This is a genomic window from Burkholderia sp. FW306-1C-G01B, from assembly GCF_058781685.1.
Genome location: NZ_JBYSWZ010000002.1, coordinates 479,270 through 535,494, shown reverse-complemented (window position 1 = coordinate 535,494; position 56,225 = coordinate 479,270). Strand labels below are relative to the sequence as shown.

Genomic DNA, 56,225 nt, shown 5'->3' with positions numbered 1-56,225 from the left:
ATTGCTTCTTTTTCGAGATAAATATGGTAGTTTGGATAACATTGATCCATTGATGGAGCAGTGGGCGTGGAACTGCTGAACGACATGGCGCTGTTCGTGGAGGTCGTGAAGGCGAAGGGTTTTCGCAGCGCGGCCGACGCGCTGGGGATGCCGAATTCGACGCTGTCGCGGCGGATCGGCGCGCTGGAAAAGGCGATCGGCTTGCGGCTGCTGCATCGCACGACGCGCCGGATCGAGCTGACAGAGGCCGGGCAGCTGTATTTCGAGCGCTGCAAGCGCATCGTCGACGAGGCGCGGCTCGCGCACGAGCAGCTCGGCGAACTGCTGGCCGAACCATCGGGCGTGCTGCGCGCGTCGTTTCCGGTCGATTTCGCTGTGATCTACCTGACGCCGCTGATCGTCGAATTCGCGAACCGTCATCCGAAGCTGACGTTCGATTTCGAGCTGACGTCACGGCGCGTCGATCTGGTGAGCGAGCCGTTCGACGTCGCGATCCGTATCGGCGAATCGGCGGATTCGCAGCTCGTCGCGCGGCGGCTCGCCACGTTCCGCAATCACCTGTATGCGTCGCCGCGCTATCTGGAGCGCTCGGGCGAGCCGCGCGAGCCGGACGACCTGACGCGGCATCAGTGCCTGAGCGTGCAGCGCGTCGATGCGTGGACGTTGCATGACGGCGCGCGGGAGATCGAGGTGCCGGTGGGCGGGCGGTTCGTCGTGAACAGCGTCGGCATGAACCGGCAGCTGGCCGTGCATGATGCGGGGATCATCCAGATGCCGGAGGAGGTCGTGGCCGACGACGTGGCCGCCGGAAGGTTGCGTCGCGTGCTGCCCGGATGGGAGGGCGCGCCGGTGCCGGTCTATGCGATGACGGAAACGCGCTTGCTGCCCGCGAAGACGCAGATTTTCATCGAGTTTCTGCGCGCGCATTTTGCGCAGGCGTGACAGCGGGGGCAGCGGCGGGCCGACGATCCGGCAGGCGGCGCGCAATCACCGGTGCGGCGAGCGTGCACGCGAGCCCGATGGCGCTGCCCAGCGCGACGTTGACGAGGCGTTCGCCGGCATAGGTCCACGCGTGCCCGGCGACGACCAGTGCCGTCGCCGCGCATGCGCAGCGCGTCGCGAACGCGAGCCGGTAGGGGCGGATGCCGACGAGCGTGAGCAGGGTTGCAAACACGACCCAGGCGCGCGTGGCGGGATCGTCCGGTACCTGCAGCCCGATGAAGATGCCGACCGGCACGCCGGCCAGTACACCCAGCACGCGGTCGGCAAACTTGGCGCGCGCGCTTGCCGTGCTACCCGTTACGACGCTTGCCGCGGACCAGATCATCCATTGCCCGTGCTCGATGTGCCGCCATTCGACCAGCGCGGCCGCGCCGCCCACCGCGATCGCGACGGTCAGCATCAGTTCGACCGACCACGCGCGATCGCCGTAATCGGTGCGCCGGGCCCAGGCCAGGCAGCGCGCGCGGCGGCTGTCGCCGGAGCCGCGTGCGAGATCGGCGAGCGCTAGCGCGATGACCGGCAGTGTGCCCGCCAGCAGGAACGGCAGGACCGCGAGCGCGCGCGGTACGAGCGCGCCGTGCGCGACGCCTTCCGCGCTTTCGCAGGCGAGATACAGCACGGGAATGAACGTATAGCTGCCGAGCGAGCGCAGCGTGCGGCCCCATGCGGTGATGGCAATCGACGCGGCGCCGAGCGCGGCGGTTGCCGCGACGAAGGCGGGTGGCCACGCCAGTGCCGCCATCAGCACGACGAATCCCGCGCAGACAAGCAGGCCATGCGCGGCGGCGCCCAACGGCGCGAGCGCGACGCGCTCGACGCCGACAAGCAGCGCGATCGTGACGATCGACGCAATCAGCCATTCCGCGCGGCCGGTCGCCAACGCGAGCGAGACGAGCGGAAGCAGCACGAGCGACGCGCGGGTTAGCGCCCGGAGATCGAGCGCGCTGGCGACGGACGCGGCGGCCGATCTCGCCGCGCGCCGTGCTGCGTGCAGGCCGGCCATGCCGCGGCGTGCCATCGTCCGCCTTCAGCCCGCGAGAGCGGCGAGCACGTCGGCGGAGGAGCGCACGAGGCCGAGTCTCGGGAAGATGAAACGCAGCGACGCGTCGTGCTGGTCGGCGGCCGCGCAACTCATCGCATCCTCGACGAACACGATCGAATAGCCGTGCTCGTAGGCCGCGCGGGCAGTCGATTCGACGCCGATGTTCGTCGAGATGCCGCCGAGCACGATCGTCCGGATACCGCGCCGGCGCAACTGGAGATCCAGTTCGGTGCCGTGGAATGCGCCCCATTGCCGCTTGGTGATCAGGAGGTCGGATGGCGCGGCGTCGAGCACGTCCGGAAAGGTCCACCAGTCCGGCGGCAGGCCTGCCGCGGGCGGCGTTGCTGGCTGGTCGACGGGCTGCTTCAGCGCGTCGCCGAAATCCGCGCTCCAGCCGACGCGCACCAGCACGACCGGCGCGCCGGCTTCACGAAAGCGCTTCGCAAGCGGTGCGGCGGCGGCCAGCACGGCGTCGCCGGTGCGCGGCGCTTTCGCGAAGCCGAGGATGCCTTGCTGCAGGTCGACGAGAACAAGGGCGGTGGTATGGGGATCCAGTGTGTCCAGCATGATGGCTCTCGATTGATTGGGACAGGACGAACCTGTATTGTGAGGGTCGTCTCACATTCAAATATATGAGGATGGACTCACAAAAGTCAAGCCGTTCGGCGGGCGACGCCGTGCCGTCCGCGAAGGCACCCAGCCGGGCGCGCGGCCGAGCGCGCGTCGCCGCGCTGCTGGACGCCGCGGGCGTGGAATTCGCGGAAAAGGGGTACGAAGCGACGACGATGACGGCGATTGCGGCGCGCGCCGATTCGTCGATCGGTTCGCTGTACCAGTTCTTTCCGACCAAGGAACAGGTGGCCGCGGGGCTGCTCGAGCACTATCTGGCGTCGCTTGGCGACGAGCTCGATCAGTTACGCACACTGGCGTCGTCCGGCGATCTAGTGCCGCTCGCGGCGCGTCTGACGACGGCGTTCGTGACGTTCCGGGTCGCACATCCGGCGTTCGTCGTGCTGGTCGATGCGTACGATTTCGCGTTGCCGGGCGCGCTTGATGTGCGCACGCGCTTGCGCGGCGCGATCGGGACGGTGCTGGAGGCGCTCGCGCCCGGCATGCCGGCCGGCGAGCTTGCGGTGCGAGCGGCGATCGTGCAACACCTGATGAAGGCGGCCGTGGCGCTGAGTCGCGACGTGACGATCGCGGACCCGGCTGCCGCGCTTCGGGCGCTCGAGGGCGTAATGCTGCGCTATCTGGAGGAGACGGTTGAAACGGGCGCGTGATGTTGCGCCGAACGGGCCGGCGCGGCAGCGCGTGCGCGGCCCGTCACCCGGGCCCGGGCGACGCTCAGCGCGGCGCGAGCGATGATGAGGTGCGGACGGCCGAAGCGGGAGCAGCTGGCGCGTTGACGGGCATCATCCCGGCTTTCGCATCGTCGTCGGGTTCGAGCACGAAGCGGAACGAATCGACCCGCTGCATCACCTTCGCCGCATACGCGTTCGAACCGCCATAGTTCTTCAGCCCGGCCTGCACGTTGCCGCCGGCCGCTCTCACGTAGCCCGACAGGATCGCGGACCCGACCTCGACGTTCGCGTTCGGCTCGGTCAGATCCTTCACGTTGCGCAGCAGGCCGCGGTGCGCGGCCGGCACGACCTGCATCAGCCCCGTCGCGCCGTGCTGGCCGCGCGCCTTTTCCTGGAAGCGCGATTCGATCGAAATGATGGCGTAAACGAGTGCCGGCGGCAGCGAATATTTCGTCGCAGTAACGCTCACGATATCGGCGAGCTTCGCGGCCCGTTCCTTCGCGACGCCGAATTTTTTCGTCAGGTAGGACGTGATGCGGCGGTTTGCTTCGTTCGGCTGATCGTTGGCGTTGGCGAGCGGCGCGGATGCGACGGACGGTGCCGATGCGGCCGCTTCGGGCGAGGACGCAGGCAGCGCGGGCGCTTGCTGCGCCGACGCCTGTTGCGCGATGCCGAGCGAAAGCACGATCAGCCAGAAAAACCGTCGCATGGTGGAGTGCGGGGAATTGGGAGGCGCATAGTATATCGGCCAATCGCCGCCGGTGGTCGAGCGCCGGCTCGAATGAAAGCGCCGTGTAGGCTTGTATCGGTTCGCGACGATCGATGGGCCGATCGTTGCACGGACACGCATCGGAGTCCGGATGAACGTCGCCGCCGGTTCCGGGAACGTATCCTCATTTCCCCGTGCACGGGAAAGCGACGCGAACCGCCTATGCGCGCCGCGCGGCCGCCACCCGCGCAATCGCGCCGATCGCATCGCTGACGAGCACCGCGAGCAGCCCGACGATCACGCCGCCCTGCAGCACGAACGCGGTGTTCGACGTCTGCAGGCCCGCGATGATCACGTCGCCGAGCCCGCGCGCGGCGACCGTCGAGCCGATCGTCGCGGTGCCGAGATTGATCACGACCGCGAGCCGGACGCCGTTGACGATCACCGGAAACGCGAGCGGCAGCTCGACCGACACCAGTTGCTGCCAGCCGCTCATCCCCATCCCGCGCGCGGCGTCGACGACGTCGCGCGGCACGTCTTCGAGCCCCGCGATCGTGCTTTCGAAAATAGGCAGGAGCCCGTACAGCACGAGCGCGATCAGCACGGGTTTCAATCCGAAACCGACGGCCGGCACCGCGAGTGCGAGCACCGCGACCGGCGGGAAAGTCTGGCCGATATCGACGACGCTGCGCGCGACCGGCAGGAAATCCGCGCCGGACGGCCGCGTGACCGCGATGCCGGCCGCGACCGCGACAATCGTGCCGATCGCGCTCGACAGCGCGACCGTGCCGAGGTGCGCGAGCGTGAGATCGAGCAGGCTCGCGCGATCGTAGATGACCGGCGCGCCGTTGTCCGCGAACGGTGCGAAGAGGCCCTGCAGCCATGCAGGGCGCAACAGCAGCACGAGCAGCAGCGCGAGTGCGGCCGCTCGGGCCGCATACGCGGGCAGCCGCCGGCGCAGCGCCGAACGCGTTGGCCGCACGCCGTGCGTCGTCATGCGGGCTTCCTCGCGTGCTCGCGGATCGCGTCGAGCGTGATGCGGCGCGCGTCGCGGCCGTTGCCGTCGTCTACCGGCAGCGCGTCCGCACCGCGCCACAGCAGCTCGGACACCGCATCGCGCAGCGTGCGTGTCGCGGCGATCGGTTCGCCGTCGGCATGACCGGGTTCGGCCACCGCGTCGATCGGCGTCAGCGCGAGCAGGCGCAGCGGCCGGTCGACGCCCGCGACGAGCCGCTCGACGACGCCGGCTGCCGGCTTGCCGAGAATCTCGGCCGGCGGCGCGACCTGCAGCAGCCGTCCGCCGTCCATCACCGCGATCGTATCGCCGAGCTTCAGCGCTTCCTCGATATCGTGCGTGACGATCACGACCGTCACGCCGAGGCGGCGCTGCAGCGCGAACAGGTCGTCCTGCGCCTTGCCGCGAATGATCGGATCGAGCGCGCCGAACGGTTCGTCCATCAGCAGCATCGCGGGCTCGGCCGCGAGCGCGCGCGCGACGCCGACGCGCTGCTGCTGGCCGCCCGACAATTCGTGCGGCAGCTTGTCCGCGAATTCGGCCGGCGCGAGATGGAACAGGTCGAGCAGTTCGTTCACGCGCGCTTCGATGCGCGCCGGTGGCCAGCCGAGCAGGCGCGGCACGGTCGCGATATTGCGTGCGACGCTCCAGTGCGGAAACAGCCCGTGCCCCTGGATCGCATAGCCGATGCCGCGCCGAAGCTGCTCGGGCGCGACGGTCGCCGTATCGATGCCGTCGATGCGGATCGTGCCGCTGGTGGGCGCGATCAGCCGGTTGATCATGCGCAACAGCGTCGACTTGCCGCTGCCCGATGCGCCGACGAGCGCGGTGATCGTGCCGCGTTTCATCGTCAGCGATACATCGTCGACGGCGACGACGTCGCCGAAGCGCTTGCCGACACGTTCGATCTCGATCATCCTGCACGCCCCTTCGCGAGCGACGTCGCGGCTTCGAACACGACGGCGGCCGCCAGTGCGAGCGCGATCGTCGGAATCGCGCCGAGCAGCACGAGATCGGCGGCCGATTGCCCGATCCCCTGGAAGATGAAAGTGCCGAACCCGCCGCCGCCGATCAGCGCGGCGACCGCGGTCAGGCCGATGTTCTGCACGAGCACGATGCGCACGCCGCTCAGGATCACCGGCAGCGCGAGCACGAGATCGACGCGCAGCAGCCGCTGCGCGCGCGTCATGCCCATCGCGCGCGCCGCTTCGGTCACGTGCGGCGGCACTTGCTCGAGCCCGACCACGACGCTCGACGCGATCGGCAGCAGCGAATACAGGAACAGCGCGAGCACGGCCGGCGCGACGCCGATCCCGCGGATGCCGAGCGCGGCCGCGAGCGGCACGTGCGCGGCGAGCAGGCCGAGCGGCGCCATCATCAGCCCGTACATCGCGATGCTCGGGATCGTCTGCACGATATTGAGCACGGGCATCGCGACGGTGCGCACCGCCGCGATGCGCGCGCACGCGATGCCGAGCGGCACACCGGCGACGAGCGCGGCCGCGACCGAGCCGCCCGCGAGCGACACGTGCCGGGTCGCTTCGCGCCAGAAATCGTCGCTGCGCACCGCGTATTCGCGCATCACGGAGAGGCCGTCCCACCAGCCGCTCGCGAGCGGCACCGAGATCGCCGCAATCGCGACGACGAGCGCGACGAGGCGCCGCCACGGGCCGAACGCGAGCCGCGCGAGCGCGTCGGCGACGAGCACGGCCCACGCGAACAGCAGCAGCCAGACACCGGCGGCGGGCGACACGCGCGCGAGCATGTCGTCGGGCGCGACGATGTGCGTCGCGGCCGCACCGACCGCATACGCGAGCGTTGCGAGCCACGTGCAGCCGGCCGCGAGCCGCCACGCGGGGCGGCTCGCCGTCATCGCCCACAGCGCACCGACGATCCACAGCGCGGCGAGCGCAGCGCCCTGCACGGCGGGCAGCGCGGCAAACACCGACAGCCCCGTGCCGGCCGCGATCCGGTTCGGCCGCAGCACCGCGAACGGCATGCCGAGCACGGCGACGATCGTCAGGACACCGATCAGGATGCCGACCTTGTCGGGTATCACGCGCCGCGCGGACGCCGCCGCGCGACCCGTCATTTAACGAAGCCCTTCGATTTCAGGTAGCTTTTCGCGACACCTGCCGCCGGCTCGCCGTTGATCTGGATGCGCGCGTTCAGCGCCTGCAGCGTCTTCAGGTCGAGGCTCGCGAACACGGGCTTCAGGTAGTCGGCGATCTGCGGATGCGCTTTCAGCGCGGCTTCGCGGATCACGGGCGTCGGCGCATAGACCGGCTGCACGTGCTTGTCGTCGTCGAGCACCGCGAGGCCGCTCGATGCGATGCCGCCGTCGGTGCCGTAGACCATCGCGGCGTTCACGCCGTCGGTCTGGTTCGCGGCGGCCTTGATCGTCGCGGCCGTGTCGCCGCCGGACAGCACGACGAGCTGCTCGGGCTTCAGCTTGAAGCCGTACGCCTTCTCGAACGACGGCAGCGCGGACGCGCTGTTCACGAACTCGGCCGACGCCGCGAGCTTCAGCTTGCCGCCGCCCGCGATCCACTTGCCGAAATCGGAGAAGGTCTTCAGATGCTGCGATTGCGCGACGGGCGCGAGCACGGCGACGCCCCACGTGTTGTTCGCGGGCGCCGGTGCAAGCCACACGAGATGGTTCGCCGCGTAGTCGAGCTTCTTCGCGGTGTCGTAGCCCTGGCTCGCGTTCTTCCACACCGGATCGTCGGCCTTGTTGAAGAAGAACGCGGCATTGCCGGTGTATTCGGGGTAGATGTCGATCTCGCCGCTCGTGAGCGCCTTGCGCACGATCGGCGTCGTGCCGAGCGCGATCTTTTCGGTGACGGGAATGCCGTGGGCCTTCAGCACCTGCGCGATGAGGTTACCGAGCAGGTTGCCTTCGGTGTCGATCTTCGACGACACCACGACGGGCGTGTCGGCGTGCGCGCCGGGCGCGACGAGGGCGGCGGCGAACGCGAGGCCCAGGATCCGGGCGGGCAGGGCGAGTTTCATCGGGGCCAATCTCCAGGACGGGGGCGTACGCCGAAAGTTACTTGACTGAGCCGGCTTTGGCAAACCGCGTGCGGCGGCGTGTCCACAGCCCGTGTGGGGATAACCCGCATCCGTCATGCGGGCTTGCTACACTGAAATCCGTTCCCGCCTGTGGACACTTGCTGACATGAAGCCCGAGCTGCTGGTCCTCATCGCATTGCGCGGCGACGCGCATCGCGAGATCGCCGCGTCGTTCGACGTGCGCTACGCCCCGACCGCCGAAGAACGCGAACGCGCGATCGCCGAACACGGCGGCACGATTCGCGCGGTGCTGACCAACGGCAGCACGGGCCTTGCCGCTGCCGACATCGATCGTCTTCCGCAACTCACATTCGTCAGCGCCCTTGGCGCCGGCTACGAGCATATCGACGTCGCGCATGCGAAGGCGCGCGGCATCACGGTCGTGACGGGCGCCGGTACCAACGACGATTGCGTCGCCGATCACGCGTTCGCGCTGCTGCTCGCGGCGGTGCGCGGCGTCGTGCGGCTCGATGCGAAAACCCGCGCGGGCGTATGGCGCGAGGGGCTGCCGATGCCGCCGAACGTGTCGGGCAAGAAGCTCGGCATCGTCGGGCTCGGCAAGATCGGCGAGAAGTGCGCGCGCCGCGCGGCCGGCTTCGACATCGAGATCGGTTATCACAACCGGTCGGCGAAGCCTGTTCCTTACCGCTATTTCGACCGGCTCGACGCGCTCGCGCAGTGGGCCGATTTCCTGATCGTCGCGACGCCGGGCGGCGCGGGCACGCGGCACATGATCGACCGCGCGGTGCTCGACGCGCTCGGCCCCGGCGGCTTTCTCGTCAACGTATCGCGTGGCAGCGTTGTCGATACCGCTGCTTTGGCGGACGCGCTGCGCGAAGGGCGCATCGCGGGTGCGGGGCTCGACGTGTATGAAGGGGAACCGGAGCCGCCGCGCGCGCTGACGGATCTCGACAGCGTCGTGCTGACGCCGCATATGGGCGGTTGGTCGCCCGAGGCGCTCGATCGTTCGGTGCAGCAGTTTCTCGACAACGCCGCGCGGCATTTCGCGGGGCAGCCGGTGCTGACGCCCGTTTGAGTCACGGTTGAATCAGGTTTTTCGGAGATAAAACAGTGCGGACGGCGACCCACGTCGAGGAGACGTCGGTCGCCGTCCGCTTTGCGTCACGCGCGCCCGCTCACGACGAAGCCGAAACCAGCGGCACCGTCACCGACGTGCCGGCCGGATCGAGCGTCAGGCCGGTGCCGGGCGTCGGCCGCAGCGTCGCCTCGTTGTCGCTGGACAGCACGACGAGTCCCAGCCGGTGGCCGGCTTCGAGCTTGTAGTCGCGCGGCATGAACGTCAGCTTCAGGTCGTACGGCATCCCCGGCAGCACGGGTTCCGACAGCCAGTCGGACAGCCGGTTGCGCGGGTCGGTCCATGCGCGCGTGACGATCGTGGCCGTGCCGTCCGGTGCGCGGTCGACCAGCAGCGCCGTCACGTTGGCCACCCCCGTGAAGGTCAGCTTGACACGGGCCGTCGCGGTGCCGGACAGGCGCGTGGCGGCCGTGAACGGCGCGGTCTCGAAGCGGCTGCGGTTTTCGCCGGTCGGCGCATTCGCCAGCGTGAGCGCGGTAATGCGCGCATCGTCGGTGAAGCGTGCGAGCGGGCCGCCGGTCGGCATCCGCAGCAGCGTGCCGGTACTCGCGCCGTCGCCGCCCGCGAAATACGAAACCGGCGTCGCATGGCGCGCGGCCCAGTCGGCTTCCTTCAGCAGCGTGCCGTCCGCCTGCGCGATCACCGCGCGCGGATCGTGTTCGACACCGTTGTCGAAGCCGATCAGGTAGCGCGTGAACCACCGGTTCACCTCCGCGGTCCACGCATCGGCCATCGCCGGCACGCGCGTCGGATCGGTGTGCTTCAGGCGGTGCAGCCACAGCTGCGTCGGCACGCCCTGGCGCCGCATCGCGAGATACCACGACGTCGACTGGTCGACACGCACGTTGTCGTCGGTCAGCCCCTGCGCGACGAGCGCCGGCGCGGCCGCGAACGCGGTCGGGATGTCGCGCGCGGCCCAGAACGGCGAATAGTCGCCGGTCGTGCGGTTTTCCTTCTGCAACGCTTCGTCGATCAGGTGCGTGCAGCGCTCCGGATGCGCGTTCGTCAGCAGCGCCTTGATGTACACGTCGACGTCCTCGCCCTGATAGCCTTCCGGCGCGCGCACGAGCCCGCCCGAGCGGTAATAGCCGTACATGTTCGACAACCCGGCGACCGGCACGATCGCATCGAGCCCGCGCGTGCGCAGGCTCGCGACCATCTTCGGCAGCGTGCCGTCGTACGACACGCCGTACATGCCGACGTGGCCCGTCGACCAGTTCGCGACGACCGTCTTGCCGCTCGCGTCCTTCGCGGTTGCGTCGCGGCCGAGCCAGCGGATCACCGACGCCATCGCGACCGATTCGTCGCGCGTCAGGATCGTCGGGCAGCCGTCCGAGCCGGCGGTGCCGAGCGAATCCGCATAGACGATCGTAAAGCCGCGCGGCACGAAGTAGCCTTCGATCCACGAGCGCCCGGCAGCGGCCGCTTCGAGCTGCTGCAGCATTCGCGTCTGCGGCGCGGCGGCCATGATGCGCGCGGATGTCGATGCCGACGCGGATGCGCTTGCTGCCGGATGCGGCGTGCCGTCGAGCTCGACGTCGACGTCGTGGTTCGGGCTGTCGGCGAGCCCCGCGTAGTACGGGCTCGCGAGCACGATGACGGGCGTGCGTGCGCCGTTCGCGGTTTCGGCCGGGCGCACGATGCGCACGTGGATGCGGTCGCGCGTGCCGTCGCCGTCGGAATCGACCGGCGTGTCGACCCACGCGTTCTCCTCGATCGTGCCGCCCGACAGCGACGGCTGCACCTGGCCGTTCGCGATCACGGGGCGGTAGCGTCCGCCGCTGGCCGGATTGGCGTACGGGACGCCGGACGGCGAAATGCGTGACGCCAGCGACTGCGTATCGGCCGCCGATGCGGCGGCCCCCTCCTGTTGGCCTTGCGCGAGCGCAGATGCCCCCACCACGCTGCCGCCGTCGTCGCCGCCGCACGCGGCGAGCGTCGTGGCCGCAACGAGCGCGGGAAGCCATGCGCGCCGCAATCCGGTTCGATGAAAGTTCATGAGTGACCTCATTCTTGTTTGTGATTGTCCGGAACCGGCCGGCCCGCGATATGCCCCCTGCGGCCTGGCCGGGTGCTGCATCGGATGAAGCTGAACTGCGACTTCGAAAGCGCCGGGCGAGACGCCCGGGTGCCACGGCCGGTGTTGGCGCACGTTGCGTGGCGCGCCACCCGGCGAGCGTCGGGGCGACTGCATCGCCCCGACCGGAAAGCGTCAGCGCGGCGGCCGGTTCGGGCCGCGCGGCCGAAGCGATATCGGCAGCGTGATACGAATACAGGAGTGCGAATCAAATGCGGGCATGCCCGACCTTCCTTCAGGTTTCAGATGAAACGGAACGGCACGATGCGATGAGGCGGGGGTGTTGCGAACGACAGTGCTGCAACGGCAGGAAAGCGCGACGCGTGTCGGCATGGCTGGCCGGATTTCTTTCCGGAAGCTTGCGCAAACTTATCTCAGTGAAATCTCGGTGTCAAACTTTTTTAGTTGGTGTCAAACAAAGTTTCGATGCGTGCGCGGCATGCGGCCGCCGATCCGTGCGGCATCGGTGTCAACTTCGCTGGAGTCGATCCGCAAACAGTCAAAAACAGTCTGAAAAGAGAGAGGGGCATGGAGATTTCGGTCACGCCGGACGACGGCAACAGCGTCGGTTTCCACGTCATCGCGTAACGCCCGCGCCGGACGCCGCGCCTATTCGTCGCGCAATGCTTCGGCCGGCCGCACTCGCGCGGCACGCCAGCTCGGGTACAGCGTCGCGACGCACGACATCAGGAACGCGGCTGCGGCGATCTCGATCACGTCGATCGCCGCGAGCTTCGACGGCAGCGAACTGAGGAAATACACGGACGGCGTCAGGAAGCGGATGCCGAGCAACTGCTCGATCGCCGGCAGCACCCACGGGATGCTGACCGCGATCGCGCAGCCGAGCGCGACGCCCGCCAGCGTGCCGGCGAGGCCGATCGTCATCCCCTGGATCGCGAAGATCTTCGTGATCGACCCGGGTGGCGCGCCGAGCGTGCGCAGGATCGCGATGTCGCCCTGCTTCTGCGTGACGGTCATCACCAGCGACGATACGAGATTGAACGCGGCGACCGCGACGATCAGCATCAGGATCAGCGACAGCATGCGTTTCTGCAGCCGCTCGGCTTCGAACCACGTACGGTTCTGCCGCGTCCAGTCGCGGATATAAAGATCGCCCGACAACGTGCGCGACAGCTCCAGTGCGATGTCCGGCGCGCGTTGCAGATCGTCGAGACGCAACCGGATGCCGGTCGGCGCGGGCACGTTGAACAGCTTCCGCGCATCGCTGATGTGGATGTATGCGAGCGCGCTGTCGTACTGGTAGTGGCCCGACTCGAACGTGCCGACCACGTTGAACTGGCGGAACCGCGGCAGCGCGTCGTCGATGCGCGCGGTGTTGCCGGGCGCGAAGAACGTGATGCGGTCGCCGATCTTCACGTGCAGCGCGTCGGCCAGCGCGGCGCCGAGCACGATGCCCATCTCGCCGGGCACGAGCGCGTCGAGGCGTCCGGTCTTCAGCTTGCGCGCGATTTCGGACACGCGCGGCTCGAGCACCGGATCGATGCCGCGCAGCGCGACGCCCGTCACGCTGCCCGCGTTCGTCAGCAGCGCCTGCGCGTCGACATAGGGCGCGACGGCGCGCACGGCCGGGTTCCGCAGCGATTCGTGCGCGGTGAGCCGCCAGTCGGGCAGCGCGCCGGACGGCGAGAAGATTTCCACATGCGCGAGCACCGACAGCATCCGGTCGCGCACCTCGGTGCGAAAGCCGTTCATCACCGACAGCACGACGATCAGCGCGGCGACGCCGAGCGCGATGCCGGCCATCGCGGCGCCGGCAATGAACGACACGAAGCCGTCGCCGGCCGAGCGCCGGCCGCCGCGCGCATAGCGCAGTCCGATCTGCCATTCGAACGGGAGTTTCAAGCGATTTCCTTTCAATTCGATACGAACCACGTCGAGCCGCGCATTCTAGCGAACGCGGCGCGAGTGCGTGCAGAGATCGGGGGGCGGGCGGAACGGCTACCCGACCGGCCGGTCATTCGCCTGCGTTGCGCGCCGACACGCCGATATTTCCATCGTTTCGGCTCTGACCCATAATGTCGGCCAGCATCCGGTCGAACAAAACATTCCAAGCATTCACGGCGCAACCAGGGCCGCGCCGTCACAGACCAATAAATCTCGGGGTACGTTGCCGCAGCCGGCAGCACGTCCTTGACAAGGAAATAACAAAATGGATTTGCTGCGTTTCCTGCTGCTCCTGCCGATTCGCGCGGCGGGCTTCGTCTGGCGCCTGCTCGGCCGCGTGCTGCGGCCGCTGGTCGGCGACGTGTCATGGACGGCGCCCGCGTGGGCGGGCATCACCGCCGCGGCCGTGCGCCGCCGCCCGTGGCATGCCGGCGGCATCGTGCTGCTCGCGGCCGCGCTCGGTTACGGCGGGTACTGGTTCAAGCATCGCCCGAAGCCGCCCGAGCCCGAGACCGTCGGCTTTACCGTGAAGGCGCCGGCGATCACGACCTACGAGGTCGACGACAGCGACAAGCCGAAGATCACCGTGCATCCGCTCGAAGTGGCGTTCTCCCGATCGGCCGCGCCGATCGAACTGGTCGGCAAGCCGGCCGGGCAGGGCATCGCGATGACGCCCGCGTTGAAGGGCGCTTGGGAGTGGGCCGACGACAAGACGCTGCGCTTCACGCCGGCGGCCGACTGGCCGATCGGCGCGCACGTCGAGGTGCGCTTCGCGGTGCACCAGGTGTTCGCGCCGCAGGTGACGATGCACGACGACCATTTCGCGTTCGACCTGCCGGCCTTCACTGCGCAGTCGGGCGACAACCAGTTCTACCAGAACCCCGACAATCCGGCGGAGAAGCAGGCGCTGCTGCAGTTGCGCTTCAACTATCCGGTCGATCCGGCCGAGTTCGAGAAGCGCATCGGCCTCGTGCTGGTCGGCCGCGACGGCAAGAACGTGTCGCCGCTGCGCTACACGGTCAACTACGACAAGATGAAGACGAGCGCGTGGATCCATTCGCAGCCGCTCGAGATTCCGAAAGATCCGCTGTCGGTGCGGCTCGACGTCGACAAGGGCGTGAAGAGCGCGCGCGGCGGCGACGGCACGCCGGCCGTGCTGCACGCGTCGGTCGGCGTGCCGGGACTCTATAGCCTGACAATCGGCAACGTTGCGCCGACGCTCGTCGACAACGAGCGTTACGAGCCCGAGCAGGTGCTCGTCGCGGAAACGTCCGACGGCGTGCGCAGCGCCGATCTCGCCGCGCGCGCGAAGGCGTGGGTGCTGCCGAAGCGCAAGCCGGGCGTCGATCAGTCGGACGACGATCCGCCGTACGAATGGAATGTGGCCGACATCAGTGACGCGGTGCTGAAGCAGTCGAAGCCGCTGCCGCTTGCAGCGGTGCCGACCGAGAACGATTTCGCGACGCTGCAAAGCTTCAAGTATCACGCGACGCCGGGCGAGCGCATCGTCGTGCGTTTCGAAGGCGACCTGAAATCGGCGGGCGGCTATCTGCTAGGCGCGCCGGCGACGACCGCGTTCACGGTGCCCGACTATCCGAAGCTGCTGCGCTTCATGGCCGACGGTTCGCTGCTGTCGATGAGCGGCAGCAAGCGGCTGTCGGTCGTATCGCGCAACCTGCCGGGGATGAAGGTCGAGATCGGCCGCGTGGTGCCCGACCAGCTCCAGCATCTCGTGAGTTTCAACAACGGCACGTATGCGCGGCCCGAGCTGTCGTATTCGTTCAGCGAGGATCACATCGTCGAGCGCTTCGTGCAGAAGCGCGCATTCCCGGCCGGCGACCCCGGCAAGGCGCATTACGAAGGCATCGATCTCGGGCAGTACCTGAAGGGCGGCAAGCGCGGCGTGTTCCTGCTGCACCTGTCGAAGTACGACCCGGCGGCCGAAAAGAAGAAAGCCGACGATGCGAAGGATGGCGATGCTTCGTCGGGCGACGGCAGCCAGGATCAATCCGATAACGCCGATTCGGGCGACAGCAACGGCGACGACAGCGACAACGCACTCGGCGACACGCGCCTGATCGTCGTGACCGATCTCGGGATGCTGGTCAAGCGCGCGCTGGACGGCAGCCAGGACGTGTTCGTCCAGTCGATTCGCAACGGCCGTCCGGTTGCGGGCGCAACCGTGTCGGTGCTCGCGGTGAACGGCCAGGCGCTGTTTACGCAGACCACCAGCGCCGACGGCGTCGTACATTTCCCCGCATTCAAGGGGCTCGACCGCGAGAAGCGTCCGCAACTGTATGTCGTGAAGAAGGACGGCGACCTGTCGTTCCTGCCGGTGGCTGGCCGCGATCGCCAGCTCGATTTCTCGCGCTTCGACGTCGACGGCGAACGCAACGCGACGGGCCAGGGGCAGCTGTCCGCGTACCTGTTCTCGGATCGCGGGCTGTACCGCCCCGGCGATCCGTTCCACATCGGCCTGATCGTGCGCGCGGCGAGCTGGGCGCGCAGCCCGGCCGGCGTGCCGCTGCAGGCGGAGATTGTCGATCCGCGCGGGATCACCGTCGAACGCAAGCCGGTGACCGTCGACGCGACGGGCTTCACGGAGCTCGGTTATACGACGGCCGAAACGTCGCCGACCGGCACGTGGACGGTCAACCTGTACATCGTCAAGGACGGCCAGCCGGGTGCCGAGCCGATCGGCAGCACGACGGTGCAGGTGAAGGAGTTCCTGCCCGACCGGATGAAGGTCGACGCGAAGCTGTCGCAGCAGGTCGTCGAAGGATGGGTGAAGCCGAAGGGGCTGAAGGGCATCGTCGATGCGCAGAACCTGTTCGGCACGCCGGCCGAGAAGCGCCGCGTCGCGGCGACGCTGACGCTGCGCCCGGTGTGGCCGTCGTTCCGCAGCTGGCAGGGCTACCGCTTCTTCGATGCACGCCGCGCGAAGGAGGGCTATACGACGACGCTGCAGGACGGCGCGACCGACGACAAGGGCCATGCCGAGTTCGACCTCGATCTCGACAAGTACGCGGACGCGACCTATCAACTCTACTTCCAGGCGAAGGCGTATGAAGCGGAAGGCGGGCGCAACGTCGCCGCGAACGCGCAGACGCTCGTGTCGAACAACGACTGGCTCGTCGGCTACAAGTCGGTCGACGATCTCGGCTACGTGAAGCGCGGCAGCCCGCGCACGGTGCGGCTCGTCGCGATCGACCCGGGCGCGAAGGCGATCGACGTGAAGGACCTGCGCGCACAGCTCGTCGAGGAACGCTACGTGTCGGTGCTGACCAAGCAGGATTCCGGCGCGTACAAATACGATTCGCGGCTGAAGGAAGTGCCGGTCGACGAGAAGCCGCTGACGATTCCGGCGGCCGGGCTCGACTTCGCGCTGCGCACCGACAAGCCGGGCAGCTATGCGCTCGTGATCCGCCGCGCGGACGGCACCGCGGTGAACCGGATCGAGTATTCGGTTGCAGGCGACGCGAACGTCACGCGTTCGCTCGACCGCAACGCCGAGCTGCAGGTAAGCCTCGCGAAGCACGACTACAAGCCGGGCGAGCAGGTCGAGATCGCAATCCGCGCGCCTTACGCGGGCAGCGGCCTGATCACGATCGAGCGCGACAAGGTGTATGCGCACGCATGGTTCCATGCGGACACGACGAGCTCGATCCAGCACATCACGGTGCCGGCGGGCTTCGAAGGCAACGGCTACATCAACGTGCAGTACATCCGCGATCCGTCGTCGGACGAGATCTTCATGAGCCCGCTGAGCTACGGCGTCGTGCCGTTCTCGGTGAACCTCGACGCGCGCCGCAACGCGCTCACCGTCGACGCGCCGGCGCTCGTGAAGCCGGGTGAAACCGTCACCTTCACCGTGCATTCGGCGAAGCCCGCGAAGGTCATCGTGTTCGCCGTCGACGAAGGCATCCTGCAGGTCGCGCGCTACAAGCTCGGCGATCCGCTGAAGTTCTTCTTCCGCAAGCGGATGCTCGAAGTCGGCACGTCGCAGATCCTCGACCTGATCCTGCCGGACTTCGAGAAGCTGATGGCGATGGCCGCGCCCGGCGGCGACGCCGACGACGCGATCGGCCGCCAGTTGAACCCGTTCAAGCGCAAGCGCGACAAGCCGGTCGTCTACTGGTCGGGGATCGTCGACGTGAACGGCGACACGCGCGTGAGCTACACGGTGCCCGACTACTTCAACGGGAAGCTGCGCGTGATGGCCGTGTCGGTGTCGCCGGACCTGGTCGGCACGTTCGAAGGCGCGACGACGGTGCGCGGCGATTTCGTGCTGTCGCCGAACGTGCCGACGACGCTCGCACCGGGCGACGAGGCCGACGTCAGCGTCGGCGTCGCGAACAACCTGACGGGCGTCGGCAGCCAGCCGGTGCCGGTCGCGGTCACGCTGAAGACGGGCCCGCAGTTGCAGGTGATCGGGCCGGCGACGCAGAACGTCGCGCTCGCGCCGCAGCACGAGGGCGTCGCGCTGTTCCGCGTGAAGGCAACCGACACGCTCGGCTCGGGCATGCTGTCGTTCGGCGCGCGCTACGGCGCGAAGGGCGCGCAGCAGCGCGTCGACGTGTCGGTGCGGCCGGCGGCCGCGTTCCGCACGCAGCTCGACATCGCGCGGCTCGATCCGGGCAAGAAGGCGAGCGTGCCGAACCTGCGGCCGATGTACGACGCGTATGCATCGCGCGACGCGAGCATCTCGACCGCGCCGCTCGTGCTGTCCGAAGGGCTGTCGTCGTATCTCGTCAACTTCGACCACTACTGCAGCGAGCAGATGGTGAGTTCGGTCGTGCCGCGCGTGTTCGCGTCGAAGTGGCTGTCGGTGCGTGCGCTGACGAGCGCGATGCACGCGCCCGAAGCCGGCGCCGACGCGGCGAATGCGGCCTCGATCGCGCAGTTCCTCGGCGTGCTGCGCAGCCGGCAGAACGCGCAGGGCGGCTTCGGCCTGTGGAGCGCGACGCCGGATGCCGATCCGTTCGTGTCCGCTTATGCGATGCACGTGCTGCTCGACGCGCGCGAGCGCGGCATGGCCGTGCCGAAGGACATGCTCGACGCGGGCAGCCAGTATCTGCAGAAGCTCGCGGCGAACGATTCGCTCGGCTCGCTCGACCTGCTGCGGCAGCGTGCATACGCGGTGTACCTGCTGACGCGCCAGGGCAACGTGACGACCAACAGCCTCGCGGCCGTGCAGAAGCGCTTGCAGGATGCGTATCCGAACGACTGGAAGAACGATCTCGCGGCCGCATGGCTCGCCGCATCGTATCAACTGCTGAAGCAGGACAAGGAGGCCGCCGCGCTGATCGCGGGCCCGCAGGCGCTGCTCGAACGCAAGCGTGCGTCCGACGGCGGTTACGTGGCGGGCTACTACATCGATCCGCTGACGCGCGACGCGAGCGTGCTGTACCTGCTCGCGAAGCACTTCCCCGAGCGCGTGCGCAAGCTGTCGCCGCGTGCGATGGACAACATCGCCGCGCCGCTGGTCGACAACCGCTACAACACGCTGTCGTCGGCGATGACGATCCTCGCGCTCGATGCGTATGCGGCGTCGAACGCGGGCCAGCTCGACCAGCTCGCGATCGACGAGGTACGTGCGGGCGCCGCGCCGAAGGACGTGTCGTCGATCCAGGCGAACCTCGTGCGCTCGGGCACGTGGGCGGCCGGTGCGTCGCGCGTCGACTTCGTGAACGGCAGCGCGCTGCCCGCGTGGTGGGTCGCGAGCCAGTCGGGCTACGACCGCGGCACGTCGACGAAGGCGATCAAGAACGGGCTCGAGATCGTGCGCGACTACACCGATACGAACGGCAAGCCGCTTGACAGGATCACGCTAGGCCAGGAAATCGACGTACACCTGAAGATTCGCGCGACGGGCTCGGCGAACGTCGGCAACATCGCGATCGTCGATTTGCTGCCCGGCGGCTTCGACCCGGTGATCGCGCCGCCGCCCGCGACCGACGCACAGGACGGCGACGGCAATGGCGACGGCGGCGCGTCGGCGCCGGTGGCCGATGCGCCGTGGCATTCGCCGATCGGCGTGACGGGTTCGACGTGGCAGCCGCAGTTCGCGGATGTGCGCGAGGATCGCGTGGTGATCTACGGCACCGCGACCACCGACGTGCGCGAGTTCGTCTACCGGATCAAGGCGAGCAACGCGGGCCGCTTCGTCGCGCCGCCTGCGTATGGCGAGTCGATGTACGACCGCCGCGTGCAGGCGCAGGCGCCCGGCGGCACGACGCTGACGGTGGAGCGCGTGCGATGACGGTGCGCTTGCATTGGCCGTGCCGGGTGGCAGGAGTGCCCGCGCGTGGCTGACGCATCCGTGCTCCGGTGCGCGCTGCATGGCGCCGGCCGCTGGCTGCATCGCTGGCAGAACTGGATCGCCGGCGCGCTGCTCGTGTTCGGCGCGCTGGCCGCGTGCCGGTTGTGGCCGCATCCGCCGCTGCGCGACTGGAAGCCGTCGTCGGTCGCGGTGGCCGACGCGCACGGCCGGCTGCTGCGCCTGACGCTCGCGAAGGACGACCGCTACCGGCTGTGGGTGCCGCTCGACCGGATGTCGCCGCAGCTCGTCGAAGCCGTGATGCTGCACGAGGACCGTTGGTTCCGGTGGCATCCGGGCTTCAACCCGTACGGGCTCGCACGCGGCGCGTGGATCACGTACGTGCGCGGCGGCAATCCGCAGGGCGGCTCGACGCTAACGATGCAGCTTGCGCGCTCGCTGTGGCGCCTGAACACGCGCACACCGGCCGGCAAGCTCGAGCAGGTCGCGCGCGCGGTGCAGCTCGAACTCTTCTATTCGAAGCGGCAGATCCTCGAAGCCTATCTGAACGATGCGCCGTATGGCCGCAACGTCGAAGGCGCGGGCACCGCGAGCGTCGTCTATTTCGACCGGATGCCCGACGCGCTGACGCTGCCCGAGGCGCTCGCGCTCGCGGTGATTCCGCAGGACCCGGCGCGGCGCGTGCGCGGCGGGCAGGACGAGATAAACCGCGCGCTGGCCGCGTCGCGCAACCGGCTGTACGCACGCTGGCTGACGAAGCACCCGCGCGATGCGTCGCTAAAGCCGCTGTTCGCGTTGCCGCTCGCGATGCGGCCGCTGTCGGCGCTACCGTTCGATGCACCGCACGCGGTCGACCAGGCGCTTGCCGCGCGCAGCGCATGGCGCACGACATCGGGCGATGCCGGCGCACAGCTCGTGACGACACTCGATCTCGATCTGCAGCGCACGCTCGAACGGCAGATCGCGCGCTACGTCGCTCGCAACGACACGCGCGGCGTGCGCAACGCGGCCGCGCTGCTCGTCGATACGCGCGACATGGGCGTGAAGGCGCTGGTCGGCTCCGCGAACTTCTTCGATAGCACGATCGACGGGCAGGTGAACGGCACGCTCGCGCGGCGCTCGCCGGGCTCGACGCTCAAGCCGTTCATTTATGCGCTCGGTTTCGACCAGGGCGTGCTGCATCCGCAGACAGTGCTGCGCGACGTGCCGACCGCGTTCGGCCCGTATGCGCCGGAGAATTTCGACGGCCATTTCCTCGGGCCGATCACCGCGACCGATGCGCTGAACCGCAGCCGCAACGTGCCGGCCGTATGGGTCGCATCGCAGCTCAAGTCGCCCGATTTGTACGGCTTCCTGCAGGAAGCCGGCGTGCGCCGGCTCGCGAGCGCGCAGCACTACGGGCTCGCGCTCGTGCTCGGCGGCGGCGAAGTGACGATGCAGGATCTCGCGGCGCTCTACGCGATGCTCGCGAATCGCGGCGAGTTCCGGCCGCTGCGGCTGCGCGCGGACGAACCGGCCGTGCCCGGCCGGCGCCTGCTGAGCGCGGAGGCGAGCTACATGACGATGGACATGCTGCGCCAGCACCTGCGCCCCGACGAGACGAGCGGCGCGCAGCCGTCGAGCGTGCCCGTCTACTGGAAGACCGGCACGTCATGGTCGTTCCGCGATGCGTGGACGGCCGGCGTGTTCGGCCCGTATGTGCTGGTCGTGTGGGTCGGCAACTTCGATAATTCGACCAACACGGCCTTCGTCGGCGTCGATGCGGCCGCACCGCTGTTCTTCCAGGTCGTCGATGCGCTGAATGCCGAGCGCACGCTCGTCGAGCCGCCGCGCGCGGTGCCGCCGCACCTGAAGCGCGTGCGGATCTGCCTTGCAAGCGGCGACTTGCCGAACGAATGGTGCCCGCAGCAGGGCTGGACGTGGTTCATTCCGGGCACGTCGCCGATTCGCGTGAGCACCGTGCACCGGCCCGTCGTGATCGACGATGCGACGGGGAGGGCCGCTTGCCCACCGTACGGCGGCAAGCGCACGCATACGGAGATCTTCGAGTTCTGGCCATCGGATCTGCAGCAGGTGTTCGCGCAGGCCGGCATTCCGCGCCGGCGGCCGCCGCAGAATGCGGACTGCCGCGACGCCGGGCAAGTGGACGGCGACCCGCCGCGCATCACGTCGCCGCTGCGCGGCAGTACCTATGCGATGCGCGTGAAGAGCGCGGACGATACGCGCATCGCGTTCAACGCGACGGCCGATGCGAGCGCGCATGCGCTTTATTGGTTCGTCAACGATGCGTATGTCGGCCGCAGCGCGCCTGGCGACGCGCTGTTCTGGCAGCCGCGCACGGCCGGCAGCTATGTGGTGCGGGTGGTCGACGATCACGGGCGCAGCGATCAGCGGCCGCTGACGGTCGGGCTCGAGCAGTAGGGGGGCGCGACGACATCGACCGCGGCGATCTCGCCCATGCGGCAGACGAACGCGGCGAAGCGGGCCAGGACCACTGTGCGATCGGTCCGGGTTGGCGTTCCGTGCGGCGTGGCGGGCGTCGCGCGGGTGGCCAGCTAGTATGATGTCCCGCAAATAGATTTAATAATTATCGGGCTGCAAATACGGCTGCAGCAACGTGACGACCACTCCGGCCATCTCGTCGAGCGTACCGGCATCCGACAGGGGGTCCCAACGTCCGCTATGACTGCGGAATGCGGCGCCATAACGATTGCGGCCGAGTTCGGTCAGCCGAGCCACCACGGTGGGTCCCTCGTCGTCGTGAGATCGATCTTCTTTCCGCTCTTTGCGTCATGCACCCTGGTGCGCACGGCGACGAAGCTCGCGCGATCCGGAAAGGTTATCTCGTAATCGAGCAGCGTATCCGGCGTGAGCGTGATGCCGGGCAACGGCTTGCCGCTCGCGCTCCTGCCGGCGCCACGGGCGGCCACAATGAGCTTGGCCGCCTTCACGGTGGTCGTCGCACCGTGCTGGCGGGCGAGACGCGTCACGAAATGCAGGTCGCTCTCGCCGAACTGGTCGGCACGCGGCACCAGTGCATCAACGCTGCAGGCGGCTGCCCACTTGTTGCGCCGGGTGATGTCACCGACGATGTCCGCGAGCTTCGCGTTCTCCCAACTACCGTAGCGGTGCGTCTTAGCGCTCGCGCATGTTGGCCGGCTTGCCACGGATCACTACGGAGGCGGGCGGTCCTTTGAGCGCAATCTCGTCGACCGCGTATTCACCCAGGAACGACAACCCCTTGCCGCTCCAGCCAAGCGAGATTTTCAGGGCGGCGCCCTTGGGCGGAAACTGGATCCTGCCGTCACGGTCGTCGAGCTCGATCTCGCACTCGTCCGCCTCCAGCCCCGGCTTGTCTACCGTGCGGATGCGCAGCACGCGATCCTCGATCACGCGCGTGATGTCGTCGCCGTTCGCGATGACCTGGAAAATGGGCTGCATCGATCCTCCTAAGTTATGTTCATATTCCCCAAATATTACAAACGCGCATGCAAGCGCTGCAAACACGAGATAGGTGTCGGCGAGCCTGCGATATCAGATGGAGATACTGCGAAAATGCTTGATATGGCTAAAGAAGTAGCCAACCGGATTGCGTGTGCGGTACGGCATGCAGCTGCATTGACGTTTCGTTCTACTATTCGAGTGTTGTGGGAAAGCCACTTTCGTGCCTGCCGTCCGAACCACCTGTCCAACGGAGTGGCATCGTGGCTCTTATCCACAAGAGCGGCCTTGGCGCACAGATGCTCAATCAGTTCTTCACATACAAGCTTTCAGTAGCGTTCAGGCCATCCTGCCTCGCTTCCGCAAAAGACAGGATGTAAACACATTTCAGAAAAGGTAAATAAGCCCTAGTTGAAAGGCCAATTTCGAGGTAGCGATTTACGCCACTTTTGCACAGTAACGGGCGTGCAGCCCCACGCAAACGCGAGGGCCAATATCAGCCCTGTCCCAAACCAAGCAACTCCCTCGAAGCGTCCACTCACTATGCTAGCCGACATCAGAGCAACCGCGATGCCTATCATTACCCCAGTGACTACTCCCGGAAATACACTTTGTGCATTCGGCCTCGCCTATAAGTTCATCGCGCCGACGCAGCCGCATTTTGCGCGTCACCGCACCGATAAACATTGCCAGACAGTGTGACGTTGGTCTGTTCCAGGTGGTCCCGTCCTCCAGTCTGTGCGGACCGCTGAGTCAGAAGATAGACAACATTCCCCCCCATGGCAGCAGCCTTGTTCTTCAGGTCATTGCGTGCGCCTGTCTCCAGATCAGCATTTGATGTGATCGCACCGCGCAGTAGATCGCCCTGGCTACCGGTGACGTCGCCGAGGAACGTGCAGGTCTGCGGCGGTTCGTTGTTTGTCACGCGCACTCTTGATGCTGCCGGACTGATAGGTGCGATCGCGCTGCACCCCCCGAGCAGAGCCAAGGTTGCCGCGCAAACACACAGAAGGCTCGGGAAGCCGAAGAACAGGGAGGTAGGCTTGTATCGGGACATAGAAGTTATTTCGAAGTCGTTGGGTAGTCTGTGGGTCCCCGTGCTGAGGAACTTGGCAGCGCACATATGGTTTGCTCTCCAAAAATCAAATTATCGTTTCGCGATAATTATTTTACGTTATACAATAAACTTCCAGGCTCCGCAATCTTCCAGGAACTCGAATGTCGACCTTTACCTTTCTGGCTAGCCCTAAGAGCGGCGCCATGCCCCGTCTTTTGACTATCTCGCGCTGGATGCGACGCTTCACACTGTCCGGCATCTTGCTTGCGCCCGTCGTCCTCACCCTCTTTTGGTTCTGGACGCCCGACGCAGAACTTGCTGCGGCGGTCCGGGAGCTTGTGCGAGCTGCACCGATAAATCACGTGAGCATCTCTGCAGCGAGCCGGGCGCTAGGTTTCGCGATCACTGGCGGATGCCTGGCTTTGAGCACGTATGCGTTATTTCAGGCGCACTTCATGTTCACGGATTTTTCAAAGGGCGCCGTCTTCGCCACAGAAACCACCGTTCGTCTGCGCCGGCTGGCACTGGCGTTAACAGCCTTTGGATTTGTGGCTCCGCTGACTAAGACGCTGCTTGGGCTCGCGCTCGTGACTACGCCTGATGGGCTGTACAGAGTCATTCTGATTTCCCTGAATGACTTTTTCCTCTGCCTCATAGGAGGCTTGTTGCTCGCGATCGCCTGCGCAATGTTGGAGGCAACACGCGTCGCCGACGAACACAAGCTCTTTGTCTGAGGCGTTATGACGATACTAGTGAGGCTCGATGTACTGCTCGTCGAACGCAAAATGAAATCGCGCGAGCTAGCCCAGTTGATCGGCATCACGGAGCCCAATCTCTCCCTGCTGAAGTCCGGCAAGGTCAAGGGCATCAGATTCGAAACGCTTGAGCAGATCTGCAAGGCACTGGATTGCCAGCCCGGGGATCTATTGGAATACCGCGCCGACGGGACGGCAGATGGTGACTCCATTACGCCGCAAAAACGGGAAGTTTCGAAGGGAGGTAAGTATTGAGGCCACTTTTAAATGATAGCCAAGCAGCTTATCGGAGCTGCGGCCCGGAACCTTTCACTTTCGGACGGCTCTGAATCGGGAGCAGCCCCTCGGGTACCAGACTCAATGCAAACAAGACGAAGAGAAATCACCATGAACGCACCCGACATCGATATCCGCAAGATTCTGGCGCTGCTGCCGCATCGATATCCGATTCTGCTGGTCGACCGTGTGCTCGAATTCGAGCCGCAGACGCGGATCAAAACGCTCAAGAACGTGACGATCGACGAGCCGTACTTCGTGGGGCACTTCCCTGAACAACCGGTGATGCCGGGCGTCCTGATTATTGAGGCGATGGCCCAGTCAGCCGGCCTGCTTACGTTCGGCGCGGACATGGAGCGGAAGGCAGGGGCGCTGTACTACTTAGTCGGGATCGACGGCGCGCGCTTCAAGCGCGTGGTGCGGCCCGGCGACCAACTCCATCTGAACGTTTCCGTGGTGCGTTGCATCCGGGGTATCTGGAAGTTCCAGGCTAACGCGACCGTGGACGGCGAAGTGGCCTGCGAAGCTGAGTTGATGTGCACCGTGAAGCAGGTCGAAGACTAGTACAACATCCCGCAAATAAGTTGAATAAATAAGCGCCTCGGGTGTCATGGTGAGATGAACCGAGGCCGCCATGCAACGCCAGTTAAGCTGGCGAATAAAGAACGACAGGAACTGCTATCGCTGATCGAGCGGAAGACAGCTGCGCAACGAGATGTGATGCGGGCGCGCATCGCGTTGTGGGCTCACGAGGGCCACTCCAATACGGTGATCGCGCGGGAACTTGGGTCTCCGTACAAACGGTCTGCCTGTGGCGCAAGCGCATAGCACGGCAAGGTGTCCAAGGAATTCGCGAGAGCGAGCGCGGTGGCCGTCCGCCACGCAACACGCACGAAGCGCGGCTGCAGCTAATTGCGCTGGCGTGTGAAGCGCAGGAACCTGAGGGACGGGTCACGCCGACGCTCGACGAGATTGCGGCGCGTGCTGTGGAGCGCGGCATCGTCGGGCAGATCAGCCGCAGCCACGGACAGCGCATTCTGCAGGTCGGCGATGTACGCCCGCACCGGGTCCAGCAATGGCTGCACAGTCCAGACCAGGCCTTTCGCGAGAAGGTCAACGATCAAACGCCTGGACGACGAGGAACCCACCGTGGTGGCTCGGCTGACCGAACTCGGCCGCAATCGTTATGGCGCCGCATTCCGCAGTCATAGCGGACGTTGGGAACCCCTGTCGGATGCCGGTACGCTCGACGAGATGGCCGGAGTGGTCGTCACGCTGCTGCAGCCGTATTTGCAGCCCGATAATTATTAAATCTATTTGCTGGGCATCATACTAGCGCCGATTCATGCGCTGTAGCCGATCCTCAGGACACCCCATTGCCGTCCGCCGACGACGATGGGTGCCGAAACGTCCTTCATCAGCGCAAAGTTGCCGTTGCCCATGTCGCGCCGATAGGTCTGCAGCAGGAACGGTTTGGTATGCGACACGGAGGTGCGCGCCGTCCGGTCCGTATAGATCCGGCGGTTCCGGCAGTTCGCCGCGTTCCATGCGGCGTCCGCGCGCTGGGGCAGCGAGAACTTCCGGTTGTGGGTCGGCAGGTAGCACTGCTTGTCGAAGCTGGCGCAATAGACGATGCGTTCGTCGATCTCGAGCACCGGCTCCTGGACGGCCGGCAGCACGCGATCGGTGAAGGCCGTGAAGCGCGTCATGAACTGCTGCGGATCGGTGCCGGGAATCGGCACGTAGTTCGCGTCGAACAGCGCGTCGAGCGCGATATCGCCGCGCGCGACCGCATCGTCGAAGAGCTTGCCGATCGCGGCGGCCGTGTTCCGCGCGGTTTCGATAAAGCGCGTGTCGGGCGACTCGATGCCGGTCGCGGCCGTGAGTTCGATGAGCGTCTCCGAGACGGAGAGCAGGTTGCCGAGCCGGTCCTTGGCCTGCGAGAAGTTGTCGCTGGAATCCTCGACGCCGGACGCCATTTCGCCAACCTGCTCCTCTAGACGGAGGCATTGCGTCTCGATCTCGTCCGTCAGCGATGCGATCTGTTCGGCCTCGCCGGCGAGTTCGGTGATCGCGTGCCCCGTCGTGTGCACGACCTCGCCGATCGTGCGCGTGCCTTCGCGGACGCGATGGGCGCGCGCGGCGTTGTCGGTTCCCTCCGCGATCAGGTGTTCGGTCTGCTCGGCCAGGCGCGCGAGGGTCGTCTCGATCTGGGCCGTCGCCTGTCCGGTCTTCGCGGACAGGTTCTTGACCTCGGCCGCGACGACGGCGAAGCTGCGGCCCGACTCGCCGGCGCGCGCGGCCTCGATTGCGGCGTTCAGCGCGAGCAGGTGGGTCTGGCGGGCAATGACGGAGATCTCCTCGGACACGGCCCGCACGTGATCGAGCGCGTCGCGCAGCGCGCCCATCTGGCTGCCGATCGAGGTGACTCCCTCGACGAGGCCGTGGATGTCGGCGAGCGATGCCTCGATCGTCTGTTGCGACTTCTGGACCGCGCTCGACGCATTGGCGCTGACGGCGCGCACCTGCTGTGCGGCTTCGGCGATCCGGTGGTTGCCGCGCAGCGTGACGGCGGCCGATTCACGCAGCGTGTGGCAGACCTCCGCCTGCCTGGCGACGCGGGCGGCGACTTCCTCGACATGACCCGAGACGTCGCAGATCTCGATGCCGAGCTTGCCGGCCTGCTCGGCGATGTCGCCGACGAGTGCGCGCGATGAACGGCGGCCGCGGCCGATTCCGAAGAGGTTCACGTTGCTGGGTCTCCTAGAGGGCGCGCATTCTCTGTTTCTGACAGATTTTGGGTGTGCGCTCCTGACTTGACGGCAGCGTGGCCGCCGACTTGAGGTCGGGTAAACGTCAGGATCGGCAATCCGGATTGTCGGGCCAACGCCGCGCGTTCCCGTTTTTGCGGCGGCCGGCTTCCGATGCGGGGGCCGGACGAGCGAGCGACGATCGCCCGTCCGGATGCGCCGCGTCAGAATACGTGGTGGATGCCGACGTTGGCGCCGACCGTCGTGCCGGGCAATCCGAACAATGCGCCGCCCGTGATGCCGAGGCCCGTATTCATCGCGCCGTGGTTGTTGACGACGCCGACTTGCGCGTAAAGGCCCGTTCGCTTCGACAGGCTGTAATCGGCGCCGACCGCGGCGAGCAGCGAATGATTGTGCGAATCGTTGCGATCGGTCGTGTACCACGCGCCGGTGTTCAGGTCGAGGGCCGGCGTGACGCGATAGTCGAGGCCGGCGCTATACACGTTGTTGCTGAACGAGCCGGCGACCTTGTAGCTCGTGAACGACGCCTTGCCGGTCACGGGCCCGAACGTATACGCGGTGCCGATCGTGCGGCCGACGAACGCGACCGTGCTCGAAACTGGTGTCGGCGACGTGCCGCCGTTGCCGTCGTAGAGCGCCGCGTTGAGCATGAAGCCACCGTTCGTATAGGTAAGGCTGCCGGAATACTGGCGTCCCGCCTGGAAGTCCCCGGCTTTGCCGCCGAATCCGAACATCGCGCTGCCCGCCAGCCCGCCGATCGTCGGGCTCGTGTACGAAATCGCGTTCGGGTTGAAGAGGCCCGTGACGAGCACGTTGTCGACGTACGGGATCAGCGCGGCGCCGAAGTGCGAGATATTGCGGGGATCCGAGCCGAGCACCGCGAGCACGAACGGCGAGAACTGCAGGCCGATCTTCGTCTCGCCGAAGCCGCCGTCGAGCCCGACCCACGCCTGGCGGCCGAAGAAGTTGCCGTTCGAATGGCCGAACGCGCCGTCCGTGATGTTGAAGCCGCTCTCCAGCTTGAACTTCGCGTGCAGCCCGCCGCCGAGATCCTCGGTTCCCGTCATGCCGAAGTTGGTCGGCGTCATGCCCGTATCGGTCAGCGCGAACTGGCGGCCGGCGTTGGCGCCGGTTGCCGAGTCGAGCGACCGGCTCATGTAAAGCAACGCCGCGTCGAGGTCGCCGTACAGCGTGATGCTGCTCTGCGCGAAGCCGTTCGTGCTCGCCGCCGCGCCGAGCAGCGCCGCGCAAATCGTCCATGTCCTGCTCTTCATCGTCTGTCTCCGTTTTTGTCAAGTTTTGTAATTCGTATGACTAAGTAATGCTGCGATGACGGATGCGATGCATGCCGCCTGCATGCCATGCTGTCGGGGAACGCACGGCGGTGCGTCGTGCGGACCGGAATGCCGCCGCGTGCCCGGCGTGGAGAGCGCGCATGCGACCGCGCTCCGGCGCCACGACGAAGCGAAGCGCCCGCGCGAACGAGCGGTGTTACATTGAACGGCTCAACTGTTCGAGGATGGCCGGATTCTCGAGCGTGGACGTGTCCTGCGCGATCGCCTCGCCCTTCGCGAGCGAGCGCAGCAGGCGCCGCATGATCTTGCCCGAGCGCGTCTTCGGCAGGTTGTCGCCGAAGCGGATGTCCTTCGGCTTCGCGATCGGCCCGATCTGCTTGCCGACCCAGTCGCGCAGCGTCTTCGCGAGCGCCGCCGCTTCCTCGCCCTCCGGACGCGAACGCTTCAGCACCACGAACGCGACCACTGCCTCGCCCGTCGTGTCGTCCGGCCGGCCGACCACGTCCGCCTCGGCAACGAGCTCGTGCGACACCAGCGCCGACTCGATCTCCATCGTGCCGAGCCGGTGGCCCGACACGTTCAGCACGTCGTCGATCCGGCCCATGATCGTGAAGTAGCCAGTGTCCTTGTCGTGCCCGCGCGCGTGCCCGGGATCAAGCAAGCTTTGCATAGACGTTGCACCAGCCTTCGGCGGCAACCGCCTTGCCCGCGAACATCGGGCACGTGCCGGAAGATTCGCCGGCCGCGGCCTTGTAGAAGCGGCAGTTCGCGCACGTCTGGCCTGCCTGATACTTCGGGAACTTGCCCGCGTCGACGGTCGTTGCTTTCGCGCGGTAGCCGAGCGTCTTTGCGGCGGCGTCGTTTTCGTCGACGGGCGGCGCGGCCGCAAATGCGCGGGTTCCGGCCGCGAGCGCGGCACACAGGCCGGCCGTCTGAATCATGAAAGTTCTGCGATTGCGGGAGATCATGTCGTTTTCCTGAATGAAATGAAAAGATAAAATCTACCCCGCGCGCCGGGAATGCTTCGCGGCGCGGCGGGTGGACCGAAACGAAGGGGACGGGAGCGTTACTTGCGCGGCCCGGCGATGAGCGGCGCCTTCGACGCGTTGGCGGCATCGGCGGTCAGTTTGGTCTTCGACGCGTCGTAGCCGTTCGAGTAGAGCAGGAACGCCATCAGGTCCGAGTATTCCTGTTCGGTCATCTTGCCGGGGCGATCGGCCGGCATGTTGCTCGACATGTACTGGTAGATGCCGCCGACCGTGATGTGCGACTTGCCTTCGGGGGCAAAGGATTCCCCGCTCAGTGCGGGGGCGGTATTGCCTTCGAGCTGGTCGCCGTGGCATTTCGCACATGCATCGGTGTAGATCTTCTTGCCGTGCTGAACCTGCGCCTGGTCGAACGGCGGTACGTCGCTGCCTTCGTTGGTCGAAACCTTGATGAAGCCGCTCTTTACCGGCTGCACGGATGCGACCGACCCGTCGAGAAATCGGCCGGGCGCATGCGTACCCGTCGCTTGCGCGACCGTTTCCGGAAGTGCCCAGCCGCGTGTGAGCGCCGCGAGACGGCCGTTGCCGCTCATTCGCGACAAGGCCGCGTCGATGCGCTTCCGGAGGTCTTCCTTGCCCGGCCCGAATGCGAAAGACAGTTGCCAGTCCGAGTACGGCGACGACGTGGCCGCGACCCGGAACTGCTGTTGCGGGTGCGCGCGCTTGTACGCGACGACGCTCGGATACCAGACGATGGCGCGCTGCGCGCGGCCGGCGGCGAGCGCGCCGATCGTCTGCTCGCTGGTGTTTTCCAGATCGAAGCGGGCGTTGGCCTGCTGCGCGGCGATCAACTGCGAAGGACTGCCATACGTGGCCGCGATCGTTTCCTTGGCGCCGGACGATGCTCGCGCGTCGCGCAGCGACACGCTGACATAGCCGGAGCGCAGATAGCCCTGCGAGAACGTCATTCTGGATCCCGACCCGTCGGCGATCTCCGAGCGCGGGAAGCCGGCGATCACGTCGCAGTCGCGTTCGAGCGATTTCTTCAGCTCGCTGGCGGAGATGCCGTCGTCGCCGCCGTCGTCGTCGACGCCGCGCTTGTTGAACGATGCGGCGATGCCTGCGGTGCGGAACACTTCGCGCGCAACGGATTGGTCGAGCGCCGTGGTCGGGCTGCCGGGCAGCGTGCAGATGCGCACGCCGGCCGACGCGGCTGCCGGTGTCAGCGCCACGCCCACGGCGAGCAGACTGGCGACGGTAACGGAAGTGAGGCGAGTATTCATGATCGTGTTTCCGGTTGAAGCGGTTGGGGCGTCGCGCCCGCATCGGGCGCATGCGGGCGCGACCGGGGCCGGGGCCTGTTCGCGCCGGTAGCGGGCTACGAACAGGCCGTGGCCCGATCAGTCGAGTGCGAACACGTAGAGCGTGCCGCCGCGCGGAACGTCTTTCGCGATGTCGGCCATCGGGCCGCCCCAGATCGGGTTCGCGCCGCCGTAGCCGGCGAGCACGGCGACGTACTCCTTGCCGTCGACCTCATACACCGAGGGCTGCGAAATGATGCCGCTCGCGAGTTGCGGGCTTTCCCACAGCACCTTGCCGGTTGCCGTGTCGAACGCGTACAGGTGGCCGTCGAGCGAGCCGCTGAACGCGAGGCCGCTCGCGGTGGTCGCGACGCCGCCGTTCCACGGCTTCTTCGACCAGTGGCTCCACAGCTTCTTGCCGGTGTTCACGTCGATAGCCGTCAGTTCGCCGTAGCCTTCGCTGCCCGGTTCGGGCTTGATCTCGAAGCCTTCGCCGAGATACGGCAGGCCTTCCTGGTAGCTGACCGACTTGCCGGTCAGGCTCATGCACGCGTGCAGCGCAGGCACGACCGCGATGTTGCGATCCTGGTCGTACGAGATCGACCACCAGTTCTTGCCGCCGAGGAAGCTCGGGCACGTTTCGATCGTCGTGCCGGCCTTCGGGAACTTCGATTCGTCCTGGATCGGCTTGCCGTCGGCCGTGTAGCCGGTGACCGAGGTCGCCTTCACGAACGGCGTCGCATAGATCAGCTTGCCGGTCGTGCGATCGATCGCATGGAAGAAGCCGTTGCGGTCCGCGTGGATGATCGCGTCGTAGTCCTTGCCTTTGTACCGGATGTCCGCGAGGACGGCCGCATTTACGCCGTCGTAGTCCCACGTGTCGTTGCTCGTGTACTGGTAGTGCCACTTCAGGTTGCCGTTCTTCGCGTCGAGCGCGAGCAGCGAGTCGGAATACAGGTTGTCGCCGGGGCGCAGCGCCGCGAGCCACGGGCCGGGGTTGCCGACGCCCCAGTACAGCGTGCGGGATGCCGCGTCGTAGGTGCCGGTCAGCCAGGCTGCGCCGCCGCCGTGGCTCTGCATGCCGTCGGGCCAGGTCTCCGAGCCTTTCTCGCCGGAACCGGGGATCGTGTAGCGTTTCCAGACCTCCGAACCGTCGTCCGGATTCAGCGCGGCGATGTAGCCGCGAATGCCGTATTCGCCGCCGGACGTGCCGACGACGATCGCGCCGTCGAGCGCGAGCGGCGCGAGCGAGAACGCGTAGCCGAGGCCCGGCTCGAACATCTGCTTCTTCCAGACGAGATTGCCGGTCTGCGCGTCGAGCGCCGCGACTTCTCCGTTCAGCATCGCGATATAGACGTTCTTGCCGTACAGCGCGACGCCGCGGTTGACCACGTCGCAGCATGCGGTCTTGAACGATGCCGCGCCGAGCTTCGGTTCGTATTTCCACAGTTGCTTGCCCGTCTTCGCATCGAATGCGTAGACGTTGTCCTTCGGCGTCGTCACGAACAGGTAATTGCCGTTGACGATCGGCGTCGCCTCGAAACCCTGCTTCAGGTCGGCGGGGAACTTGTAGGCCCACACCTGCTTGAGCGCCTTCGCATTCGACGTGTCGATCTGCTTGAGCGGCGAATGCGAGCGGCCGTTGTAGGTGCGGTAGTAGGTCAGCCAGCCCGGATCCTGTTGCGCATCGGTCAGCCGCTGGTAGGTCACGGCCGGATAGTCCGCGGCCGCTTCGACGAGGCCGGGGTTCAGCGCGACGGCCGCTGCCGCCGCGATGCCGATCGTCGCCAGCCGGCTCGCTGAAGCCGAGAGTTTCTTCATGGTTGTCTCCTGAGTCATTGTGGTCGCACCGTCGCGAATGATTCGCCGCGCCGGCACGGGTGGGGTTCCGGGCCGATTGCGATGTCGTTCACGCAAGTCGCATGCCATTGCGGCGAGAAGCCTGCGCGGCGCGGCGCACGGGCGTATCGTGCGCTGTGCCGTGTCGGACGTGTCGCGCGGCGGTGTCAACGAAGGTGTTGCATTCAGGTACACCGCCGCGCGGGAAGTGTTGCCAAACATGACAGGTGGCGTGGCGCCCGTGACGGTGCGGCCGTCGCATGCGCGCGGCGACGACGACAACCAGGACGCGAACGGCAGGATCGCGGGCTACGTGCTCGTCGATCTCGACATGCGGTATCGGATCGCGAAGCGCTTCGAGGTGTTCGCGAGCGTGACGAACCTGTTCGACAAGCGCTACGCGAGCTTCGGCGTGCTCGGCCGGAATTTCTTCAACGGGCCGAATCACACGTTCGACGGCGCGAATCCTGTCAACCAACAGTTCGTCGGACCGGGGGGCGCCGCGTGGCGCGTGGCGCGGCGTGCGTTATGCGTGGGATTGAGTGTTGCACGGCTGCGCCTGCTGTCGCATGACGACGTGAGCCGGTGCCGGCCGCGCCCGACATGTGCGGTCACGTGAACGGCGCCGCCGCGAACATCGCGTGCACCGCGCGGGCGACGCTGCGCGCCAATGCCGGGTCGCTCGCCAGATGCCCGGCAGGCACGCGTTCGATTTCGGCCACGGGCACGGCACGAGCGAGACGGACAACGTTGTCGACCGGGCAAACGGGGTCGTGCATCCCGTGCGCGGCGAACAGCGGCACGCCTTCGCCAGCCGCCCGCCGCGCGAGTGCGAGCACGCGGCGTTCGCCGAGCCAGCAATCGCGCAGCAGGTAATGCGCCTGGATCCGGTATTTGTCGATCAGCCGGCTGACGGTCTTGCGCGAGCGGATCGCGTGCGCGGGCGAGCGGCGCGTGTGCGACGACGCGAGGACGGCGTTTTCGTACGCGCGCCACGCGAGCGCCACCGCGCGCTGCGGGGCCGCGCCCGCGCCGGGGCGCAGCCGCCGCGCGCAGCACGACAGCAGACGATCCGGCTGTGCGCAGCCGGCCGCCGCACACAGGCGCTGCCATTCGCGGGGGGCACGCGTGCGCGACGTCGTGAACAGGCGGCGGACTTCGCGCGGCGACGTCAGGAACAGGCCGCGCAGCACGACGCCGGTCACCCGCGCGGGATGCGTGCCCGCATACGCGAGCGCAAGCGCGGCGCCCCACGATCCGCCGACGACGCCCCAGCGCGCGATGCCGAGCTGCTCGCGTACCGCCTCGAGATCGTCAATCAGCCGCACGGTGCTGTTGTGGCGCGTGCCGCCGCGCGGCGACGACGCGCCCGCGCCGCGCTGGTCGACGAGCACGACGCGCGTGCGCGTCAGGTCGAACAGGCGCAGGATGCCGGCCTGGCTGCCGCTGCCGGGCCCGCCGTGCAGCACGACGATCGGATGGCCGTTCGCAGCGCCGGCCACGGTGAACGCGATCGACTGTGCGTCGCGGTGCAGGCGCCGGTGAACGGGGGCGGCGGGCACTGCAGACGAGGCAGGCACGGCAGGTGTGTCGGGTGATACAGGCGCGCGAGGCGCGGCAGGCAAGACCTGCATTGCGGGCGACGGCGTGAGTCGAATCGGGGTAGGCGTCATGTCGACGTGGCTCGGGCGGAATTGGGGACAACCGTCACTCGGTCGCGTGTGCGCCGGGGCGACTGCCGTGCTTGACCTGAGACAAAGCCAGAACCGCGCCAGGCGCGAAGATCGGGATTCGCACGGGTAGCCGCGAGCCGGGCAATCACGGTATTACGAAGGCCGAACTGTCCGGCGGCACGATCTCGACCGATCGTTTCCTTGCATCCGGCTTTCAATTCGCGGCGCATGACCGGCATCGGACGGCCCGTCCACGCCGCGACGCTTGCGTGGCCCGATGCTTGCTTGTCATGACGGCAAAGAGTCCGGCAGATGACCGGAAGGATCCCCGGAGGAGACAATGCGCGATGACGTAGAGCAGGCGGCCGGGACTCGGGCCGCGCATCCCGCCGGCTGGCCCGCGCCGTCGATCCAGAAAGCCCATGAGCGGTCCGAGACGTTCGGCCTGCAGGTATCGGCACGCCCCGACTACGACGTGCTGTCGAGCGCGGCGCTGGTGCTGAAGCGCGAGCAGAGCCGCGTGCTGTGCGTGCACGCGATGCCGGTGATGGAAACGCTGCACGAGCAGATCGTCAACACGCAGAGCATGATCGTGCTGACCGACGCCGAAGGCCTGATCCTGCATTCGATCGGCGACGACGACTTCCTGCAGCGCGCGGAGAAGGTCGCGCTGCGCCCGGGCGCGAACTGGGCGGAGAGCCGGCAGGGCACCAACGCGATCGGCACGGCGCTCGCCGAGCTGTGCCCGATGGTGGTCCACGGCGACCAGCACTTCCTGGCCGCGAACCGCTTCCTGACCTGTTCGAGCGTGCCGATCCTCGACCCGTACGGCGACGCGATCGGCGTGCTCGACGTGACGGGCGACCACCGCAGCTATCACCAGCACACGATGGCGCTCGCGAAGATGTCGGTGCAGATGATCGAGAATCATCTGTTTACGACGACCTTCCAGGAAACGCTGCAGGTGTCGTTCCATGGCCGTCCCGAGTTCCTCGGCACGCTGATGGAGGGGATCGTCGCGTTCACCGCCGACGGCCGCTTCCTGTCGGCCAATCGCAGCGCGCAGTTCCAGCTCGGCATGCCGCTCGCGGTGCTGCGCGCGCACACGCTGTCGTCGCTGTTCGACATCACGAGCGCGCAGCTGATCGACCGCATGCGCGCGAGCACCGACCGGCACCTGATGCTGAACCTCGGCACCGGCGCGGTGGTCTGCGCGCGCGTGCACTTCCGGCGTGCGACGCTCGCGGAAGGCAGCCGGCCGACGGACGTCCACGATGCGGGCGCGCCGGCCGCGCGCACGAGCGCGGTGCCGGCGCCGGCGGCGGGCACGTCGGCGGGCTTGTCGCGGCTCAACTATCTCGACACCGGCGATCCGCAGGTCGCGTGCGTCATCGCGAAGGTGCGCAAGGTAATCGGCAAGGACATTCCGATCCTGATCACCGGCGAGACCGGCACCGGCAAGGAACTGCTCGCGCAGGCGATCCACAACGACTCGCCGCGTCGCGACGCGCCGTTCGTCGCGGTCAACTGCGCGTCGATTCCGGAGACGCTGATCGAATCCGAGCTGTTCGGCTATGAGGAGGGCGCATTCACCGGCGCGCGCCGCAAGGGAGCGATCGGCAAGCTGCTGCAGGCGAACGGCGGCACGCTGTTCCTCGACGAGATCGGCGACATGCCGTATCCGCTGCAGGTGCGGCTGCTGCGCGTGCTGCAGGAGCGCCTCGTCAACCCGCTCGGGTCGACGAAGACGATCGCCGTGGACATCTCGATCATCTGCGCGACGCACCGCGACCTGCGCGACATGATTGCGCAGAACCGCTTCCGCGAGGATCTCTACTACCGGCTGAACGGCCTCGTGGTGCGCCTGCCGCCGCTGCGCGACCGCACCGATCTCGCGGTCGTCGTGCAGAAGATGCTGCAACGCGAAGCATTCGCGGGCTCCGACCGGCCGCCGCTCTCCGTCGCGCCGGACGTGATGGCGCTGTTCGTGCGCTGCACGTGGCCCGGCAACTTCCGCCAGCTCGGCAACCTGCTGCGCACGGCGGCGGCGATGGTCGACGACGATGGCGAAATCCGGCGCGAGCACCTGCCGGACGATTTCTTCGACGACCTGCGTCGCGGCGATGCGCAGGCCGAGCCGGCCGCGCAGCACGATCCGGCCGTCGCGCCGTTTGCCGTGGAGGCGTTCCCGCCCGCCGACGCGCGCTTGCAGGACGTCGCCGCGTCCGCGATCGCCGCCGCGCTGGCCCGTCACGGCGGCAACGTGTCGGCCGCGGCGCGCGCGCTCGGCGTGTCGCGCAACACGATCTACCGGAAGATGCCGGCGGCCGACGCGGAGCGCCAACCGTCGAACGAAAGCTGACGCGCGGGCCGCGCGATCGCGGTTGCGCGGCCGGCGATCCGTCACTGCCGGTGTGTCAAGTTGCAACACCCGTTGCAACACCGGTGTTCAACGATTCAACACCTGTCACCGCCCCCGCGCATCGTGCCGCCGGGGCGGCGAATCGCATCCGCGCGAATCGTGTCGGCTAATTGTAAGGATTCCGTCCCGATGCCTGCGCAACGGCCATGTGCCGCCGTCGCGCAGGCAAAGTGCGGCTTCGGCACGCTCCTTGCTGAAGAGGAACCGACCGCCGGATTGCCGCGGTTGTCGGACTCACCGACGCGATTCACCAACTCAACCAGGAGACACATCATGCAGTGGACGACCCCGTCTTACACCGACCTGCGCTTCGGCTTCGAAATCACGATGTACATCGCCAACCGCTGATCGTCGCGATGCGCTGTCCGTGCCGCGATGCGCGGCGCGGACGGCCTCGGGAGCTGACGCCCATGAAGATCAAGATACTCGGCTCGGGAGCCGGCGGCGGCCTGCCGCAGTGGAACTGCAATTGCGCGAACTGTCGCCGCGCGCGCAGCGGAAGCGGCCATGTGCTGCCGCGCACGCAGTCGTCGCTCGCGGTCAGCGCGGACGGCATCGACTGGATTCTCGTCAACGCGTCGCCCGACATTCTTTCCCAGTTGCGCGCGAATCCGGACCTGCAGCCGGCGCGCGCGATCCGCGACAGCGGCATCGCCGCCGTCGTGCTGTGCGACGCGCAGATCGATCACGTGACCGGCCTGCTGATGCTGCGCGAGCGTTCGACGCCGCTGCCGCTCTACGCGAGCGCGCCGGTGCTCGACGACCTGTCGACCGGGCTGCCGCTCGTGCCGCTGCTCGGCCACTACTGCGGCGTCGATGCGCACACGATCGCGCTCGGCGAGCCGTTCACGGTGCCGGCGGCGCGCGGGATCCGCTTCACCGCGATTCCCGTCGACAGCAAGGCGCCGCCGTATTCGCCGCGGCGCGCGTCGGCCGCGCCCGGCGACAACATCGCGCTGTCGATCGAAGATGTCGCGAGCGGCCGGCGCGCGTTCTATGCGCCGGGGCTCGCGGCCGTTTCCGACGACGTGCGCGCGGCGATGCACGGCGCCGATCTCGTGCTGGTGGACGGCACGTTCTGGACCGGCACCGAGATGATCGACCTCGGCCTGTCGAGCAAGCACGCGGCCGACATGGGGCATCTCGCGCAGTGCGCGGAACACGGGCAGCACGGCATGATCGACTGGCTCGACATGCTGCCCGCGCGCACGCGCAAGGTGCTCACGCACATCAACAACACGAACCCGATTCTCGACCCGCATTCCGTCGAGCACGCGCACCTGCGCGCGCATGGCATCGACGTCGCGCACGACGGCATGCAATTCCAGGTCTGACCATGAACGCACCGATCCCCGCTACGGCGTTGCACGCGACGCCCTGGACCGCGACCGAATTCGAGGCGCGCCTGCGCGCGCTCGAATCGCGCTATCACATCCATCACCCGTTCAACCGGCGGCTCAACAGCGGCGCGTGTTCGCCCGCGCAGATCCGCGGCTGGGTCGCGAACCGCTTCTACTACCAGATCAACATCCCGCTGAAGGATGCGGCGATCCTGTCGAACTGCCCCGATCGCGACACGCGGCGCCGGTGGATCCAGCGGCTGATCGATCACGACGGGCAGGGCGACAACGAAGGCGGCATCGAGGCGTGGGTGCGGCTCGGCGAGGCGTGCGGTGTCGATCGCGCCGAGCTGTGGTCGCTCGAACACGTGCTGCCCGGCGTGCGCTTCGCGGTCGACGCGTATGTGAATTTCGCGCGGCGCGCGCCGTGGCAGGAAGCCGTGTGCTCGTCGCTGACGGAGATGTTCGCGCCGCAGATCCATCTCGACCGGCTCGCGGGCTGGCCGTCGCACTACCCGTGGATCGAGCCGGACGGGCTGCATTACTTCCGCAGCCGCGTGCCGCTCGCGCAGCGCGACGTCGAGCACGGGCTTGCGGTCACGCTGCAGCATTTCACGACGCCGGATGCGCAGCAGCGCGCGCTCGGCATCCTGCAATTCAAGCTCGACATTCTGTGGTCGATGCTCGACGCCGTCGAAAAGGCCTACCCCGTATGAACGCGATCGATGCCGCCAGCGGCGTGCCGCTGCGCCCCTGCCTGAGGGGCATGTACCGCCTGCAGTGGGAGGTGGCCCAGGATGCCTACGTGCTCCTCTATCCGGAAGGAATGGTCAAGCTCAACCCGAGCGCGGCCGAGATACTCGTGCGCTGCGACGGCACGCGCGAACTCGACGACATCATCGGCGAACTCGAGTGCCTGTTCAGCACGTCGGACCTTGCCTCCGACGTATACCGTTTCCTCGATCACGCGCGGCTGCGCGGCTGGCTCGACTGACATGTCGCCCGACACGTCCCGTCCGTCCGCGCCGCTGTGGCTGCTCGCGGAACTCACGTACCGCTGCCCGCTGCATTGCGCGTTCTGCTACAACCCCGTCGACTTCGCGACGCACGGCGCGGAGCTCGACACCGATGCGTGGCGCGCAGTGATAAGCGATGCGCGCGCGCTCGGCGCCGCGCAGATCGGCTTCTCGGGCGGCGAGCCGCTGCAGCGCGGCGACCTCGAGACGCTCGTCGCGCATGCGCGCGGGCTCGGCTTCTACACGAACCTGATCACGTCGGGCATCGGGCTGAACGTCGCGCGTATCGAGCGGCTCAAGGCAGCCGGGCTCGATCACATCCAGTTGTCGCTGCAGGATTCGACGCGCGAGCTGAACGATTTCCTGACCAGCACGCGCACGTTCGAGCTGAAGCGCGACGTCGCGCGGCTGATCAAGGCGCACGGCTACCCGATGGTGCTCAACTGCGTGCTGCATCGCTACAACCTGCCGCACGTGGGACAGATCATCGAGATGGCGCTCGATCTCGGCGCCGATTACCTGGAGCTCGCGAACACGCAGTACTACGGCTGGGCGATGCTGAACCGCGACCAGCTCATGCCGACCGTCGAACAGGTGCGCGAGGCCGAGGATACGGTCAACCGCTATCGCAAGCTGGTCGGCGAGCGCTGCCGGATCCTGTTCGTCGTGCCCGACTATTTCGAGGCGCGCCCGAAAGCGTGCATGAACGGCTGGGGCTCGGTGTTTCTCGGCGTCGCGCCTGACGGCACCGCGCTGCCGTGCCATGCCGCGCGTTCGCTGCCGGGGCTCGCGCTGCCGAACGTGCGCGATCGGTCGCTGAAGGAAATCTGGTACGACAGCGACGCGTTCAACGCGTTTCGCGGCGATGACTGGATGCGCGAGCCGTGCCGCACGTGCGACGAGCGGCATACGGATCACGGCGGCTGCCGGTGCCAGGCGTACCTGCTGGCAGGCGATCCGAAGGAAGCCGATCCGGTGTGCGCGAAGTCCGCGCATCACGGCAAGGTCGAGCAGGCGGTGCAATTCGCACGGCGACTGGCACCGCGCGACGAGCAGCCGCTGGTGTTTCGCAGCAAGGAGAATTCGCTCGCGCAATGCGGGGCGGCGTGCGACTGCTGACGAGCTACGGCGACGACGGCTTCGTCACCGCCCCCGCGTCCGCGCGGCAACCCTCGCGCCGATAGCGCAAGAAACGCCTTCGCGCAGCCAGCGAAACCCGGCACCGAAGTGAACGGGCGCTGGCGCCTGCCGCCGCGCTCCCGGCCGACTTCAAGCCGCCCGGCAAAGCGAACGAAATCGAACCGCGACATCACCCGTCGTCGGCCTTCGCTTGCAGATCCTTCAACCCCTGAATCACGACCAGCAGTGCGCGCCCGTGCTCGTCGGAGCCGTCCCATGCGTCGACGATCGCGTCGCGCAGCAGGTCGTTATAGCGGCGGCGCGACGGCCCGGTATCGACGCCATAGAAACTGCATAGCTTATTGAATGGCACGCTGCGGCGCAGCCGATGCCCGTTCGACAGCCTCAGGCGCGACACGGTTGGCTGGCTGACCCCGGAAAGTCGCGCGATTTCGCTGGACGAGCGTGTATCTGCCATCAGGCGGCGCAACAGGTCTTGAACGGGAAAATCTTGGTCCGGGGCTTCCATGCGATGCATTATACCTATACAGTTACGGCTGTTGAATGGGCTTCCTGTCACCAGCGAGGCTGTATCCCGAGAAAGTTGATGACGCTGAAACACCTCCCACCCACGTTCTGCTGGACCAAGATCGGTACCGAGTCCGGCGAGGAACTGCCGACCGTCGTGCTCCGCAAGGAATGGGAGCGCCGGCTCGGGGGCGGGCGTTTTCTGTGGGGTATCAACCAGCCGCTCGGCAGCAGCGCGCAAGTCGCCGCGCATCGCACGGGCTCGCTGCTCGCGCTGTTTTCGCCGGTCGCATCGCGCCCGCGCGCGGGCGAGCGCAAGGACGCGCTGCTGTGGAATGCATGGGTCGATGCGAGCGGTCAGGTGCGGCCGCTTCCGCCGCACACGTTCATCGCGAGCCGCTCGACGCTGCCGTCGGGCCGTCGCCGCGAACAGCACTACGCGCTCGTGTGCGCGTCGTCCACCGCGCTGACGGTCGGCACGCAGTTGCGCGTGTTTCCCGATCACCTGCGCAGCGTGAGCACCGGCAAGCCGCTTGGCGCCGCACAGGGCGCGGCCGTGGTCGATTGCGTCGGGCGCGCGAAGGAGCAGACGGGCAGGAGCTATCCGCTCGCGCTGTCGGTCGAGCTCGAAGCGCCGTATTTCGTGCGGCTCGCGCAGCCGTGCGTGCTGAAGGCGCGCGATCTCGCGGAAGTGAACAAGGCGACGCGCGCAGGCGATTTCGATCGCTTCGTCGAGCTGGTTGCGCGCTTGCGCGGCCGTTCGCCGACGGATGCCGTGCGCGGCGTCACGCGCGACCTGTTCGACGTACCACCGATCGAAACCGCGGCCGCGTATGTCGCACCCGCGCATGCGGCGCGATTGCGCAACCGGCCGGCGGTCGAGCATCCGCGCGATCTCACCGGCGATCTGTTCGACCTGTCGCCGGGCGAGGCTGCTGCGTTCGGTGGCCTTGCGCATCCGCGCATCGGGCGCGCGTGACGACAAGCGCGGAGCAGGTTGCGCAAGAATTTGTTGCAATCTCGCCGTAGCGGATCGGCGAGCGCAGGGGGACAATCGGCACGAAGCGCGCTGCGCGGCGGCCGATGCGTCGACAATCGATGGATCGTGGTTCACGCCGCCGACATGCGCACCACGCACACTGAGCGTCGGCTTGCTTCACACTGCAATCCTGAGGGAGGAGTGTCGATGTCGACCCATATCTGTTCGAGGGAAGCCCGGGCCGCGCAACGCTTCGTCGAAGCGACGCGCAACGTCGATCAGGCCTTTCGCGCGGTACGCGGCGAAAGCGACGACGACGTCTCGTCGGCCGAATACGCACGCGCGATGTCGCGCCTCGATCGCGCGCTCGACGAGCTGGCGCGTGCGCAGGAAGTCTTCGATCGCGTGGTGAGTGCCGACGCGGCGCGCCAGATCTGATCCAGGCGTTTCCGCTTTAGTCGCGTCGATCGGCGCACTTTCTTTCTGTTGCCGGCTGCTGTTCGGCACGTCTGTCGTTCAATCCGACCGCATCGAATCGATACCGTTGAACCGCGTTGCGCCACTGCGCGCGGCGCGCGCATCAGCCCGCGCGCGTCATGCCCGGTGCAGGGGGGGCCGGATGGAACGCGTAGCCGCGATGCTGGAACGACGCCGCGAAGAACCGCATCTGGTAGCGGATTGCATTCGCCCAGTAATCCCAAGTATGGCCGCCGGCCCGCTCCGCATAGTCGTGCGGCACGCCGAGCGCGACGAGCCGTTCGTGCAGCGTGCGGTTGGAGCCGACGAGCGCGTCGTCGCGGCCGCAATCGATCGTCACGTCGAGATGAGCACGCACGAACGCACGAGCGCTTTCGACGATCGCATTGCGGTTCCAGAACGACGGATGGCGGCCGGGATCGCCGAACACGTGGTCGATGCCCGGCTCGTCCTCGCAGCAGCGCGGATCGACCGCGCCGCTGATGCTGCCGACCGCGCCGAACGTGTCGGGCCGGTCGAGTGCGATGCGCAGCGCGCCGAAGCCGCCCATGCTGAGCCCGGTGATCGCGCGGGCGCGCTGCGTCGCGATCGTGCGGAAGTGCGAATCGACATAGGACACGACTTCGTCGCCGACGAAGGTTTCGTAGCGGCTGCCCGAATCGAACGGGCTGTCGATGTACCAGCTTTCGTGTCCGCCGTCGGGCATCACGAGGATCACGCGGTAGCGGTCGGCCAGCGCGGCGATGTGCGTGTTCGACGTCCAGTCGGTATGGTCGCCGCCCGAGCCGTGCAGCAGGTAGACGACCGGGTAGCGTTCGCCGTTGCGGTTGGCGTGTGCGTAGTCGTCGGGCAGCACGACGGTGGCCCTGAGCGTCTCGCTCATCGCGGCGCTCGGGATCGCTACGACCCGCGCATGAAACGCGAAGGCAGGGCTCGTGACGGCGAGCAGCAGAAGCAGCCAGAAGGCGCGTGCCAGGTGCATCGATCCTTGCATGTGTCGACCCTTTCCGGCGCCGGGGCACCGGGAAAACCCTGTTCGGACGACTCTAGCAACCGCACCTTTCAACCATATTTCGGCGAATCCTACGGGTTTGTCAGGAGGGCGGCGCGCACACCGCACACACGATGCGCGCGACTGCCTCGCGAAACGCGTCGGGCCGCTCGGCCGGCATCAGGTGCCCGCAGCGTTCGATCGTGTCGAAGCCGGCGCGGCGCGCGAGCGCCCGGTCCGGCACGTGCGAGCCCGCACGTCGAACGTGCCGATGAACCCGTGGATGAAGACGACGGGCGCAGGCAGGATCATCGGGCGGGCGCGGAAGGAAGGGGCGGCAACTCGAGTTCGGCGAGCAGCTCGTCGAGTTCGAGCACGTGCGTGCGGTCGTGGTCGAGCAGTTCGCGCACGAGTTCGTCGAGCGACATGCGGCGGATGCCGTCGCGCAGCCCGCGGCGCGCGAGCTGCGCGGGTTCCAGCGCGGCGGCCGTTGCGCACAGCGCGGCGCGGCCGGTGCGGAATGCGGCGACGGCGCGGTCGATCGGCTGCGCGAGATAGTCGCGCTGCGCGGCGAGCGCGGTGCCGTCGACCGACGCGATCACCGGCAGTTCGACCGTGCGCACCGCGTCGATGCGTTCGGCGAACACCGCGTCGAGGTCGCGCAGGTGGCACGCATGCTCGACCAGCGAGAATCCCGTGCCGGCCGGGCGGCGCGTCCACAGCGCGGCCGGCACGTGCGCGGCATACGCGGCGAGCCGGTCGGGCATGCGGGCCAACTCGGCGACGACGTCGGCGAACGGCAGCGTTTGCGGATATGCGCTGAACACTGCGCCATAGCTGAACAGCGTGCCGCCGAGCCGCCCGCGCGCCTGCACGACGTCGTGGCCGTGGCGGCGCATGACTTCCGCGACCATCGCACCGCAGAACTGGCGGGCTGTCGTGTCGGCTTCGATTTCGGGGAAGTTGCGCGCGATCTCGTGCTGGATCGCGCCGATCGCGGCGACGCCGACGCGCGACAGCGCCGCGAATTCCGGATAGCGCTCGGGCTGTGCGATCAGCGCTTCGAGCTGGGTGCCGAGCGCGGTGGTGCGGAAACGGTCGAAACGGGAATGCATGGCGAACGGACCCCATCTAGTAACGTGTCAAAACGATACGTTAATAGATGGGATGTCGTCAACCGGTTCATTCGGGCGAGAGATGGCGCCACGCCGCGCCTCGGCGCGATCCAGGGCGCGCGCGAGATTCGCGCTTGCCCGCCGGTCAGGATTTCTGCCGGGCGTCGATTTCCGCGCGTATGCGCGCTTCCTGCTGTTGCAGCTCCGGCGTGAATTCGTCGCCGAATTCCTCGAGCTCGAACAGCGGGCGGATCTCGATGTCGGAGTCGCCGGGCATCGGATTCGGGCAGCGCTTGACCCATTCGACGGCTTCTTCCATCGATTTGACCTGCCACAGCCAGTAGCCCGCGACGAGTTCCTTCGTTTCGGCGAACGGGCCGTCGATGACGGTGCGGTTCTTGCCGGAAAAGTGCACGCGCTTGCCGCGGCTGCTCGGGTGCAACCCGTCGGCGGCGAGCAGGATGCCGGCTTTCACCAGTTCTTCGTTGAAGCGGCCCATCGCGGCCAGCATTTCGGTGTCGGGCATCCGGTAGGACTCGGAATCGGCGGTCGCCTTGACGATTACCATGACGCGCATTGTCGTATCTCCTTGAACGGGAATCGGGGGTTGCCGCTGGTCGTGCCGACGGCAAAACAAAACGATCGGTTACGACAATACGACGCGCGAGAATGGCGCGAATCGACATCGTGCACGAAGAATTTTCGATGACGGGCGAACCGGCGGGCGCTGCCGCGGAGCGCCCCGCCAAAACTGGTATGCTGATCCTCACCACGTTTACGCGGAGGGTGCCATGGCTGCTAAAGAAGTCTCGAAGAAGAAGTACCTGAAAATCCTGAACAAACGCTTGCGTGCCGAGCCGTCCGCCCCGGACGGCGCGTCGTTCGTGTTTTTCCCGCTGGGCGCGAAGGCGAAGCACGCGACGGGCGTCGTGTCCTCCGACGCGCGCAGCAAGCGTGAACTGGCGGTGATGGCCGCGGTCCAGCGCAAGGCGGCCGAAGAGTTCGTCGTCACCGGCGCCTGACCGGCATCCGTCATAGCAACGCTTGCATCGCTGCCTGCGTGCGTTACGCGGCGGCCGCGTCGCAATACGCAATCGCACCGGCCAGCACGCGCGGGATGTCGTGCGTGATGGCCGGCCCGTGCATCGGCAGGATGATGTCGAGGTCGAGCGACTGGATGCGGCGCAGCGCGCTCGCTAGGTGCGCGAGCGACGGCAGGTAGTCCGAGCGCTCGATCGAATCGACGATCGCCGGCAGCGGGTCGTCCGTTGCTTCGTTGTCGGCGCCGAACGCCTTCCCGCCTGAAAGAAAACCGCCATCCGATCCGCGGATCAGGACACTTCGTCAGCGGCCGCCGCCGGATACCGGCCGCTGCCGCCGGCTTCGTCGCCCGCCGCCAACTGCTCCAGCGCGAGGCCCTTCGTCTCGATCCCGAGCGTCCACACGGCGACCGCGGCCGCGATGAACGACAGCGCGCCGAGCGTGAACACGCCGCCCTGGCCGAACACGGGCAGCACGACGCCCACCACGTAAGGCCCGATCAGCGAGCCGACGCGCCCGATCGCCGACGCGAAGCCCGAGCCCGTCGCGCGCGCGCCGGTGCCGTACAGTTCGGGCGTGTATGTGTACAGCGCGGCCCACATCCCGAACAGGAAGAACTGCATCGCGAGGCCCGTACCGATCAGCAGCGCCATGCTGCCGCCGTACAGCGCGCTCTGGCCGTATGCGTACGCCATCGCGCCGCCGCCGATCAGCGACGCGATGCAGGTCGGCTTGCGCCCCCAGCGTTCGACGAGCCACGCGGCGCACAGGAAGCCCGGCACGCCGCCAAGCGAGATCAGCACCGTGTAGAACACCGATTTCGTGACTTCGAAGCCGGCCTGCTGCAGCAGTGCGCCGAGCCACGACGTGAGGCCGTAGAAGCCGAGCAGCGCGAAGAACCACAGCAGCCACACCATCACCGTGCGGCGGCGGTACACGCCGCTCCAGATCTCGCGCAGCGCGCCGCGACCGCGCGTGGCCACCGGTTCGGCGAGTCGCGACGGCGGCGGCAGCGTCGCGACGCCGGCCGAGCGCATCACCTTCGCCTCGATCGCGTGCATCACCGCGTCGGCTTCCGCGTGCCGGCCCGCATGTTCGAGCCAGCGCGGCGATTCGGGCACGATGCGGCGCACGACGAGCACGAACACCGCGGGAATCGCGAGCAGCGCGAACACCGTGCGCCAGCCGAACTGCGGCAGCACGAAGTACGCGACGACGCCGGCCGTGATGAAGCCGAGCGGCCAGAAGCCGTCCATCAGCGCGATCAGGCGGCCGCGCTTCTCGGTCGGCACGAATTCGGACAGCAGCGTCTGCGCGACCGGGAATTCCATCCCCATCCCGATCCCGAGCAGCACGCGGTAGACGATCAGCGCGTCGACGCTCTGTGCGGTCGAGCACAGGTACGACGCGGCGCCCCACAGCACCATGCTCCACTGGAACACCGGCCGGCGGCCGAAGCGGTCGGCGAGCAGGCCGGCGACGGCCGCGCCGAGCACCATCCCGAAGAAGCTTGCGCTCGCAACGAGGCCGGCGGCCGCGGTCGACAGCCCGAACTCCTTGCGGATCGAGCCGAGCACGAACGTCATCGTGCCGAGATCGACCGAGTCGAAGAAGAACGCGATCGCGATGATGAAGAAGATCCGCTTGTGATAGCCGGAGAACGGCAGGCGTTCGAGCCGGGCGGCGGCGGAGGCGGGAGCGGTGGCGGCGGGCATTGGCGTCCTCTGAAATGAAACAGGGCCTCGCAGCGCATGCTCCAAGGCCCCGATGCTTCGGTATTCAGTAGACGCGACCACAAAATGCCGCATCAGAGGAAAAGCGCCGCCTGCTTGCCCAAATGCGTCATCGGCGGGCGGCGTGGGATGAGTCGGTTGGCGTCAGTTCTTCAGCTTGTATCCGGTGCGGAACATCCACGCGACGATCGCGAGCAGGATCACGAGGAACAGCCCGGTCGCGGCGAGGCTGATCCACACGTGCACGTCCGCGAGCCCGTAGAACGACCAGCGGAAGCCGCTGACCAGATACACGATCGGGTTGAACAGCGTGATGACGCGCCACGCGGGCGGCAGCATGTCGACCGAATAGAAGCTGCCGCCGAGGAAGGTGAGCGGCGTGATGATCAGGAGCGGCACGAGCTGCAGCTTCTCGAAGCTGTCGGCCCAGATGCCGATCACGAAGCCGAACAGGCTGAACGTGACCGCCGTCAGCACGAGGAACAGCACCATCCAGAACGGATGCAGGATATGCAGCGGCACGAACAGGCCGGCCGTCGCGAGGATGATGACGCCGAGCAGTATCGACTTCGACGCGGCCGCGCCCACGTAGGCGATCACGATCTCCCAGTACGACACGGGCGCGGACAGGATCTCGTAGATCGTGCCCGTGAAGCGCGGGAAGTAGATGCCGAACGACGCGTTCGAGATGCTTTGCGACAGCAGCGACAGCATCACGAGGCCCGGCACGATGAACGACCCGTAGCCGATGCCGTTCACGTCGCTGATGCGCGAGCCGATCGCGGAGCCGAACACGACGAAATACAGCGACGTCGAGATCACCGGCGCGATGATGCTCTGCATCAGGGTGCGGCGCGTGCGGGCCATTTCTGCGCGGTAGATCGCGCGGATTCCTTGAAGATTCATGCGCGTCAGGCTCCTTGTGCGCCGTTGCGGCGGTTGTCGATCAGGCTGACGAAAATATCCTCGAGCGAGCTCTGCGTCGTGTGCAGGTCGCGAAAGCCGATGCCGGCCGAGCCGAGCGCGTTGATCAGCGTCGCGATGCTCGCGTCGTCGCGCTGCGAGTCGTAGGTGTAGACGAGCGCGGCGCCGTCGTCCGCTCGTTCGAGCCCGAACGGCGCGAGCGCGGGCGGCACGTCCGCGAGCGGCTGCTCAAGCTGCACGGTCAGCTGCTTCTTGCCGAGCTTGCGCATCAGCTCGTGCTTTTCCTCGACGAGCACGAGCTCGCCGCCGAGGATGATGCCGATCCGGTCGGCCATTTCCTCGGCTTCCTCGATGTAGTGCGTGGTCAGCAGGATCGTCACGCCGCTTTCGCGCAGCGAATCGACGAGCTTCCACATGTCGCGGCGCAGCTCGACGTCGACGCCGGCGGTCGGCTCGTCGAGGAACAGGATGCGCGGCTCGTGCGACAGCGCCTTCGCGATCATCACGCGGCGCTTCATCCCGCCCGACAGCGTCATCAGCTTGCTGTCGCGCTTGTCCCACAGCGACAGCGCCTTCAGCGTCTTCTCGATGTGCGCGGGATCGGGTGCCTTGCCGAACAGGCCGCGGCTGAACGACACGGTCGCCCATACGGTTTCGAACGCGTCGGTGGTCAGCTCCTGCGGCACGAGGCCGATCATTTCGCGGGCCGCGCGGTATTGATCGCGGATGTCGTGGCCGCCGACCGTCACGCGGCCTTCGGTCGGCGTGACGATGCCGCAGATCGAGCCGATCAGCGTCGTCTTGCCGGCGCCGTTCGGCCCGAGCAGCGCGAAGATCTCGCCGGGGCGGATGTCGAGGGTCACGTGCTTCAGCGCCTGGAAGCCGGACGCGTAAGTCTTGGAGAGGTCGGAGACGGAAAGGATCGGTTGCATGCTCACGGATGGCACGGCCGGCCGGCGCGACGGTGTGCGCCGCACGTGCCCGGAGTCGCCGCCGCTGCGAAGCGGCCGGGATCGGGGACGGCATGGCGAACGGGCGTCATGTCGAACGGCGTTGTGGTGCGGGATCGCGGGACCGCCATATTAGCAATCGGTAGATGGAAATGCATTTTGGTGGAAAGGTCTTGCGTTGTCGGTGCCGGATTTGCTTGAAATGGCCGAGTTTTTTCTCAATAGAGTGGTGCTTTGTTTGAGTTGCTCGAACAATTTGGACTGTTTCCTGCGAACCGGACGGCGATCGCGTTTTCTCGCGGCCGCGCGGCGGCCGGCCCGCCGACTGTGCTGCCCGAACGCCTCTGCGCCGTACCGGGACGGCATGCCCGGCGCTCGCGATAATGCGTTCCTTTCACGGTTCACGGAGCAGGGCGAATGTCTTTGATCGATTTCAAATCCGTTGCGGCCGCGCAGGCCGCCGCGTGGAAATCCGCGATCGTCGGCGAAGTCGGGCCGGCCAGGATCAAGGTGTTGCGCATGGATGCGCAGCCGTACGAAGCGGAAGTGCACGACTACAACGAAGGGCTGCTGGTGCTCGACGGCCAGCTGATGCTCGAAGTCGGCGCGGAAACGGTCGTGGTCGAGGCCGGGCAGATGTATCTCGCGCTCGCCGGCACGCGCCACGCGGTGCTGCCCGGCAGCCACGGTACGCTCGCGATCATCGACGTGTAAAAGGTGGCGCGCCGCGTTCGCGGGGCCGCCTGCGGGCCGGCTCGCCCGCCCGGCGCGGAAAGCGGCCTGCCGCGCAAGCCCGTCGCGCGGCCCATCTATTTGTCTGAGCAAATAAAATGAAGGCTGTTTGAAAAACTGTCAAACGACGTGAAAACACTAGGATCGCGTGGTTCCGTTCGTTTGGAACTCTGCATCCATTTACTTGTTTGAATGGTCCGATCATAGTCTCGTCAAACGACGCATCACGATAACGAATCAAGCGTACGTACGGAGACGAATTCATGCGACGCGTATCCACGGGGCCAACCGGACTGCCGTTTCCCAGTTTTTCGCTGAATGCAGGCGCGACATACGTCGTCGGCCTGCGTTGGCGCATCGCCGTGTAGCGGCGCACCACTTTCCGTTTCGATCGTTCCGACGGCGCCGTGCCGCATGACGGCGCCGCGGGAGCGCGCTTGTCTGCCGCCGCGGCTTTCATCGCATTTGCATGAGCTGCAGGGCGGTTGCATTGCGAACACCATCATGCGCCGCGCGCTCGTGCGGCGGCGCGATACCAACCGGCGAGCCATGCAGCCCGTCCGGACGAGACTTGTCGTACCTGTAAAGGAGGGGTTGATGATTTGCATTCCTGAATGGCGGAAGGTGATCCTGTCGTGCGCGGTGCTGGCGCTGCCGTTCGTCGCCGGTTGCGGCGGCGGCGACGATCCGGGGCCGATCAACGTGCCGCAGTGCTCGGGCAGCGCATGCGGGCCGAGCGGCGCGATCACGCAACCGCCCGTCGTGACGAAGCTGTGTCCCGATTCGCTCGATTACACGACGACCTACACGGGTGGCGCCGGCAGCGGCGAATACGTGAAGGTGAAGTTCGACACGACGAAGCTCACGTATCAGATGCAGTTCATCGAATCGTCGGTACCGACGTCGGCGGGGCAGGTCAACAACACGCGCGCGGGCCTGACGATCAGCGGCGCATTCCATCATCCGACCAACCTTCCGACCGCCGAGCAGAACCGCTGCGCGTTCGTGCTCGACAGCGGCGCGACCAGCGACGGCGCGTATTCGGTGACGATCAAGCGTACCGATCCGCCGATGCTGTTCGTCGGCAATGGCGTGGTTGGCGGCGGAATTCCGGGGGCGACGATCGCGTTCCAGGGCATCGAGCCGATTCCGGGTTTTGTCCTTGGCGTGGTGCCGTCGCGCACATTCGATTTCTATCCGTTCATCGGCTTTGTCGAAACGGAAACCGACTTCACGAAGGTCGCGGGCAACTACAACGAAGTCGGTATCCATTTGTCGCCGGTCGGCGGTACCGCCCAGGATGCGAACGGGGCTGTCGGCTGGGAGCCGGACGTCATCAACTGGAACCAGACGTTCAATGCGGACGGTTCGTGCACGATCACGCAGGGCAGCGACTACTCGTGCCAGACGACCGGGTCGCCGTGGACGCTGCGCAAGAACGCGGACGGGTCGGCGGACAACGTGTTCGTGAGCAATGCGGTGGCGAACCCGTTCGGTACGGTTGCGTATCCGGTCGCCGGGCAGGCGCCGGGCCTCGTGATCGTGACGCCGAGTCAGGCGAAGGGCATCATGATCGTCGGCAAGCTGAACGGCGTACGTGTGCCGATTGTGATTCGCGTCGGCTATACCCATGTGGATACGACCAATCCGCTCGCCTCGGTCGCCGATGCCGAAGTCGGGATCTCGATGCTCTCGTCGTCCACAGCGATTGCCGCGAACTCGCTGAAGGGCGGTTACATCGGCGCGACGAGCGCATCCGCATGCGGTGTCGTGACATCTACCGGTGTGGGGAACACCATCGCGCAGTCCGGCCCGAGCTTCGATAACCAGGTGCCGCACCCGGATCTGCCGGGCACCTTTGCCAACGGCTTCTTCATGGCGGAGGCGGGTAGCTGCAACGACGGCACTGCCGTGTCGACGATTTCCGCGAACTACACGTCGACGTTGTTCCAGGGCGGCACCGCGGCATTCATCGATCCGCAGACGTCTTCGGTGACCTCGCAGTTCGCGCTCGACTACACGCAGGCGTCGCCCGGCAAGATCAAGGTCACGGCCAACAGCGATTTCAACGCGAAGGGCGCAAGCGGCAATGTCGCGATCTTCAAGAAGGGCGACACGGGCTGGATCGCGACGGCCGGCAACGTCTACGCAATGGTCGTCAACAACAGCCAGGTCAACCCGTTCTTCACGGTCGGCGCGTTCGTCCAGTAACTGCGTACCGAACAAGTCACGCCGGCGGCGCATGCGTCGCCGCAGGCGAATCGAATTTCAAGAGGATTCCTATGAATATGAAGCAATGGATGGTTGCGGCGTCGCTCGCACCCGTGCTGGCTGCGTGCGGCGGCGACGGCGACCCGCCGCCCGCGCCGGCGGTCCGGCTGTGCCCGCAGACGATCGACTACAGCACGGTGTTCATCGGCGGCTCCGGGTCGGGCGAGCTCGTGAAAGTGCAGCTCGACACCACGAAGATGACGTTCCGGATGACCTACCTCGCATCGCCGGTGCCGACTACCGCGGGCACCGTGCAGCCGACGCGCGACACTGCGCCGGCCAACGTCGTCGACGGCACGCTGGCCGACGAAACGGGCCTGCCGACGGTGAAGCTGAACCAGTGCACGTTCCGGATGCAGAACGCGAGTCTCGACCCGAGCCGGCCCGCGCGGCTGTTCCTCGGCGAAGGCGTGCTGGGCGGCGCGATTCCCGGCGCGACGATCCAGTTCGACGGCGTGATCGGCGTCGGCAGGATTCCGAAGACGACGTTCCCGTATTACCCGTTCATCAGCTTCTCGTCGCTGGAGACCGACCTGACGAAGATCGCCGGCACCTACAACCAGCTCGGTTATCACCAGGTGCCGTCGCAGAACTTCCAGCCGGTGGCGCTCGATCAGAAGGTGACGATCAACGCGGACGGCAGCTACGTCGAGACCGACAACTTCGGCAAGAAGAACGGCGGGCAGCCGCTTGCGTCGAGCACGACGGTGAACCAGCCGTTCACGCTGCGTCCGGATGCGCCGGCGTTCCAGTCGCTCAACTACCAGCCGCAGATTCCGCCGACGCTCGCCGCGCTCGATCCGGCGAAGGCCGGCAAGGGGATCCTGATCGTCGGCAAGCTGCGCAACCAGCTCGTGCCGGTCTTCATCCGCACCGGCGCCGCGAACGCCGACCTCACGCAGGGCCCGCCGAGCGCGGACGACGAATCGGGCATCTCGTTGCTGAGCCCGCAGACGACGATTGCGCTCGGCTCGCAGAACGGCGAGTACACGGGCGTCGACAGCGCGTTCAACTACCGCGCGACCGCGCTCGTCGGCGCGCAGGCCACGCTGCTCGATCCGTTCAACGCGTCGCAGGCCGCGCTCACGCGCGCACTGAACCTCGACTTCACGCAGAAGGTGCCGGGCGTCGTGACGACCGTGCATGCGGATGCTGCGTCGGGGCCGGCGACCGGCAAGTTCGTGTTCACCGGCGGCGTATTCGGGTTCCTCGACATGGCCGATACGAGCAATCCGTACTTCACGGTCGGCGCGTTCGTGCAGTGACCACACCCGGACGGAGACACGGCGGCGTCGCGCGCGGATGCGCGGCGCCCGGACAGAATGAGAGGGAGACTTCATGAAGAAGCTGATTGTCGCGGGTGTCGTCGCAGGCGTGTCGACACTCGCATCGGCCCAGCAGGCGGGCGACAACGTCGCGACGCTGGGCTGGCTGCACATCATGCCGCAGGATTCGACCAATGGCCTGACGACGAATCTCGCGAACATGCCGATCAACGGGCCGCTGCGCCTGCCCGGGTCGTTCACGTCGCCGGGCACGAGCCTGACGGTCAACAACGCCGATACGGTCGGCCTCACGCTTACGCACTTCTTCACCGACCACATCGCGGTGACGTCGGTGCTCGGCGTGCCGCCCGAGTTCACGCTGACCGGGCACGGCGTGATCCGGCCGCCGGGCCCGGCCGGCTCGCTCGGCTCGGTCGACATGGACAAGACGTCGAACCAGCCGGCCGTGAAGAACGCGCGGCAGTGGAGCCCCACGATCATTCTGCAGTACTACTTCAATGCGCCGACGGCGAAGTTCCGCCCGTTCGTCGGGATCGGCGTGGCCTACAGCTGGTTCAGCAACATCGAGCTGAACGGCAACTTCGCGAAGGACATCAACGAGAACCTCGGCAGCGTGCTCGCGGCCGGCGCAGGCAAGCCGGGGCCGACGTCGGTGGAGGGCAAGGCGTCGTCGTCGTTCACGCCGGTCTACAACATCGGCGCGAGCTATGCGATCGACAAGCACTGGGGGCTCACCGCGACGCTGACGTACATGCCGCTGAAGACGTACTCGTCGCTCGTGATCAAGGCGGCGGACGGTTCGACGCTCGCGACCACGCGCACGCGGCTGAAGGCCGATCCGCTGATCACGTTCGTCGGGATTTCCTACAAGTTCTGAGCCGACCGGCGCGCATGACGCGTGCCGGCGGCTTCCTGCGACCGGCTGGCCGGGCTCTTTCGGCCGGACGGTTGCGTTCCTGGCGGCGTGCCGCCATTTGTGAAGAGAGGGGGCAGTTCAAATGAGCATTCGCAAAATCGTATCGCTTGTTGCTGCAGTGGCATTCACCGCGGTTTCGGCCGCGCCTGCTTTCGCAGTCACCGTTTCGCGCGCTGACGGGCAGCCAATGAACCCGAACGGCGAGCCGTTCTCCGTATCGGGGCTCACGACGCTGAGCAAGGGATCGATCAGCGCAAACTGTACCGCGACGTTCAACGGGACGATCACGTCGACCGGCATCGTTCACATCACGTCGACGCAGTTCGCCGGAGGCGCCACGTGCGGACTGATCAGCGGCAGCGCGAGCAGCACGTCGCCGTGGACGGGCCAGGCCGACAGCACGACGCAGCTGTCGATCAACAACGTGCAGGTGAACGTCGCGCTGCTCGGCGCGTGCGGCCCGAGCAAGGTGGTAACGGCATGGAACGATCCGAACTCGTCGCTGACGTTCAATAACGCTGCATTGACGCCGAATTGCACGGTGTCCGGCACGGTCACGACGTCGCCGAAGTTCCACGTGCAGTAAGCGTCGAGGATCGAAGCGGGGCGTCCGCCGTGCGCGAGGGGCGTGCGGCATGCGCGGCGGGTTTCCGCAGCTTCGATGCGTTCGAGCCGTCGCGCGTATCGGCGCGACGGCCGATTGGCCGCCCGCGTCGCGATCCGATGCGGGCGGACCTACAAGGTCGGCACGGTGTACCGCGCGGACTGAAACGACATTATTCCAATTGGCCAGAACACTCCCGGACGACCCATGCTCACCGACCCAGCGAAGTATGGCGATGCCCGCGGCGCGACGCCTGACCGGCTGCGCACGGCTGCGTGGCTGCAGTACCTGATCGAACATCTCGACGCCGCCGCTTGCGCACCGGCGGCGGGCGACGCCGGCGACACGGCAGTCGTCGCGTCATACGCGATACGCCTGCGGGCAGGCGCGAGCCTGTCTCGTGACGCAGCGGCCGTTCTTAACGGGCTTGCGCCGTGGATCGCAACGGATGGCGGCGGCTGCGCTTGCGACCCGACCGACCCGCTCGGCGCGTGCTCGCATGTGCCTTCCGCGCGGCAGCTTGCCGAAGCCGAACGCTGCTGCCCCGGCTCGCGCGCCGTGTTCGACGCGGCGCACGGCGTGATCGATGCGTGCGCATTCGACGATCCCGATGTCGGCTGGGCCGCGCTCGCGCGGATTGCAGGCGGTGTCGAATGCAACGGCGAAGACGCTGGCGAACGTACCGCACATGAAAGAGAAGAGCATGGCGAGGTGCCGCCTGCGAAGAACCTGGGAGAAAAGCTGGCTGTCATCGCGGCGGCGAGTGCGGAAACGTCGGCCCGTCCCGGTGCCGTCATCGACGCGATCGTGCTGCGCGTGTGCGGCCCGCGCGACGACGCATCACGCATCGACGAGATGGCCGCGCTCGCGATGTTCTCGGCCGCGCTT

50 protein-coding genes and 4 pseudogenes (1 of these 54 cut by a window edge) are annotated in these 56,225 nt (G+C 67.0%); 27 read left to right on the top strand and 27 right to left on the bottom strand.

What is annotated here, in order from left to right; genetic code table 11:
- Positions 1–66 precede the first annotated feature (66 nt).
- Positions 67–942, top strand: a complete 876-nt coding sequence (locus AC3WLY_RS06750) for a LysR family transcriptional regulator (RefSeq protein WP_492309881.1) — start codon at positions 67–69, stop codon at positions 940–942.
- Here the strand turns inward: AC3WLY_RS06750 and AC3WLY_RS06745 are convergent.
- The gene (locus AC3WLY_RS06745; RefSeq protein ID WP_492309882.1) at positions 905–2,020 is read right to left on the bottom strand and encodes an FUSC family protein; all 1,116 of its coding nucleotides are present in this window, start codon (positions 2,018–2,020) and stop codon (positions 905–907) included. The two genes, AC3WLY_RS06750 and AC3WLY_RS06745, sit on opposite strands and share 38 nt — an antisense overlap.
- A gap of 9 nt (positions 2,021–2,029) precedes the next feature.
- Positions 2,030–2,611, bottom strand: coding sequence for a hydrolase (locus tag AC3WLY_RS06740; RefSeq protein ID WP_492309883.1), 582 nt, complete (start codon positions 2,609–2,611; stop codon positions 2,030–2,032).
- Positions 2,612–2,676: 65 nt separating this feature from the next.
- Between AC3WLY_RS06740 and AC3WLY_RS06735 the strand changes: the two genes are divergently transcribed.
- Positions 2,677–3,324 carry a TetR/AcrR family transcriptional regulator gene (locus AC3WLY_RS06735; protein WP_492332653.1) on the top strand — a complete coding sequence of 216 codons (648 nt, stop codon included), beginning with the start codon at positions 2,677–2,679 and terminating at the stop codon, positions 3,322–3,324.
- Positions 3,325–3,388: 64 nt separating this feature from the next.
- On the opposite strand, the gene AC3WLY_RS06730 is transcribed toward AC3WLY_RS06735, so the two are convergent.
- From AC3WLY_RS06730 to osmF, 5 genes are all read right to left on the bottom strand, one after another.
- Positions 3,389–4,054, bottom strand: a complete 666-nt coding sequence (locus AC3WLY_RS06730) for a lytic transglycosylase domain-containing protein (protein WP_175962180.1) — start codon at positions 4,052–4,054, stop codon at positions 3,389–3,391.
- Positions 4,055–4,274: 220 nt separating this feature from the next.
- Positions 4,275–5,051 carry an ABC transporter permease gene (locus AC3WLY_RS06725; protein ID WP_492309885.1) on the bottom strand — a complete coding sequence of 259 codons (777 nt, stop codon included), beginning with the start codon at positions 5,049–5,051 and terminating at the stop codon, positions 4,275–4,277.
- Entirely contained in the window at positions 5,048–5,986 is a 939-nt protein-coding gene (locus AC3WLY_RS06720; protein WP_492309886.1) for an ABC transporter ATP-binding protein, read from the bottom strand. Before AC3WLY_RS06720 ends, AC3WLY_RS06725 begins: the two co-directional genes overlap by 4 nt.
- Entirely contained in the window at positions 5,983–7,161 is a 1,179-nt protein-coding gene (locus AC3WLY_RS06715; RefSeq protein ID WP_492309887.1) for an ABC transporter permease, read from the bottom strand. The genes AC3WLY_RS06720 and AC3WLY_RS06715 overlap by 4 nt, the downstream gene beginning before the upstream one ends.
- Positions 7,158–8,081 (bottom strand): glycine betaine ABC transporter substrate-binding protein OsmF, encoded by a 924-nt coding sequence (gene osmF, locus AC3WLY_RS06710; protein WP_310132209.1) that lies wholly within the window; start codon positions 8,079–8,081, stop codon positions 7,158–7,160. Before osmF ends, AC3WLY_RS06715 begins: the two co-directional genes overlap by 4 nt.
- Before the next feature lie 166 nt (positions 8,082–8,247).
- Between osmF and AC3WLY_RS06705 the strand changes: the two genes are divergently transcribed.
- Positions 8,248–9,177 (top strand): 2-hydroxyacid dehydrogenase, encoded by a 930-nt coding sequence (locus AC3WLY_RS06705; protein WP_175962185.1) that lies wholly within the window; start codon positions 8,248–8,250, stop codon positions 9,175–9,177.
- A 100-nt stretch (positions 9,178–9,277) separates the two neighbouring features.
- Here the strand turns inward: AC3WLY_RS06705 and AC3WLY_RS06700 are convergent, their stop codons facing one another.
- Positions 9,278–11,236 carry a Xaa-Pro dipeptidyl-peptidase gene (locus AC3WLY_RS06700; RefSeq protein WP_492309888.1) on the bottom strand — a complete coding sequence of 653 codons (1,959 nt, stop codon included), beginning with the start codon at positions 11,234–11,236 and terminating at the stop codon, positions 9,278–9,280.
- A gap of 504 nt (positions 11,237–11,740) precedes the next feature.
- Between AC3WLY_RS06700 and AC3WLY_RS06695 the strand changes: the two genes are divergently transcribed.
- The gene (locus tag AC3WLY_RS06695; RefSeq protein ID WP_492309889.1) at positions 11,741–11,902 is read left to right on the top strand and encodes a hypothetical protein; all 162 of its coding nucleotides are present in this window, start codon (positions 11,741–11,743) and stop codon (positions 11,900–11,902) included.
- A 21-nt stretch (positions 11,903–11,923) separates the two neighbouring features.
- On the opposite strand, the gene AC3WLY_RS06690 is transcribed toward AC3WLY_RS06695, so the two are convergent.
- Positions 11,924–13,177, bottom strand: a complete 1,254-nt coding sequence (locus AC3WLY_RS06690; protein WP_492309890.1) for a lipoprotein-releasing ABC transporter permease subunit — start codon at positions 13,175–13,177, stop codon at positions 11,924–11,926.
- A 307-nt stretch (positions 13,178–13,484) separates the two neighbouring features.
- On the opposite strand from AC3WLY_RS06690, the gene AC3WLY_RS06685 reads away from it, so the two are divergent.
- Positions 13,485–19,481: an alpha-2-macroglobulin family protein gene (locus tag AC3WLY_RS06685; RefSeq protein ID WP_492309891.1), complete on the top strand. Its 5,997-nt coding sequence runs from the start codon at positions 13,485–13,487 to the stop codon at positions 19,479–19,481.
- A gap of 45 nt (positions 19,482–19,526) precedes the next feature.
- Positions 19,527–21,920, top strand: coding sequence for a penicillin-binding protein 1C (gene pbpC / locus AC3WLY_RS06680; protein WP_492309892.1), 2,394 nt, complete (start codon positions 19,527–19,529; stop codon positions 21,918–21,920).
- Positions 21,921–22,079: 159 nt separating this feature from the next.
- On the opposite strand, the gene AC3WLY_RS06675 is transcribed toward pbpC, so the two are convergent.
- From AC3WLY_RS06675 to AC3WLY_RS06665, 3 genes and pseudogenes are all read right to left on the bottom strand, one after another.
- Positions 22,080–22,238, bottom strand: coding sequence for a hypothetical protein (locus tag AC3WLY_RS06675; protein WP_492332652.1), 159 nt, complete (start codon positions 22,236–22,238; stop codon positions 22,080–22,082).
- A gap of 23 nt (positions 22,239–22,261) precedes the next feature.
- A pseudogene (locus AC3WLY_RS06670) lies at positions 22,262–22,940 on the bottom strand (contractile injection system protein, VgrG/Pvc8 family); the annotation flags it as partial.
- A 637-nt stretch (positions 22,941–23,577) separates the two neighbouring features.
- Positions 23,578–23,997 carry a DUF4156 domain-containing protein gene (locus AC3WLY_RS06665; protein WP_492332651.1) on the bottom strand — a complete coding sequence of 140 codons (420 nt, stop codon included), beginning with the start codon at positions 23,995–23,997 and terminating at the stop codon, positions 23,578–23,580.
- Between the two features lie 161 nt (positions 23,998–24,158).
- Here AC3WLY_RS06665 and AC3WLY_RS06660 point away from each other — a divergent pair, with 161 nt between their 5' ends.
- The 5 genes from AC3WLY_RS06660 to AC3WLY_RS06640 all read left to right on the top strand — a co-directional run bounded on the left by AC3WLY_RS06660 (position 24,159) and on the right by AC3WLY_RS06640 (position 26,339).
- Positions 24,159–24,731 carry a DUF2975 domain-containing protein gene (locus AC3WLY_RS06660; RefSeq protein WP_492309894.1) on the top strand — a complete coding sequence of 191 codons (573 nt, stop codon included), beginning with the start codon at positions 24,159–24,161 and terminating at the stop codon, positions 24,729–24,731.
- 6 nt (positions 24,732–24,737) lie between these two features.
- The gene (locus tag AC3WLY_RS06655; RefSeq protein ID WP_492309895.1) at positions 24,738–25,007 is read left to right on the top strand and encodes a helix-turn-helix domain-containing protein; all 270 of its coding nucleotides are present in this window, start codon (positions 24,738–24,740) and stop codon (positions 25,005–25,007) included.
- Positions 25,008–25,139: 132 nt separating this feature from the next.
- Positions 25,140–25,592, top strand: a complete 453-nt coding sequence (gene fabZ, locus AC3WLY_RS06650; RefSeq protein ID WP_492309896.1) for a 3-hydroxyacyl-ACP dehydratase FabZ — start codon at positions 25,140–25,142, stop codon at positions 25,590–25,592.
- Between the two features lie 176 nt (positions 25,593–25,768).
- Positions 25,769–26,239 carry a helix-turn-helix domain-containing protein gene (locus tag AC3WLY_RS06645; protein WP_492309897.1) on the top strand — a complete coding sequence of 157 codons (471 nt, stop codon included), beginning with the start codon at positions 25,769–25,771 and terminating at the stop codon, positions 26,237–26,239.
- A complete protein-coding gene (locus AC3WLY_RS06640; RefSeq protein ID WP_492332659.1) occupies positions 26,178–26,339 on the top strand; it encodes a hypothetical protein in 162 nt (53 codons plus the stop codon). Before AC3WLY_RS06645 ends, AC3WLY_RS06640 begins: the two co-directional genes overlap by 62 nt.
- 32 nt (positions 26,340–26,371) lie before the next feature.
- On the opposite strand, the gene AC3WLY_RS06635 is transcribed toward AC3WLY_RS06640, so the two are convergent.
- From AC3WLY_RS06635 to AC3WLY_RS06610, 6 genes and pseudogenes are all read right to left on the bottom strand, one after another.
- Positions 26,372–27,778 (bottom strand): methyl-accepting chemotaxis protein, encoded by a 1,407-nt coding sequence (locus AC3WLY_RS06635; RefSeq protein ID WP_310132222.1) that lies wholly within the window; start codon positions 27,776–27,778, stop codon positions 26,372–26,374.
- 224 nt (positions 27,779–28,002) lie between these two features.
- Positions 28,003–29,073: a porin gene (locus AC3WLY_RS06630; RefSeq protein WP_175962191.1), complete on the bottom strand. Its 1,071-nt coding sequence runs from the start codon at positions 29,071–29,073 to the stop codon at positions 28,003–28,005.
- Positions 29,074–29,290: 217 nt separating this feature from the next.
- Positions 29,291–29,728, bottom strand: a pseudogene (locus AC3WLY_RS06625) (AMP-binding enzyme); the annotation flags it as partial.
- Positions 29,729–29,747: 19 nt separating this feature from the next.
- The gene (locus AC3WLY_RS06620) at positions 29,748–30,062 is read right to left on the bottom strand and encodes a high-potential iron-sulfur protein (RefSeq protein WP_310132226.1); all 315 of its coding nucleotides are present in this window, start codon (positions 30,060–30,062) and stop codon (positions 29,748–29,750) included.
- Positions 30,063–30,160: 98 nt separating this feature from the next.
- Positions 30,161–31,363: a c-type cytochrome gene (locus AC3WLY_RS06615; protein ID WP_310132228.1), complete on the bottom strand. Its 1,203-nt coding sequence runs from the start codon at positions 31,361–31,363 to the stop codon at positions 30,161–30,163.
- A gap of 117 nt (positions 31,364–31,480) precedes the next feature.
- Complete coding sequence (locus AC3WLY_RS06610) at positions 31,481–33,202, bottom strand: methanol/ethanol family PQQ-dependent dehydrogenase (RefSeq protein ID WP_175962194.1); 1,722 nt, start codon at positions 33,200–33,202, stop codon at positions 31,481–31,483.
- 277 nt (positions 33,203–33,479) lie between these two features.
- On the opposite strand from AC3WLY_RS06610, the pseudogene AC3WLY_RS06605 reads away from it, so the two are divergent.
- A pseudogene (locus AC3WLY_RS06605) lies at positions 33,480–33,762 on the top strand (TonB-dependent receptor); the annotation flags it as partial.
- A gap of 69 nt (positions 33,763–33,831) precedes the next feature.
- Here AC3WLY_RS06605 and AC3WLY_RS06600 read toward each other — a convergent pair.
- Complete coding sequence (locus AC3WLY_RS06600) at positions 33,832–34,893, bottom strand: alpha/beta fold hydrolase (RefSeq protein WP_492309898.1); 1,062 nt, start codon at positions 34,891–34,893, stop codon at positions 33,832–33,834.
- 340 nt (positions 34,894–35,233) lie between these two features.
- Between AC3WLY_RS06600 and AC3WLY_RS06595 the strand changes: the two genes are divergently transcribed.
- The 6 genes from AC3WLY_RS06595 (at position 35,234) to pqqE (ending at position 40,790) form a co-directional block, all read left to right on the top strand.
- Positions 35,234–37,255 (top strand): sigma-54-dependent Fis family transcriptional regulator, encoded by a 2,022-nt coding sequence (locus AC3WLY_RS06595; protein WP_492309899.1) that lies wholly within the window; start codon positions 35,234–35,236, stop codon positions 37,253–37,255.
- 333 nt (positions 37,256–37,588) lie between these two features.
- Positions 37,589–37,663 carry a pyrroloquinoline quinone precursor peptide PqqA gene (pqqA, locus tag AC3WLY_RS06590; protein WP_006485436.1) on the top strand — a complete coding sequence of 25 codons (75 nt, stop codon included), beginning with the start codon at positions 37,589–37,591 and terminating at the stop codon, positions 37,661–37,663.
- Positions 37,664–37,725: 62 nt separating this feature from the next.
- A complete protein-coding gene (pqqB, locus tag AC3WLY_RS06585) occupies positions 37,726–38,649 on the top strand; it encodes a pyrroloquinoline quinone biosynthesis protein PqqB (RefSeq protein WP_492309900.1) in 924 nt (307 codons plus the stop codon).
- A 2-nt stretch (positions 38,650–38,651) separates the two neighbouring features.
- Positions 38,652–39,371: a pyrroloquinoline-quinone synthase PqqC gene (gene pqqC, locus AC3WLY_RS06580; RefSeq protein ID WP_425130090.1), complete on the top strand. Its 720-nt coding sequence runs from the start codon at positions 38,652–38,654 to the stop codon at positions 39,369–39,371.
- Positions 39,368–39,649, top strand: coding sequence for a pyrroloquinoline quinone biosynthesis peptide chaperone PqqD (gene pqqD, locus AC3WLY_RS06575; RefSeq protein WP_034180785.1), 282 nt, complete (start codon positions 39,368–39,370; stop codon positions 39,647–39,649). The genes pqqC and pqqD overlap by 4 nt, the downstream gene beginning before the upstream one ends.
- Before the next feature lies 1 nt (position 39,650).
- A complete protein-coding gene (pqqE, locus tag AC3WLY_RS06570; RefSeq protein ID WP_425130089.1) occupies positions 39,651–40,790 on the top strand; it encodes a pyrroloquinoline quinone biosynthesis protein PqqE in 1,140 nt (379 codons plus the stop codon).
- A gap of 190 nt (positions 40,791–40,980) precedes the next feature.
- Here pqqE and AC3WLY_RS06565 read toward each other — a convergent pair whose 3' ends face one another.
- Complete coding sequence (locus tag AC3WLY_RS06565; protein WP_425130088.1) at positions 40,981–41,319, bottom strand: helix-turn-helix domain-containing protein; 339 nt, start codon at positions 41,317–41,319, stop codon at positions 40,981–40,983.
- A gap of 78 nt (positions 41,320–41,397) precedes the next feature.
- On the opposite strand from AC3WLY_RS06565, the gene AC3WLY_RS06560 reads away from it, so the two are divergent.
- Both AC3WLY_RS06560 and AC3WLY_RS06555 read left to right on the top strand, forming a co-directional pair.
- Positions 41,398–42,297, top strand: a complete 900-nt coding sequence (locus AC3WLY_RS06560) for a hypothetical protein (protein WP_310132242.1) — start codon at positions 41,398–41,400, stop codon at positions 42,295–42,297.
- Between the two features lie 207 nt (positions 42,298–42,504).
- Positions 42,505–42,735 carry a hypothetical protein gene (locus AC3WLY_RS06555; protein ID WP_072442034.1) on the top strand — a complete coding sequence of 77 codons (231 nt, stop codon included), beginning with the start codon at positions 42,505–42,507 and terminating at the stop codon, positions 42,733–42,735.
- A gap of 142 nt (positions 42,736–42,877) precedes the next feature.
- Here AC3WLY_RS06555 and AC3WLY_RS06550 read toward each other — a convergent pair whose 3' ends face one another.
- From AC3WLY_RS06550 to AC3WLY_RS06535, 4 genes and pseudogenes are all read right to left on the bottom strand, one after another.
- A complete protein-coding gene (locus tag AC3WLY_RS06550) occupies positions 42,878–43,756 on the bottom strand; it encodes an alpha/beta hydrolase (protein ID WP_175962285.1) in 879 nt (292 codons plus the stop codon).
- A gap of 112 nt (positions 43,757–43,868) precedes the next feature.
- Positions 43,869–44,024 (bottom strand): annotated as a pseudogene (locus AC3WLY_RS06545) (alpha/beta fold hydrolase); the annotation flags it as partial.
- Between the two features lie 49 nt (positions 44,025–44,073).
- On the bottom strand, positions 44,074–44,880 hold the full coding sequence (locus tag AC3WLY_RS06540; RefSeq protein WP_425130087.1) for a DinB family protein: 807 nt from the start codon (positions 44,878–44,880) through the stop codon (positions 44,074–44,076).
- Positions 44,881–45,025: 145 nt separating this feature from the next.
- On the bottom strand, positions 45,026–45,457 hold the full coding sequence (locus tag AC3WLY_RS06535; protein ID WP_310132249.1) for a YciI family protein: 432 nt from the start codon (positions 45,455–45,457) through the stop codon (positions 45,026–45,028).
- A 214-nt stretch (positions 45,458–45,671) separates the two neighbouring features.
- On the opposite strand from AC3WLY_RS06535, the gene AC3WLY_RS06530 reads away from it, so the two are divergent.
- Positions 45,672–45,902 carry a hypothetical protein gene (locus AC3WLY_RS06530; RefSeq protein WP_072442027.1) on the top strand — a complete coding sequence of 77 codons (231 nt, stop codon included), beginning with the start codon at positions 45,672–45,674 and terminating at the stop codon, positions 45,900–45,902.
- A gap of 309 nt (positions 45,903–46,211) precedes the next feature.
- Here AC3WLY_RS06530 and AC3WLY_RS06525 read toward each other — a convergent pair whose 3' ends face one another.
- The 3 genes from AC3WLY_RS06525 to AC3WLY_RS06515 all read right to left on the bottom strand — a co-directional run bounded on the left by AC3WLY_RS06525 (position 46,212) and on the right by AC3WLY_RS06515 (position 49,510).
- On the bottom strand, positions 46,212–47,636 hold the full coding sequence (locus AC3WLY_RS06525; RefSeq protein ID WP_492309901.1) for an MFS transporter: 1,425 nt from the start codon (positions 47,634–47,636) through the stop codon (positions 46,212–46,214).
- Positions 47,637–47,798: 162 nt separating this feature from the next.
- Positions 47,799–48,560, bottom strand: coding sequence for an ABC transporter permease (locus AC3WLY_RS06520; RefSeq protein ID WP_175962204.1), 762 nt, complete (start codon positions 48,558–48,560; stop codon positions 47,799–47,801).
- Positions 48,561–48,565: 5 nt separating this feature from the next.
- Complete coding sequence (locus AC3WLY_RS06515; RefSeq protein ID WP_072442024.1) at positions 48,566–49,510, bottom strand: ABC transporter ATP-binding protein; 945 nt, start codon at positions 49,508–49,510, stop codon at positions 48,566–48,568.
- Positions 49,511–49,945: 435 nt separating this feature from the next.
- Here AC3WLY_RS06515 and AC3WLY_RS06510 point away from each other — a divergent pair, with 435 nt between their 5' ends.
- From AC3WLY_RS06510 to AC3WLY_RS06485, 6 genes are all read left to right on the top strand, one after another.
- Positions 49,946–50,242, top strand: a complete 297-nt coding sequence (locus AC3WLY_RS06510) for a cupin domain-containing protein (RefSeq protein ID WP_492309902.1) — start codon at positions 49,946–49,948, stop codon at positions 50,240–50,242.
- 615 nt (positions 50,243–50,857) lie between these two features.
- Positions 50,858–52,471, top strand: a complete 1,614-nt coding sequence (locus AC3WLY_RS06505; RefSeq protein ID WP_492309903.1) for a DUF2957 domain-containing protein — start codon at positions 50,858–50,860, stop codon at positions 52,469–52,471.
- A 71-nt stretch (positions 52,472–52,542) separates the two neighbouring features.
- Complete coding sequence (locus tag AC3WLY_RS06500) at positions 52,543–53,796, top strand: DUF2957 domain-containing protein (RefSeq protein ID WP_492309904.1); 1,254 nt, start codon at positions 52,543–52,545, stop codon at positions 53,794–53,796.
- A 73-nt stretch (positions 53,797–53,869) separates the two neighbouring features.
- Positions 53,870–54,694, top strand: a complete 825-nt coding sequence (locus tag AC3WLY_RS06495; RefSeq protein ID WP_072442016.1) for an OmpW/AlkL family protein — start codon at positions 53,870–53,872, stop codon at positions 54,692–54,694.
- 121 nt (positions 54,695–54,815) lie between these two features.
- Positions 54,816–55,319 carry a PraA/PraB family alkane oxidation protein activator gene (locus AC3WLY_RS06490; protein WP_034180772.1) on the top strand — a complete coding sequence of 168 codons (504 nt, stop codon included), beginning with the start codon at positions 54,816–54,818 and terminating at the stop codon, positions 55,317–55,319.
- A 225-nt stretch (positions 55,320–55,544) separates the two neighbouring features.
- On the top strand, positions 55,545–56,225 hold the 5' portion of the coding sequence (locus AC3WLY_RS06485) for a hypothetical protein (RefSeq protein WP_492309905.1). Its footprint extends 441 nt past the window's final position; only the first 681 of its 1,122 coding nucleotides appear in the window; the start codon lies at positions 55,545–55,547; its stop codon lies off the right edge, out of view.

Excerpts from the sequence above, each read along its gene's own strand:
- AC3WLY_RS06720 (WP_492309886.1), bottom strand. The coding sequence starts at position 5,986 with ATGATCGAGATCGAACGTGTCGGCAAGCGCTTCGGCGACGTCGTCGCC.
- fabZ (WP_492309896.1), top strand. The coding sequence starts at position 25,140 with ATGAACGCACCCGACATCGATATCCGCAAGATTCTGGCGCTGCTGCCG.
- AC3WLY_RS06610 (WP_175962194.1), bottom strand. The coding sequence starts at position 33,202 with ATGAAGAAACTCTCGGCTTCAGCGAGCCGGCTGGCGACGATCGGCATC.
- AC3WLY_RS06620 (WP_310132226.1), bottom strand. The coding sequence starts at position 30,062 with ATGATCTCCCGCAATCGCAGAACTTTCATGATTCAGACGGCCGGCCTG.
- AC3WLY_RS06595 (WP_492309899.1), top strand. The coding sequence starts at position 35,234 with ATGCGCGATGACGTAGAGCAGGCGGCCGGGACTCGGGCCGCGCATCCC.
- AC3WLY_RS06655 (WP_492309895.1), top strand. The coding sequence starts at position 24,738 with ATGACGATACTAGTGAGGCTCGATGTACTGCTCGTCGAACGCAAAATG.
- AC3WLY_RS06540 (WP_425130087.1), bottom strand. The coding sequence starts at position 44,880 with ATGCATTCCCGTTTCGACCGTTTCCGCACCACCGCGCTCGGCACCCAG.
- AC3WLY_RS06740 (WP_492309883.1), bottom strand. The coding sequence starts at position 2,611 with ATGCTGGACACACTGGATCCCCATACCACCGCCCTTGTTCTCGTCGAC.
- AC3WLY_RS06510 (WP_492309902.1), top strand. The coding sequence starts at position 49,946 with ATGTCTTTGATCGATTTCAAATCCGTTGCGGCCGCGCAGGCCGCCGCG.
- AC3WLY_RS06695 (WP_492309889.1), top strand. The coding sequence starts at position 11,741 with ATGCGTGCGCGGCATGCGGCCGCCGATCCGTGCGGCATCGGTGTCAAC.
- AC3WLY_RS06600 (WP_492309898.1), bottom strand. The coding sequence starts at position 34,893 with ATGACGCCTACCCCGATTCGACTCACGCCGTCGCCCGCAATGCAGGTC.
- AC3WLY_RS06725 (WP_492309885.1), bottom strand. The coding sequence starts at position 5,051 with ATGACGACGCACGGCGTGCGGCCAACGCGTTCGGCGCTGCGCCGGCGG.
- AC3WLY_RS06500 (WP_492309904.1), top strand. The coding sequence starts at position 52,543 with ATGAATATGAAGCAATGGATGGTTGCGGCGTCGCTCGCACCCGTGCTG.
- osmF (WP_310132209.1), bottom strand. The coding sequence starts at position 8,081 with ATGAAACTCGCCCTGCCCGCCCGGATCCTGGGCCTCGCGTTCGCCGCC.
- pqqD (WP_034180785.1), top strand. The coding sequence starts at position 39,368 with ATGAACGCGATCGATGCCGCCAGCGGCGTGCCGCTGCGCCCCTGCCTG.
- pqqC (WP_425130090.1), top strand. The coding sequence starts at position 38,652 with ATGAACGCACCGATCCCCGCTACGGCGTTGCACGCGACGCCCTGGACC.
- AC3WLY_RS06515 (WP_072442024.1), bottom strand. The coding sequence starts at position 49,510 with ATGCAACCGATCCTTTCCGTCTCCGACCTCTCCAAGACTTACGCGTCC.
- AC3WLY_RS06505 (WP_492309903.1), top strand. The coding sequence starts at position 50,858 with ATGATTTGCATTCCTGAATGGCGGAAGGTGATCCTGTCGTGCGCGGTG.
- AC3WLY_RS06615 (WP_310132228.1), bottom strand. The coding sequence starts at position 31,363 with ATGAATACTCGCCTCACTTCCGTTACCGTCGCCAGTCTGCTCGCCGTG.
- AC3WLY_RS06530 (WP_072442027.1), top strand. The coding sequence starts at position 45,672 with ATGGCTGCTAAAGAAGTCTCGAAGAAGAAGTACCTGAAAATCCTGAAC.
- AC3WLY_RS06700 (WP_492309888.1), bottom strand. The coding sequence starts at position 11,236 with ATGAACTTTCATCGAACCGGATTGCGGCGCGCATGGCTTCCCGCGCTC.
- AC3WLY_RS06490 (WP_034180772.1), top strand. The coding sequence starts at position 54,816 with ATGAGCATTCGCAAAATCGTATCGCTTGTTGCTGCAGTGGCATTCACC.
- AC3WLY_RS06565 (WP_425130088.1), bottom strand. The coding sequence starts at position 41,319 with ATGGAAGCCCCGGACCAAGATTTTCCCGTTCAAGACCTGTTGCGCCGC.
- AC3WLY_RS06535 (WP_310132249.1), bottom strand. The coding sequence starts at position 45,457 with ATGCGCGTCATGGTAATCGTCAAGGCGACCGCCGATTCCGAGTCCTAC.
- AC3WLY_RS06525 (WP_492309901.1), bottom strand. The coding sequence starts at position 47,636 with ATGCCCGCCGCCACCGCTCCCGCCTCCGCCGCCGCCCGGCTCGAACGC.
- AC3WLY_RS06730 (WP_175962180.1), bottom strand. The coding sequence starts at position 4,054 with ATGCGACGGTTTTTCTGGCTGATCGTGCTTTCGCTCGGCATCGCGCAA.
- AC3WLY_RS06495 (WP_072442016.1), top strand. The coding sequence starts at position 53,870 with ATGAAGAAGCTGATTGTCGCGGGTGTCGTCGCAGGCGTGTCGACACTC.
- AC3WLY_RS06520 (WP_175962204.1), bottom strand. The coding sequence starts at position 48,560 with ATGAATCTTCAAGGAATCCGCGCGATCTACCGCGCAGAAATGGCCCGC.
- pqqB (WP_492309900.1), top strand. The coding sequence starts at position 37,726 with ATGAAGATCAAGATACTCGGCTCGGGAGCCGGCGGCGGCCTGCCGCAG.
- AC3WLY_RS06550 (WP_175962285.1), bottom strand. The coding sequence starts at position 43,756 with ATGCACCTGGCACGCGCCTTCTGGCTGCTTCTGCTGCTCGCCGTCACG.
- AC3WLY_RS06665 (WP_492332651.1), bottom strand. The coding sequence starts at position 23,997 with ATGTCCCGATACAAGCCTACCTCCCTGTTCTTCGGCTTCCCGAGCCTT.
- AC3WLY_RS06555 (WP_072442034.1), top strand. The coding sequence starts at position 42,505 with ATGTCGACCCATATCTGTTCGAGGGAAGCCCGGGCCGCGCAACGCTTC.
- AC3WLY_RS06630 (WP_175962191.1), bottom strand. The coding sequence starts at position 29,073 with ATGAAGAGCAGGACATGGACGATTTGCGCGGCGCTGCTCGGCGCGGCG.
- pqqE (WP_425130089.1), top strand. The coding sequence starts at position 39,651 with ATGTCGCCCGACACGTCCCGTCCGTCCGCGCCGCTGTGGCTGCTCGCG.
- AC3WLY_RS06560 (WP_310132242.1), top strand. The coding sequence starts at position 41,398 with ATGACGCTGAAACACCTCCCACCCACGTTCTGCTGGACCAAGATCGGT.
- AC3WLY_RS06705 (WP_175962185.1), top strand. The coding sequence starts at position 8,248 with ATGAAGCCCGAGCTGCTGGTCCTCATCGCATTGCGCGGCGACGCGCAT.
- AC3WLY_RS06745 (WP_492309882.1), bottom strand. The coding sequence starts at position 2,020 with ATGGCACGCCGCGGCATGGCCGGCCTGCACGCAGCACGGCGCGCGGCG.
- AC3WLY_RS06735 (WP_492332653.1), top strand. The coding sequence starts at position 2,677 with ATGAGGATGGACTCACAAAAGTCAAGCCGTTCGGCGGGCGACGCCGTG.
- AC3WLY_RS06715 (WP_492309887.1), bottom strand. The coding sequence starts at position 7,161 with ATGACGGGTCGCGCGGCGGCGTCCGCGCGGCGCGTGATACCCGACAAG.
- AC3WLY_RS06660 (WP_492309894.1), top strand. The coding sequence starts at position 24,159 with ATGTCGACCTTTACCTTTCTGGCTAGCCCTAAGAGCGGCGCCATGCCC.
- AC3WLY_RS06685 (WP_492309891.1), top strand. The coding sequence starts at position 13,485 with ATGGATTTGCTGCGTTTCCTGCTGCTCCTGCCGATTCGCGCGGCGGGC.